Origin of the sequence: Massilia sp. (assembly GCF_031995545.1) — a bacterium.
Classification (GTDB): Bacteria; Pseudomonadota; Gammaproteobacteria; order Burkholderiales; family Burkholderiaceae_D; genus Telluria.
In genome coordinates, this window is the sequence record NZ_DAMAGA010000037.1 from 1 (window position 1) to 52,780 (window position 52,780).

The following is a 52,780-nucleotide window of genomic DNA, read 5'->3' on the forward strand; positions in this document are numbered from 1 at the left end:
GCTAGCTTTACCGTTGAATTCCTGCTTCGTCGAAGCTGGTTTCACCCTGCAATTTTGCCGGGCCAGAGCCGTCTTCTCCACAGGCTGACACGGTGGAACTCACCGCCGTATGATAAGACTACGCAATTTTGAATGAGTTCCAAGCTAACTGCTAAAACCCTAGTAGAGCTGATAGCTACGATGAGTCGCAAATTTGCTTAGCGTATCGCCATTGACGCGCTTTGACCAAACTCAGTACGCGCTTTGATCCCGCACAGTGTTTGTAAGGCTAATGCAAATGACGCCAGACCGCCCTTCCTCGATGTCGACACCAGCCATCCTGCTCACGGGTGCCCTGCTGTCGCTCGCCTTCGGCGCGGCCAGTTATTTCGCCACCTCCGAAGCGATCGAGAGCGATGCCCGCACGCGTTTTCGCGGCATAGCGCGCGCCGCCCAGTACACCATCGACGCCCGCATCAAGAGCTACAGCGACGTGCTGCGCGGCGTGGCCGGGCTGTTCCGCGCCAATCCCGACACCAGCGCCGACCAGTTCCGCCAGTACGTCGCCCAGCTCGACATCACGCGCAATTTCTCCGGCATCGAGGTCATCAACTATGCGCGCGCGGTGCGCGCCGAACACCTGCCGGCGCTCAACGACGAACTGCGCGGCCGCCTGGCGCGCCATGGCGTGCACAACTTCCAGCCGCTGCAGGCCTTGCCCGAGCGCGACACCTATACCGTGCTGGTCTACATCGAGCCGCTGCCGCCGCATGCGCTCGACAAGATCGGCCTCGATCTGGAAGCGCGCGGCGCGGTGCGGCGCGCGCTGGCCACCGCGCGCGACAACGGCACCCTGAGCGCGTCCGGCACCCGCATCGCGCTCGAGGCCGGCCCCAACCAGAGCGGCCTGGCGCTGCGCCTGCCGGTGTACCGCAGCGACCTGCCCACCGCCAGCGTCGAGCAGCGGCGCCTGGCGTATGCCGGTTCGGCCGGCCTCGGCTTCGGCGTCACGCCATTGGTGAGCGGCGTGCTGGACGAATTCCCGGTCAAGGGCGCACGCCTGATCCTGACCGAACTCACCGCCGCCCCGCCCGAGCCGGACGAAGCGCCGCCGCGCGCCACCCTGTACGACAGCTTGGCCACGGTCGAGCGTCCGCTGCCGGCGCTGCCGCCGGACGACGGCAGCATGTTCGCGGCCAGCCTGCCGATCGAGTTCAACCAGCGCCTGTGGCGCGCCGATTTCACCATCCCCAAGTCGGCGCTGTACACGCGCTTCGACGTGTATTACCCGTGGCTGGCGGCGTTCGCGGTGGGCATGAGCACCGCCCTGCTGTACGCGCTGTTCCAGACCCTGGCCTCGTCGCGCCGCAACGCCCTGCGCATGGCCGAAGAAATGACGCGCGAAGTGCGCGCCAGCCAGGCCAAGCTGCAGGCCAGCCACGAGAAGCTGCGCATGCTGGCCGCGCACGCCGAGCAGATCAAGGAAGGCGAGCGCAAGCGCATCGCACGCGAGATCCACGACGACCTGGCGCAGAACCTGCTGGCGCTGAAGATCGAGGCCGAGCTGCTGGCCAGCCGCACCCGCGGCAGCCAGAAACGCCTGCATGCGCGCGCCGAAGCCACCGTGCGCCAGATCGAGGTCACCATCCGCAGCGTGCGCCAGATTATCAACGACCTGCGCCCCAACGTGCTCGACCTGGGCCTGTCCGCAGCGGTCGACTGGCAGGTGGCCGACTTCGCGCGCCGCACCGGGATTGCCTGCGAGCTGGTGGACGATGGCGACGACCACCGCATCGACGACGGTTGCGCCACCGCCTTCTTCCGCATCCTGCAGGAGTCGCTCAACAACGTGGCGCGCCATGCGCGCGCGACCAAGGTGCGCATCGACCTGCACCGCCACGCGGGGATGCTGACCATGACCATCCGCGACAACGGCGTCGGCATGCAGCCGGGCAGCCGCAACCGCCACGGCTCGTTCGGCCTGGTGGGCATCGAAGAGCGCGTCAACATCCTGGGCGGCGCGTTTTCGGTGAGCAGCGGACCAGAATCCGGCACCACCATCGTGGTGACGATACCCGTCGGCGGTGATGCCGACACGGACATGGCGCCCGATAGCGCCGGTGTGCAGGGCCACGACCGTTTTAGTCGGGCCGCTGCCTGAAGCGGGAGGTGTTCGAGGCTGATGTTGCCGAAAGGATTCACCTGTTTCATGCTTGCGCAAGCGCAACAGTTCAAATGACTGCCCGCAGGAAAATGTTTATCACTGTCATCAGTCAAACACCGAACCGATCGCTCACCTTGCAAGCAGGAGGCCGCCACCGACAACACCCGCAGCACCGCCGTACCAAAACCAGGGATAACAATCAGCAGCACCATCACAATTCAAAATGAGGTGAATAAAATGTCGAACAAAAGCGAATTTGCAGCATTCGAGGCGCTCGACCTGGCGCCAATCAAGATGAAACTGATGCACGTGGAATCGGGTGAAGGCTGGTCCGAACGCCGCGCCACTGCTGTCGAGGCCGAGTACCGCCGCTTCCTGTTCCTGACCCACGCGTATCCGCAAGAAATGGTGTCGCCGAGCGTCGACGTCGACGTGTTCTGGCACTACCACATCCTGGACACGATGAAGTACGCCCGCGACTGCCAGGCCCTGTTCGGTGAATTCCTGCACCACTATCCATACGTCGGCATGGGCCAGGGAGCGGATGACGGCGAACGCACGGAGGCCGGCGAGCGCATGCGCGAAATGTACGAAACCCAGTTCGGCGCCGTGGTGCGCGGCGACGCGGCCTGGTGCGGCGCGCCGAGCAAGGAAGCGACCGATGCTGCCTGGTGCGGTTCTCCGGGCAAGGAAGCGACCGATGCTGCGTGGTGCGGCACTCCGGGCAAGAAGGCAACCGACGCTGCGTGGTGCGGCGCTCCGGGCAAGCAGGCAACCGACGCTGCGTGGTGCGGCGCTCCCGGCAAGCAGGCGACCGACGCTGCATGGTGCGGCGCTCCGGGCAAGCAGGCGACCGACGCTGCATGGTGCGGTGCTCCGGGCAAGAAACAGAGCAAGAACCAAAGCAAGGGCAGCGCCACCGCGTGGTGCGGCGCCCCGGGCAAGCAGCTCGCTGCCAGCGTCAAGACCGCATGGTGCGGCGCTCCAGGCAAGGCCCTGAGCGCCGGTAACGATGTCGCCTGGTGCGGCGCTCCTTCCGCGATCGTCGCCAGCAGCGCAGTTGCGTGGTGCGGCGCTCCGGGCAAGTCGCTGCAGGCCGCCTGATCCGTCCTTTCCCCACGCAGCCGGCATGGTGGCATCCGCCACCTGCCGGCTGCGGCGTTTTCAGGCCTCCGCCAGCGCCGCTTCTTCCTTGATCATCAGGGCGCGCAATTCGTTGACGCCCAGGCCGCTCACGTCGTGCATGCGCAGCAGCAGCGTGGCGCCGATCGGCACGCTGCCGTGGCGCAGCTTGCTGATCACCGCCGGCGCCACTTCCAGCGAGCGTGCCAGCGCGGCATCGTTCTTCAGGCGCAGTCGGTGGATGATGGCGTCGAGCACCCGGTTCGGGTCGTACTCGGCGCCGGGAGGAAGGCGGCGGATCGGCATGGGCTGTATGTTTTATTATTTATTTTCTATTTCCCTTGATTCACCGCCAAAAATTAGCAGTTCAAGCAAAACAGGCATGGATTGTATGGCATTTTTTAAAAGCGGCGAAATTATACAGGTGAGAACCCGTGCCGCCCATGTGTAATGGCGCGACGCCGCGCGGCCAGCGGGTCGGCATGACCCGCGCCGGTCGGAAACCTATGCGTGAATGACGTGGTTGGCGTATGCGCTGGGGCACGCCGACAGTAGACGCTTACTTGCGGACCGGGCGCTTGGCGGCAGGTTTGGCACCAGCGCCAGCCGGCGCACTGGCCTTGAACAGCGTGCGTGCATCCTCGTGCGCGCGGTCGAGCGTGCGCATGGCGCGATTGTCGTCGTGGGCGACAAAGTATTCCTTGTCCTGGGCCGCGACCACGATCTTGATCGCCACCGCGTCCGAAACGCCGTATTTCTCGACGATCAGGGTGGTGACTTCGTCCAGGTATTCTTCATAAGTCATGCAATTTCTCCTTCGGGGCGGCGCCCGCTGTTGAGCCGCGCCAGCGTGGCGGCGACGTCGGGATGGCGCAGGCGCACCCGCAATTCTCGTTTCATTCGCGTGTTGTCGAGCCGCCGCGATTCGGACATGAACGACAGCAGCATCGGCGTCACCACCGCCTGCAGTTCGGCGCGCGGCAGGCGCGGCGGACGCGCCAGGCCAACGGCGTCTGCCACGGCGTCGAAATAATCGGCCATCTTCATGCGCGTGTCGTCCACTGCATGCACCACGCGCCCGGACCGGCCGTGCCACAGCGACGCCAGCACGATGCGCGCCAGGTCGTCGGCATGCACGTGGTTGGTGTACACATCGTCTTCAGGTCGCAGGGCCGGCGTGCCCTGCTGCAGACGCTTCAAAGGCAGGCGGTCGTCGGCATAGATGCCCGGCACGCGCAGGATCGACACTCGCGCACCACTCGCCAGGCCCCAGGCACGCAGGATGCGTTCGGCATCGACACGGCGCCGGGCGCGCGCATTGCGCGGCGCCACCGGCCGCGATTCATGGACCAGCACGCCGCCGCAATCGCCGTACACCCCGGTGGTGCTGACATAGACCAGGCGCTTGACCTGGCCCAGCGCCGCTACCAGATGGCGCGTGTGCAGGTCGTGCTCGCCCTCAGCCTGCGGCGGCGCCAGGTGCAGCACCCATGGCGCCAGATTGCGCAGGCGGCCCAGCGTGGCCGGCCGGTCGAGATCGGCCACCAGCGGAATCGCGCCGGCGGCGCGCAGTTCGGCGCGGCGCTCCGGCTGGCTGGTCAGGGCGAATACCTTGAAACGCCCGCGCAGCAGCGGCAGCAGGCGCATGCCGACGTCGCCGCAGCCGACGATCAGCAGGCGCGGCAGGCTGGAGGAAAAGCGCTGGGACATGGTGGTGGTTAGGCGGGCCGTGGAAGTGCGGCACTGTAGCACAGCCGCCCGGGCCAGCGAAGGGCCCGCCCGCGCGCCCGAATCCGGGGGCCAGTGTAGAATAGCGCCCATCCGTAGCATTAAAACAAGTTCAGATCAACCCTCGCGCCCCGGCGCCAATCAGAATTTTCGCATGACCTTCCAGATCACCGTCCAGCCCAGCGGCAACCAGTTCCCCTGCGAGGCCGATGAAACCGTCCTTGCCGCCGCCATCCGCGCCGGCGTCGGCCTGCCCTACGGCTGCAAGAACGGCGCCTGCGGCTCGTGCAAGGGCAAGGTCGTGGAAGGCAGCTTCGAGCACAAGCCGCACCAGCAGCGCGCGCTGTCCGACAGCGAAAAGACCCAGGGCATGTCGCTGTTCTGCTGCGCCGTGCCGAGCGCCGACCTGACCATCGAAGCGCGCGAAGTCGGCGGCAGCTCGGACTACCCGCTGCGCAAGATGCCGACCCGCATCGCCGCGATCGAGAAGGCCGCGCCGGACGTCGCCATCGTCAAGCTGCAGCTGCCGGCCAACGAATTGCTGGCCTACCGCGCCGGCCAGTACATCGAATTCCTGCTCAAGGACGGCAAGCGCCGCGCCTACTCGATCGCCAACGCGCCGTCGTTCGAAGGCCCGCTCGAGCTGCACATCCGCCATCTGCCGGGTGGCCTGTTCACCGACCACGTGTTCGGCGCCATGAAGGAGCGCGACATCCTGCGTTTCGAAGGCCCGCAGGGCAGCTTCTTCCTGCGCGAAGAGTCAAGCAAGCCGATCGTGCTGCTGGCCTCGGGCACCGGTTTCGCGCCGGTGAAAGCGCTGGTCGAGCACCTGATGCACCTGAAGTCGACCCGCCCGGTACGCCTGTACTGGGGCGGCCGCCGTCCGCAAGACCTGTACATGGACGAGCTGTGCCGCGCGTGGGAAACCACCCTGCCCGACTTCGTCTACGTGCCGGTGATTTCGGATGCGTTGCCGGAAGACGGCTGGGCTGGGCGCAGCGGTTACGTGCACGCGGCCGTGATGCAGGACATTCCCGACCTGTCGGGCTACCAGGTGTATGCCTGCGGCGCCCCGGTCATGGTCGACTCGGCGCGTGTCGAATACAGCGCCCAGTGTGGCTTGCCGCCGGACGAATTCTTCGCTGACGCGTTCACCACCGAGGCCGATCTGGCCGCATGATGGTGGCATTGGCGACATTGGCGGCGGCCCACGCGTCGCCGCATCTTCGGGCACAATGGCGGACTCTTCACGTTGACCCGAAAACTTCATGTCCCTGATGTCGCCATCCGGACGGCTGGGCGTCCTGCGCAACCGTAACCTCGCTTTCTACCTCTCCGCCCGCTTCCTCGCCACCCTCGCCGTCCAGATGCAGAGCGTGGCGATCGGCTGGCAGGTCTATCAAATCACCGGCAGCCTGTTCGACCTCGGCCTGATCGGCCTGGCGCAGTTCGCGCCCTTCCTGGTGCTGATCCTGTGGGCCGGCCACGTGGCCGACCGCTACAACCGGCGCATCATCGTCATGCTGTGCATGGCGGTCCAGTTGCTCTGCAGTTCCTTGTTGATCGCATTTACCGCCAGCGGCAGCCAGGTGGTATGGCCGGTGTTCGCCATCCTGGTGGTGTTCGGCAGCGCGCGCGCCTTCATGATGCCGGCCTCGCAGGCGGTGCTCAAGAACCTGGTGCCGGACCGCGAATTCAGCCAGGCGGTGGCGCTCGGCTCCTCGACCATGCACGTGTCCATGATCCTGGGCCCGATCGTGGGCGGCCTGCTGTACGTGTTCGGCGCCCAGACCGTGCACATGATCTCGGCGTCGCTGCTGCTGCTCGCGGTGCTCCTGATGAGCCGCACGCGCAGCATCCAGCAGATCATCAACAAGGCGCCGGTGAGCTGGCACACCCTGCTCGAAGGCCTGCGCTTCGTGCGCTCGCGCCCGATCGTGCTGGGCGCCATCTCGCTCGACCTGTTCGCGGTGCTGTTCGGTGGCGCCACCGCCCTGCTGCCGGCCTATGCGCACGACGTGCTGCAGGCCGGCCCCACCGGCCTGGGTTTCCTGCGCACCGCGCCCGGCGCCGGCGCCGCGCTGTGCTCGATCGCGCTGGCGATGTTCCCGATCACGCGCCGGGTCGGCCTGTGGATGTTCGGCGGCGTGGCGCTGTTCGGTCTGTGCATCCTGGTGCTGGGTTCGACCGACAGCTTCGCCATCGCGCTGGGCGCGCTGTTCCTGTCCGGCGTCGGCGACATGGTCAGCGTCTACATCCGCCACCTGCTGGTGCAGTACGAAACGCCGGACGAGATCCGCGGCCGCGTCAGCGCCGTCAACTCGGTGTTCATCGGCGCTTCCAACGAGCTGGGAGAATTTGAATCCGGCATCACCGCCGGCTGGCTGGGCCTGACGCGCGCGATCCTGCTGGGCGGCGCGGCCACGATCGCGGTCACCGGGATCTGGGCCTGGCTGTTCCCGGTGCTGTCGAAGATGGACCGCTTCCCGCACCACGAGAAAGAAAATGCGCGTGCAGTGAACGTGAAATAGCGTTCAGAAGGCTGCCGCGCCACGCCGGTGCTGCGCCTTCACCTTGCCGGCGATGTTGCGTGCCATCGCGAGTGCCGCGGCGCGCTGTCCCGGCGTCAGCGCGCCACCCATGACGCCGGCCAGTGCGCCGCCGTCGGCATAGGCCTTCGCCGTTGGATCGTTCGGTCCGAAACGGTCGGCGTGAATCAGGCCGTTCGCCAGCAGGTAGCCGTATCCCAGCACCGGCTGCTTGTCGGCCAGGCCGGAACCGTACAGGTTCTGGATCCCCCATACCACCAGCGCGCCAGCCTCGCCCGCTTCGGCCGCCCGGGTCAGCTCGGCGCCGGCAGTCGCCTTCCACTGCCTGACCAGCGGATCGTCGGGCCGCGTCGTCAATGCGCTCGGGTCGCCGAACGGACCTTCCGCGGCATAGGCGATGGCAGCACCCGGCACGCCGGCCTTGATCGCGACGGCCAGATGGTCGAGCCGCGCCAGCCGCTCGCGCTCGGTCATCGCGCCACACATGGTGGCGAGCTGCCTGCGCTCGTCCTCGTTCAGGCTGCGGTTGGTACGCGACCCCTGGTCATGGATGACGAGATCGTGTTTCTTGTTGAAGTGGTCGCAGCCCATTACCAGCAGATAGGCGGTGTAGGCCTGCTGCGGGTCGCCGGATGCCAGCAGCTGTTCGACCTGCACGCCGACCGGCGGCGCATCGGATTCCAGCAGTGATTCCGGCACGATCTGCGCCACTGGCGCCGGCATCACCGCTGTCGGGCGCACCGGCTGCACCGGCGCCGGCACCACCTGCGCAAGAGGCGCGGCCGGCTCGACCGGGCGCAGGATCCAGGCCGAGCCCGCAGCGACGATGCCCACGGCCAGCGTGCCGACCAGCCAGCGTTCCCAACCCTTGTTCATGCCTGCTCCTTCCGGACCGATGAGCGAATCAGTATATCCAGCAAGGCTCCCCGTTTTTCTCACACATTATTGCCGCGCCTTCGTGCGGCAGCGAACGTGGCATCGTTGTGTGCGCGTGTAAGATGAAATCGTAACGACAACAGGAGCCATCCATGCAGATCAATGTGAATACCGATAACACCATCAATAAACATCAAGGCCTGGACGAGCACGTGGAGACCGTCGTGCGTTCCTCGATCGGTCGCTTCAGCGACCAGGTCACCCGCGTTGATGTTCATCTGAGTAACGAGAACAAGGAAAAGAAAGCAGACGGCGGCAATTACTGCATGCTGGAAGCACGCCTGTCGGGCGTGGCGCCGATCGTGGTGCACGATCATGCCAATGACCTGCACCAGGCCATCAATAATGCCGGCGGCAAGCTGGCACGCGCGCTGGACAGCGCCATCGGCCGCCTGCAGGACAAGCACCGTCACGCCGCCACCCCGCTGGCCGACGATGCGACCGCCGACAAGCATCTGACGGATTCGTAATCCTTCGCGGCACGCCTCCCTTGGGGCGTGCCTTTGCTTCAGCTTCCTTCGAGCATCTCCCGCAATTCGCGCAGGTAGCGCACCCCGGCCAGCGCCCGGCTGCCGTACCATGACATCATTTCCCCATCGACCAGCAGCACCGGAATGCCGATCTGTTTCTCAAGCGCATCCGCATGCGCTTCGGTGAAGCGGTAGGGTTCGGTCGAGAGCAGCACCGCATCGAGTCCACTGACCAATTGCTCGGACCACGAGAACACCGGATAGCGCGCTGCATCTGTACCATGAGCAAGCGCCGGCACATGCCAGCCCAGCTCAGCCAGCATGGCGGCGATATAGGTGTCGCTCGAAACGCTCATCCACGGGTCTTGCCAGATGCAGTACAGCACCGTGCGCGGCAGCCCCGGCGGGAGCGAGCGCAGTGCCGCCAGCTCTCGTTTGAACTCTGCGCACCAGCGTTCGGCCGCTGCCTCGACGCCGAAAATGAATCCCATCAAGCGCGTCAGTTCCAGGTTATCGGCCGGTTTGACCGGATGCGTTACCACCACGTGCGGCACGAATTCGGCCAGCAGGTCGGCGGTCGGCTTTTCGTTTTCATCGATGTTGACGATCACGTGGGTCGGCGCCAGGCGCCGGATCTTCTCGAGGTTGACGTCCTTGGTGCCGCCCACTTTCGGGATGTCGGCAACGATGTCGCGCGGATGGATGCAGAAACCGGTGCGCCCGACCAGCTGCGGCGCCAGGCCCAGCGTGCACAGCAGTTCGGTGATCGACGGCACCAGAGAGACGATGCGCGCATCCGGCGCCCGGGGATGCAACTGGCCGAGGGCGTCGCGCAAGGGGGGATTTAAGGAAGTTTGGGGGTCAGTCATGGCAGTATTAGAACATTGTCACTTACAGAACACCGTTGGCGCACCGGCAACCCGGAATACGCTATTATTCCGCAACTATTATCCGGCGTATCAAACCGCCGAACCAGAGGACTCACTTGGAACAGATCGGCACTTTCGGTGCACACCGCACCACCATCGGCGACTTGCAGCTGTTTCGCGATGAAACGGACAGCAGCGTCGCGGACCTGCTGGCCAACTGTGCGGTCGTGCGCATGGCCAAGGGCCGCCGCATCGAGGACGGCAGCCACGCGCGCCTGTACATCGTACTGTCGGGCCAGCTCGAGATCGCACCCGACACCCACGCCGACGACGAGAGCGGCACCAGCTGCATCAATCCCGGCGAAAGCGCGGGCGAGCAGGCGGTGCTGGACGACGCGGCCAACCTGGCGGCGATGACCGCCACCGAAGACACCGAACTGCTGGTGATCGAGCCGGAACTGGTGTGGGAACTGATCGACCGCTCGCACGTGCTGGCGCGCAACCTGCTGCGCCTGATGTCGTTCCGCATCCGCGCCGCCAACGCGCTGCTGCGCCGGCGCCAGAAGCTCGGCGAGTTCTACCGTCAACTCTCGCTCAACGACCCGCTCACCGGCCTGTACAACCGCGCCTGGCTGAACGACATGCTGCCCAAGCTGGTGGCGCGCGCCTCGCAGGACGGCACGCCGCTGTCGCTGATCATGATCGACCTGGACAACTTCAAGAACTTCAACGACAGCCACGGCCATATCGCCGGCGACACCGCGCTCGGCGTCGCGGCGGAACTGATCCGCAACACGCTGCGCCCGTCCGACTACGCGGTGCGCTACGGCGGCGAAGAGATGATGGCGGTGCTGCCGAACACCACGCCGCAGATCGCGGCCATGGTGGCCGAGCGCCTGTGCCTGAAGCTGCGCGCGGCAATCGTGTTCCCCGACATGCGCCTGCCGCTGCCGCACCTGACCGGCTCGTTCGGCGTGGCCACCTTGAGCAAGGGCGACGACGAGCAGGCCCTGATCGCCGCCGCCGACGCCGCGCTGTACCGCGCCAAGGAAGCCGGCCGCAACCAGGTCTGCGACTGATCTGTCCGGGCCGCGCGGCAAGTCCACGGCGCGGCCTGTTCCTCCTCCTTCTCTTCCTTACTGCTGACCGTGACTGAACGGTGGTTGTGTGCCACCATGACGGCCATTGCCATTCTGACGGCAGACAACAAGAACACATGAGCACGCATACCTTCCTCTGGCACGACTATGAAACCTTCGGCGCGGTGCCGCGCCGCGACCGCCCGGCCCAGTTCGCCGCGATCCGTACCGATGCCGACCTCAACGAGATCGGCGAACCGATCATGCTGTACTGCCAGCCGGCCAACGATTTCCTGCCCGACCCGCAATCGTGCCTGATCACCGGCATCACGCCCCAGCACTGCTTTCAGCAAGGTGTGCCGGAACACGAATTCGCACGCCAGATCGAGGCCGCCTTCAGTGAGCCGGGCACGATCGGGGTCGGCTATAACACGATCCGCTTCGACGACGAAGTCACGCGCTTCCTGTTCTGGCGCAACCTGATCGATCCGTACGCGCGCGAATGGCAGAACAACTGCGGCCGCTGGGACCTGCTGGACGTGGTGCGCATGGTGTACGCGCTGCGTCCAGAAGGCATCGAGTGGCCGCAGCGCGAGGACGGCAAGCCGAGCTTCCGCCTGGAGCACCTGACCGCCGCCAACGGCCTGGCGCACGAAGCGGCGCACGATGCGCTGTCCGACGTGCGCGCCACCATCGCCCTGGCGCGCCTGATCCGCGACAAGCAGCCGCGCCTGTTCGATTTCTGCCTGGAACTGCGGCGCAAGGACCGCGTGGCGCAAGAGATCGGCCTGCACCTGGCGCCGTCGGAGCGCCAGCCCTTCCTGCACGTGTCGGGCATGTTCCCGGCCGAGTATGGCTGCCTGGGGCTGGTCTACCCGCTGGCCCAGCATCCGACCAACAAGAACGAGATCCTGGTCTGGGATTGCCGCCACGACCCGTCCGAACTGTTCGGGCTGGACGTCGACACCATCCGCACCCGCATGTTCACGCGCATCGCCGACCTGCCGGAAGGCATGACCCGGCTACCGATCAAGAGCGTGCACCTGAACAAGTCGCCGATGCTGGTCGGGAACCTCAAGACGCTGCGCGCCGACCTGGCCACGCGCTGGGACATCGACCTCGAGCGTGGACGCATGCATGCGGCGCTGGCCGCGGGCGGACCGGACATGAAGGCAGTGTGGGCGCAGGTGCTGAACAAGCCGGGCTCGGGCGAGCCGGTGGATGTCGATGAAGACCTGTACAACGGCTTCGTCAGCCGCGACGACCGGCGCCAGCTGGAATCGGTGCGCATGCAGACGCCGGCGGCGCTGGCGGGCAAGCGCTTCAGTTTCGAGGATGAGCGCCTGAACGAGCTGTTATTCCGTTACCGCGCACGCAATTTCCCGCAGACCTTGAACGAGGAAGAACATGCGCAGTGGGAAGCGCATCGGGCGGCGAAGCTGTTCGACGGCGTTGGTGGTGCGCGTACGGTCGATCAACTGTTTGGGGAGATCGATGCGCTGTCGGAGACGGCGGATGAGCGTGCGGAAGAAATCCTGGGCGCGCTGTATGAATATGTGGAAATGATCGCGCCGGAGAGGTATTGATGTTGCCACGCTCGCAGTTGCGTGCTGCGAGCGTCTTTGCTGTTCTGCGAAATGAGGTTCCCGCCTTCGCGGGAATGACGGTTCTTAGGGTAGCCAAGATTATTGAGCTGCCGACGGTCTGTAAATCGTCGCTCCATCACTTCTGGCCACTAACTCAAGCACGTCATTCCCGCAAAGGCAGGAACCTAAGTTCTCATGCAGTACCAGCGCAGCCATTACGCCCGCCGCGCGGCATTGATCGCGTCACGCGTTTCGCGCGCCACCCGCTTGGCGGCGGCCGCGAAATCTTCGTCGCCTTCCGGCTTCGCATACAGAATCGCGCGCGACGAGTTGATCATCATCCCGGTGCCATTCGCGGTACGGCCCGCCTTGACGGTCGCCTCGATATCGCCACCCTGCGCCCCGATGCCCGGGATCAACAGCGGCATATCGCCCACCAGCGCGCGCACCTGCGCGATCTCTTCCGGGAAGGTCGCCCCTACCACCAGCGCGCACTGGCCATTGCCGTTCCACTTCTGGGCCACCAGCTCCGCCACGTGCTGGTACAGCGGCCGTCCGCCCACGTCCAGGAACTGCAGGTCCGAGCCGCCCGCATTCGAGGTGCGGCACAGCACGATCACGCCGCGCTCCGGCCACGCCATGTAGGGCTCGACCGAATCCGAGCCCATGTACGGGCTCACCGTCACCGCGTCGGCGCCATAGCGGTCGAACGCTTCGCGCGCGTACTGGTGGGCGGTGGCGCCGATGTCGCCGCGCTTGGCGTCCAGGACCAGCGGAATGTGCGGGTAGTTCTCGCGCAGGTAGCGGCAGATCGCTTCCAGCTGGTCTTCGGCGCCCAGGGCGGCGAAATAGGCGATCTGCGGTTTGAAGGCGCAGGCCAGGTCGGCGGTGGCGTCGATGATCGCCTTGCAGAACTGGACAATGCCGTCCGGCTGGCCGCGCAGCTGCGCCGGCAGGCGCTCCAGGTCAGGATCGAGCCCCACGCACAGCAGCGAATCGTTGCGCGCCCATGCGGCGCTGAGTTTGTCGATGAAGTTCACGTCGGGCCCCTTGAAATCTTGAAATTGCAAACCCTCTATTGTACCCGCCGCAGCTGACCGCTGGCACGCGGGCCCTGCCCTTGCGCCAGTTCACGAGCAAATCGGGTATATTTTTAATCATTCAACAACTTGCACGGACAACACCACCATGACCCAATCCTTCTTCTACCGCTGGACCCGTTTGCTGGGCGGCGCCGTCCTGGCCGGCGCGCTGCTGTCGGGCTGCGGCTATAACGACTTCCAGACCAAGGACGAGGCCACCAAGGCGGCATGGGGCGAAGTGGTCAACCAATACCAGCGCCGCGCCGACCTGATCCCGAACCTGGTCAACACCGTCAAGGGCTATGCCTCGCACGAGCGCGAGACGCTGGAAGCGGTGACGCGCGCCCGCTCGCAGGCGACCAGCTTCCAGATCACGCCCGAAGTGCTGAACAACCCGGAAGCGTTCCAGAAGTTCCAGCAGGTGCAGGGCGAACTGTCGGGCGCGCTGTCGCGCCTGATGGCGGTGTCCGAGAAATATCCCGACCTGAAGGCCGACACCAGTTTCCGCGACCTGCAGTCGCAGCTGGAAGGCACCGAGAACCGCATCACCGTGGCGCGCCAGCGCTACATCTCCTCGGTGCAGGACTACAACGTCACCGTGCGCCGCTTCCCGAACAACCTCACCGCGATGGTGTTCGGCTACGAGACCAAGCCGTCGTTCACGGTCGAGAACGAAAAAGCGATCTCGACCGCGCCGAGCGTCGACTTCGGCAAGTAACCGGATCATGAGCGCACCGCTGCGTTTCGTGGCCGGCCTGCTGCTGGCACTGGCATGCGCCCTGTCGGCGCCCGCCTTCGCCCAGCTGAAGGAGGTGCCGACGCTCACCGCGCGCGTCACCGACCAGGCCGGCATGCTGGACGCTTCCCAGCGCCAGCGCCTGGAAGCGGTGCTGGCCGAGTACGAGCAAAAGACCGGCAGCCAGATCGCGGTTCTGCTGGTCAAGTCGACCGAGCCGGAACCGATCGAGCAGTACAGCATCCGCGTCACCGATGCCTGGAAACTGGGCCGCAAGGGCGTCGACGACGGCGTGCTGCTGCTGGTCGCGCGCGACAACCCGAGCTCGCTGCGCCGGCTGCGCATCGAGGCCGGACGCGGCGTGCAGGGCGTGCTGACCGATGCCCAGTCGAAACGCATCCTGCAGGACACGATCGCGCCGCACTTTAGACAGAACCAGTATTACGACGGCCTGGTGGCCGGCGTTGGCGCCATCGCGACCTTGCTCAACAAGGAGTCGTTTCCGGTACCGACCCAGGTACAGCCACAGCAGCAGACATCCACGTTCGACGGCGGCTTCATCCTGTTCATTGGCGCGATGATCTTCATCGGCTTCATCGCACTGGGTGGCGGAGCGGCCGCCATCCTTGCACCGAAACGCAAACGAACCATCCGCAGCCACCGTGGTCATTCGGACTGGGGCAGCGCCGCCACCGGCTTTGTCCTTGGCAGCGTGCTCAATAGCATTGGCCGCAGTGGCGGCGGTGGCGGTGGATTTGGCGGCGGCGGCTTCTCGGGCGGCGGCGGCAGCTTCGACGGCGGCGGCGCCTCGGGAGACTGGTAATGAATGACACCATGCAACAACCCGGCTTCGGGCAACGCCTGCGGCGCGCCTGGCGCCACTTCAACAGCGGCGCGGGAGAAGCGCGGCGCGCCTTTCCCGACGCCACCCTGGACGCCATCGCCGCGGCGATCGATGCCGGCGAACGCACTCACCGTGGCGAAGTGCGCCTGATCGTCGAGAAGGCCCTGCCCTTCGAAGACGCCTGGGACGGTGTCACCAACCGTCAGCGCGCCCTGGCCCTATTCGCGGACCATGGCGTGTGGGACACCGAAGACAATTGCGGCGTGCTGATCTACGTGAACCTGGCCGAGCACAAGGTCGACATCGTGGCCGACCGCGGCATCGACCGCAAGATCGACCGCGCCACCTGGCAGGCGGTGTGCTCGACCATGACCGACGGCTTCCGGCGCGAACGCTTCCACGACGCCACGCTGGCCGCGATCGCCCAGGTCAACGACCTGCTGCGCCAGCACTTCCCGGCGGACGGCGAGCGGCCCAACGAGCTGCCGGACCGTCCCGTCATCCTCTGACGCTGCCGCCAGGGCTGGCGCGCGCCTATGGGTAAAATGGCGGCTTTCCGATTCCTAGAAAGCCTGCCATGAAACTCCAGAACAAGATTGCCATCGTCACCGGCGCCAGCCAGGGCATCGGCCTGGCCTGCGCCGAGCGCCTGGTGCGCGAAGGCGCGCGCGTGATGCTGGTCGACATCCGTCCCGAAGGCGAGCAGGCCGCCGCCGCGCTGGGCGAGGCCGCGCGCTTCTTCCGCGCCGACGTCGGCGTCAAGCAGGAGGTGGACGCGATGGTCCAGGCCACGCTCAACGCGTTCGGCCGCATCGACATCCTGATCAACAACGCCGGCGTCACCCACGCCGCCGACTTCCTCGACCTGACGGAAGATGATTTCGACCGCGTGCTGCGCATCAACCTGAAATCGATGTTCCTGTGCAGCCAGGCGGCGGCGCGCGACATGGTCACGCGCGGCAGCGGCTGCATCATCAATATGTCGAGCGTCAACGCCGAGCTGACCATTCCGAACCAGGTGCCGTATGTGGTGTCGAAAGGCGGCGTCAACCAGCTCACCCGCGTGGCATCGATCGCCCTGGCCCAGCACGGCATCCGCGTCAACGCCATCGGCCCCGGCACCATCCTCACCGAGCTGGCCAAGCAGGCCGTGCTGGGCAGCCCGGAAGCGCGCCACACCATCCTGTCGCGTACCCCGCTCGGCCGCTGCGGCGAGCCGGAAGAAGTCGCCTCGATCGCCGCCTTCCTGGCCAGCGACGACGCCTCCTACATGACCGGCCAGACCCTGTACGCCGACGGCGGCCGCATGGCGCTGAACTACACGGTGCCGGTCAAATCGTGAACTATATGAAAGGTAGCGTATAACATAGCCGGGTAGATATTACGCAAACGCATGTCTGGTATCCGTAAACGCAATTGGACACCCCTGCGCCTGACCCCGATAATTACACCTGTCTCCACTATTCTCCTCCAAGAAAATAGTTTTAAGCCCGCAAACTGAGCGGGCTTTTTTTTTGCCTGTCGAGTCAGCAGCGCCTCACACAGTCCGCGCCACACACACGTTCGCATGCTCCATCATGTTGGGTTGGCGGCTCGCCCGCCGACGCGTCCAACCCTCTCCGCATACATCCTTCCAATGATGCCGCAAGAACCTTGCGCAGCGTCATAGCAGCGTCACATTCCCTGCCTATACTGACCTTACTGCGATACACGTAACCGATATACGTGATGGCAGCAGGTGTGCTGGGCCTGGGGCACGACACACCGACCGATTTCCGCGTCTCTTGGCCCGAACTTGGGTTGTGCCCGCCACTGGCGGGCATTTTTTTATGTGGCAGGCAGCAGTCCCCGCAGGCCATCGGAAGCTGTCGACTAAGTTCCCCAGGAAAGCTGCAGCAAAAAAATAGGCTGCAAGGCTTGAAGCTGCCGCCCGTTTGACTATCATGAAACTCCGCTTCCGGATTCGGTCCTCGACGGAAGCCTCGTACGACGAAACGACAACAGGAGCCTGTCCTATGAGTTTACGTGTACCCGACAACGCTATCTATCCGCCGGAAGCCTGCCGCCGTCACCACGAAGTCGGCGACCTGATCCTCACCGAACTCAATCCGCATGCGGTCGTCGATACGGTCGACGACGACAGTGTGACGCTCAACCTGCTGACCTTCGGCAGCGTGCGCGAAATGTGCCCCAAGTGCCAGCACACGCACCTGAAGCTGGTGCTGCGCCAGGGCAGCGTGCGCATGGCCCACCTGTTCTGCGCCGATTGCGCCAGCTGCTTCGACGCGCGCTACGCCGACGGCGCGCCGGCCCTGACCATCTAGCGCATCCGCGACCACAAGCCGGCCGCGAGCAGGCCCGCAATGACGGCCCCGGCGTGCGCACCGGCGCCGGTGCGACCGTGTGGCTGGCCGGCGGCGCGGCATGGTATCGTTGGCGTTTTTCCGCCGTCGCCTTTCCCATGCCTGCCCTGTCGACCATGTTGCAACCCGAAGCGAAAGTCCGCCGCGCCCTGCACCTTCTTGCGCTGCTGCTGTTCGCGGGCATCGTCGTCGCCGGCTCGGTACCCGGTGCGCGCGCCGAGGTCGGCACGTTCGCCTCGGGCATCGTGCTGCACAGCCTGGCCTATGCCTTCCTGACCGTGCTGTGGTTCCTGGGCGCCACCGGCACGCCGGTGCAGCGCGCGCTGAAAGCAGTGCTCGCGATCGCGCTGATGGGCGCGTTCGACGAACTGGTGCAGAGCTTCCTGCCCTACCGTTCGGGCGACGTGCGCGACTGGCTGATCGACTTCACCGCCGCCATCGTCGCTTCCAGCCTGCTGGCGGTGCTGGCGACGCTGGTGCCGCAAACGGCGGTGCATCCGGCGCGCTCGCGCTGACCATCGCCCGCGCGGCTGGTTCCGCGCAATCTGCTTGTTCTTGATCCAACCCCGACATCAGTCGAGTCAGCTGGAACGCCTGCGCTGTTCGTGCCTCTTATCCACGTGGCACGCTGCATCGTCACATCCCCACTGAACATCCAATAGAGGAGTTGATCATGAAGCAAACACACCAGAGCGTGGCCCTGGCGGGCCTGCTGGCGGTTGCGCTCGCCCTGACCGGGTGCAACGCCATGCGTGGCCACAGTGGATCGTCCGGATCGTCCGGCAGCGGCATGTCCGGCGGATCGAGCGGCACGGGCGGCAGCACCGGCACCGGCGGATCGAGCAGCTACGGGTCCGGCAGCGCCACCGATGCCCAGGGCAATCCGACCGGCAGCAGCGGCAGTTCGGGTACCAGCGGCACCACCGGCACTGAAAGCAGCTCGGGCAGCCTGGGCAATCCGACACTCCAGGACGGCACCTCGGGCAGTTCCGGCACCTCCGGCAGCATGGGGAGTTCGGGCAGCTCCGGCAGCACCGGCAGCATGCAGCAGGACAGCGGCGCCACGGCGGCGGCGGGTAGTGTCGTGCCGAACGGCACCGTGCTGGCGATCGAGGTCATGCCGACGACCGACAGCGCCACCGAGAGCGGCTCGATGGGCGCCAGCGGCGCGGCGGGCGCCACCGGCAGCTCGGGCTCCGGCCAGTCCTACCGCGTGACGGTGCGCAAGGATGACGGCAGCACCGAGGTCGTCACCCACAACAGCACGCCCGATTTCCGCAGCGGCGACCGCATCAATGTGACGAGCGGTGCGATCCAGCGCTAGGGGCGTCGGCTGGCAACTGGGAAGGAAATGGTGTGGACGGCCGCAGCCGTCCACTAGCTGCACTCAGGGCGTACCCGGATCCTTGCCGGCATCAAGAGCCTGTTGCGGATCACGATGCTGCAGCGGGATGTTGCGCGTCGCGGCGCTGATCACCTCGAGCGGCAGCTTCGGCGTGCGGTCGGCGTTGAGCAAACCGTTCGCTTCCTGGAACGTGTCGGTGAACTGCGTGTAGCAGAAACCGCTGAACATGAAGGTCTCGTTCACCACCTGCAGCAGGCGCCGGTACTGCTTCAGATAGCTTTCCGCCGTGTGCGCGCGGCTGTAGCCCCACGTGGTCTCGTCCGGATTCGGGGTCTGCTTCGGATCGTAGGCGATGCCGCCGAACTCGGTCAGCACGATCGGCTGACCGCGGTGCGGGAAACCGTCCAGGGTCAGGATGCGTCCACCCGGACGCCGCTGATCGAACAGCGTGCGCACCGGATCGGTGACCGCGTAGCGCGCCAGCACCTTCTCCGGGTCGCTGTCGTAGTCGTGGATGCCCAGGATGTCGGTGGCCGAGGCTTCCCAGCCGTCGTTGCCGATCACCGGACGGGTCGAGTCGAGCGTGCGTGTCAGGTGGTACAGCGCTTCCACCGCGTTGCGATGCGCCTGCGTCAGCGTCAGGTTCGGCACGCCCCACGATTCGTTGAACGCGACCCACACGATGATGCACGGGTGCGAGTAGTCGCGCTCGATCGCCTCGGTCCACTCCTTGACCATGCGCGTGATTGCGCGCGGGCTGAAGCGGTAGGCCGACGGCATCTCTTCCCACACCAGCAGGCCCAGCTTGTCGGCCCAGTACAGGAAGCGCGGATCCTCGATCTTCTGGTGCTTGCGCACGCCGTTGAAGCCCATCAGCTTGACCAGTTCGACGTCGCGCTTGAGGTGCTGGTCCGACGGCGCGGTCATGAACGATTCCGGCCAGTAGCCCTGGTCCAGCACCAGGCGCAGCTGGTACGGCCTTCCATTGAGCATGAAGCGGTCGCGGTTGATCGACACCGAACGCAGCGCGGTATACGAGCGGATGCGGTCCAGCACCACGTCGCCGCAGCGCAGCGTCACTTCGGCGTCCAGCAGCGTCGGGCGTTCCGGGCTCCACAGGATCTCGTTGCGCGAGTCGTCGATGCCGGGGTCGGACAGCGCGATCTTGCGATTGGCTTCGCCGGCCAGCAGCTTGTAGTAGTCGTCGGCCAGCAGCTGGTCGCCGTGCCAGATCTTGACTTCGACAAACAGGTCTTCCTGGATGTCGCCGGCGGCGAACACTTCGCAGCCGATCTCGTAGGTTTCGAACACCGGGGTCCAGCGCAGCTTCTGGATATAGGTCGGCGACACCTGCTCGACCCACACGGTCTGCCAGATGCCGGTGGTGCGCGGATACCAGATCGAGTGCGCGTCCAGCAGCCAGTCCTGCTTGCCGCGCGGCTTGGCCAGGTCGGCCGGATCGTCTTCGACCCACACCGTCACCAGCTGCTTGCCGTCGGCGTTCAGGGCGCAGGTGATGTCGGCCGAGAACGGCGTATGGCCGCCCTCGTGCTCGGCCACCAGCTGGCCATTCACCCACACCCGGCAGCTGTAGTCGACCGCGCCGAAATGCAGGATGGTGCGCCCGTCGTTGGGCGTCATCTCGAATTCGCGCTGGTACCAGACGAAGCGGTGGAAACCGGTGTCCTGGATGCCGCTCATTTCCGTTTCCGGTGCGAACGGCACGGTGATTTCATGGGTCCATTCGGTGACGTCCGTCGGCTGGGCAAAACGACCTTCGTCGTCGTAGCAGAAACGCCACTTGCCGTTCAGGTTCAGCCACTGGTCGCGCACCAGCTGTGGACGGGGATATTCGAACTGATTCATTGTTATCCTTTCTGTTCAGTTGGAACCGGGACCAGGATGCGTCCCTGTCGTCCATCCGGGTGGTTGTAGGCCGCCAGCGCGGTGGCGGCAGCTTCGTTGCTCTGCCCTTTACGGCACAGGGCCACGCAGGCGCCGCCGAAACCGGCGCCGGTCAGGCGCGCCCCGAGCACGCCTGGCGCGGCGCGCAGCGCGTCGCACAGGGCATCCAGCTCGGGAATCGACACCTCGTAGTCGTCGCGCAGGCTGAAGTGCGACGCATTCATCAGTTCGCCGAAACGCTCGGCGCTCACGCCCTGCGCCGCTTCCTGCACGCGCAGGTTTTCCTGCACCACGTGGCGGGCCCGCTCGCGCAGCGGCGAGGGCAAGGTTTCGACCGAGTCCGGCTCGGTGACGTCGCGCAGCGCACCCACGCCCAGCTTGCGCGAGGCTTCCTCGCACTCGGCGCGCCGTTCGTTGTACTTGCTGGCGGCCAGCGTGCGCGCCACGCCCGAATCGATCACGATCAGCTCGGTGTCCGCCGGCAGCGGCACCAGGTGATGCTCGAGCGTGCGGGCGTCGATGAACAGCATATTGCTTTCATCGGCCAGGCTCGACGCCATCTGGTCCATGATGCCGCAATTGACGTGCGCGTACTCAATCTCGGCGCGCTGCGCGATCTGGGCCAGCTTGACGTCGTCGAGCTCGAAGCCGAGCAGCGCGCGCATGGCGCGCAGCGTGGCGACCTCGAGCGCGGCCGACGACGACAGGCCGGAGCCGACCGGCAGGTTGGTGTCGACATAGATGCGCAGCGGCGGCACCTCGATGCCTTCCGCCTGCACCAGCCGGATGCAGCCTTCGATATAGCTGCCGTAGCCCTGCGGCGCATTGCCGTCGCGCGCGAACGTCACGGTCTGGTCGAGGTTCGGCGAATAGAAATGGAAATGGTCGTCGCCGCTGCGGCTCATCGCCACCAGCGTGCCCTGGGGCGTGGCCACCGGCAGCATGAAGCCGTCGTTGTAGTCGGTGTGTTCGCCCAGCAGGTTGACGCGGCCCGGCGCGCTGGCGTTGACTTCGGGCGCGCCGCCGAAGAAGGTGTCGGGTGTGACCATGTTATTGAATCTCCAGCCAGAGCGGCCGCTTGCGGCCATGTACGTCCAGCGCCGGCCAGCCGGGGTCGAACGTCAGGTTCTCGAGCCCGTTCGGCCCGAGCAGGAAAGTGTCTTCGATCTTCATGCCGCCGAAGCTCGGGTTGAACGCGAACGCCATCCCTTCTTCGAGCAGGGTCGCGGTGCTGTGGGTGGCCACGATCTCGCGCGCCTGGTAGCCGGTGATGCCGCCCTGGTGGTGCTCGCGGATCGCATCCTCGACGTCGGCATGGTGGTAGGCCTGGGCCAGCGCGTGGTACACGGCGGACAGCGAGCCGCCCGCCTTGACCGCTTCCAGCCCGGTGGCCTCCAGGTCGATCAGGGTGCGCTGGTTGTCGGGTGCCGAACCGGCGCCGAAGCTGACGAAGCGCGTCAGGTTCGCATACAGCCCGTGGCGGCGCGCGCAGAACACCAGCATCGCCCGGTTGCCGATCGGCTCGTTGGACGGGGTCGCGTGGCGGTACAGCGGCAGGCGCCGTTCGCCGGCCGCCAGCACCAGCGCCGGATGGATGCCGCGCCGCCACAGCGCCTCGGCGCCGGCGCCGGCCAGCTGCTGCTCGGTCCACTCGGGACGGGCACGGTGCAGCACGTCGGTCATCGCCTCGGCCGCCTCGCGTCCCAGCACGCGGTAGCGCTCCTGCTCGCTTGCGCTCAGCACCAGGCGGCGCTGGCGCAGCGCCGGCGGCAACGGCTGTTCGCCATTCACGGGACGGTCCGACAGCACCGGCAGGCCGACGGCGGCAGTGCTGACGAATCGCTCGCGCAGCTCGGGCTCGGCCCACGGTTCGATGTGGAAGGTAAACCCTTCCGGCACTTCTTCGTTGCGCAGGCGCTCGCCCTCGATCTGGTCGGTCAAGACGCACGCTTCGGTCGGGGTGACCAGGATCTCGGCCACGCCGGTATCGGTCGTGTGCAGCACCGCGTTCGAGCCGCCCGCCGTGACCCAGGCGAACCAGTCGGCGCCGCGCAGGCGCAGCGTGCCCGCGCCTGCCTGCGTCAACGTCTCGCGCAGCAGGGCCAGCTTGTCGGCGACCTCGCGCGCGCGCACGCTCGGGTCGATCATGCCGATTCCTCCAGGTTGACCTCGACCTGCTGCAGCTCATAGGCCGTGGTCTCGGGCAGCACGTCCATCGCGAACATGCCGGCCGCCAGCTCGGTGCCGGCCAGGTATTTCAGGCGGTCCTTGGTGCGGTATGGCGGATAGAACTGGGCGTGCAGCTGCGTTTCCGGGTGCTCGGCGCCGTCGGTCGGCGCCTGGTACCAGGCCATCAGGTAAGGGAACGGACGGTTCCACAGGGTCTCGTACTTGAGCAGCACGGTTTTCAGCGCACGCGCCAGGCTTTCGCGCTGCGGCGGCGTCAGTGCGGCGAAATCCTTGCACGGCGCGGTCGGCATCACCCACACCTCGTACGGGTAGCGGGCGCAGGCCGGCACGAAGGCGATCGCATAATCGTCCTGGTACAAGACGCGCTTGCCGTCGGCCGCTTCGTCGCGCGCCATGTCGCACAGCATGCTCGAGCCGTGCTGCAGGTAGTACTCGCGTTCCTGCGCCAGCATGCGCGCCGGCACCGCCGGCACGAACGGATACGAATAAATCTGGCCGTGCGGATGGTGCAGCGTGACGCCGACTTCGGCGCCGCGGTTCTCGAACGGCAGCACGTAGTGGATATGCGGCTGGCTGCCGATGCGCTGGGTGCGGTCGCCCCATACCTGCAGAAGCAGTTCGATGCGCGACAGCGGCAGGTGCACCAGCGCCGTGTCCGGGTCCTGGGTGAACACCACCACTTCGCAGTGGCCATTGGCCGGCGCGCTCGGCACGGTCAGGGTCGGTGGATCGTGCGACTCCAGCGCCAGCGACGGGAAGCGGTTGTCGAACACGGCGATCTCGTAGTCGCCGGCCGGCATTTCGGTCGGATGCTCGGGGTCGCGCGTCGGCGCCAGCGGGTTGTACTGCGGTGGCGGCTGGTAGGTGCGGTTCTGGCGGAAGCCGGCATAGGTCACCCACTCGCCGCGCAGCGGATGCCAGCGCAGGTGCGGGTTGGCGTTCTGCGGATCCGGGAATGGGCTGGGCGCAACGAGGCCGTCGGGAATCGCCCGGTTGCTGTAGAGAGTAAGGTTGCGTCCGTCCGGCTTCTTGAGGTCTTTACTATGCATGGCAATCAATAGGATATCGGTCACGTCCGGCGCGAACGCGCACGACGGATCGACGCGCTCACGGCTCTAAAAACCGATCCTATCATGCTGTTTTCGCCACATATTTTCGTTAGCGCTGGTTCATTTTCCAGCCGTCAATACCGTACCGTCACAGGCATGGGACGCCCTTCGCGGTAAGTCTTGGATTAGCAAGGGCAAGCCGCTTGGTTACCGCTAACAGAACGTGTCAGTGTAGTTTAATTCCTACGCGAGGATTAGAAGTTTTTACACGATTTGGCGGGAGAAGAACCTACTTTCCCGATGAGCACACTGCTGTGTTCAGGTTAATCGGCAAGGCGAGCTGTGCCGACAAGAAGCGATGGGGACGATGGACGCGGCGGATACGACAGCGGCCGTCAAGGTGGACGGCCGCATGCACGACACAGGCTGAAACGGCCGACTTACTTGGCCAGCTCGACCAGCACCGCCGTGTACATCTGCAAGTTCAGCAGCAATTGCTTGGTGGTGATGAACTCATGCTCCGAGTGGCCGGTGTACTTCTTGCCCGGCATCGCCGGCCCGAAGCTGACCGCGTTCGGGAACAGGCGCGAATTGGTGCCGCCGCCGATCGCGATCGGCTTCGGATCCTTCATGCCGGTGAAGTACGAGAAGGTCGACAGCAGCGTTCCCAGTTGCGGCGGGTTCTGCAGGATCCACGGTTCGCGCACGCCGATCTTGACGTTCGACAGCGGCACCCGGCGCCCCTGCCATTGGGCCAGTGCGGCGTTGATCTCATTGGTCAGTTGCTCGGTGGTCTTGCCTTGCGGGCGGCGCACATTGATCGCTACTTCGATGCCGTCGTCGAGCTGGCGGATCACCGTCGGCACGAAGGTCATGGCGCCCATGAAGCTGTCGCGGTAGGCGATGTTGCCGAACTTCTCGCCGTGGATGCCGGTGCCGACCATGTCGTTCAGGTAGTTGACCACCGCGCCGGCGGTGGTGTTCGGCCATGGCTGCACCGCCAGCGCATCGGCCAGCATGCTGACCGCGTTGATGCCTTCCTGCGGTTTCGACGAGTGCGCCGAGACGCCCTTGGCGGTGACGGTCAGGTTGCTGTCCTGCCAGGCGAAGGAATACGTCATCCCTTCGTGCTTGGCGCCACGGGCCTTGATCAGTTTTTCGATCTCCGGCGTGGCGTTGGCGACCACCGCCTGCGCGTCTTCCGGGATTTGCGTGCCGAAGAAACCACCCTTGAAGCCGGCGATGTGCGGCTGGCCCGCGGCCGGCGTCTCGGCATGCGCATTCTGCATCGTGACGGCGACCGTGCCGCCGCCCTTCTCCGCCGTCACCACCGGGTATTCGGCGTCGAGCGTGATGCTCATCTGCGGCGGCACGTGAGTTTTCAGGAACTCGGTCAGCGGTCCCCAGTCCGATTCTTCGCCCATGTACACGTACAGCTCGATCCGCTTGTTCAGCGGCACCTGGTTGTCGCGGATCGATTTCATCGCATACAGCGCAGTGGCGATCGGGCCCTTGTCGTCCTCGGCGCCGCGCGCGATCAGCTTGCCCGGTTCGCTGGTACGGTCCAGCACGAACGGCGACTTCTTCCACTTGCTGGCGTCGACCGGCTGCACGTCGCCGTGGGTGACGATGCCGACCCGCTCTTCGCCCTGGCCGAGGCCGATGATCACGGTCCAGCCGTGGTCGGCGTAATCCAGGCCCAGGCGCTCGGCTTCCTCCTTCAGCGTTTGCTTGAAAGCGATGTGGACCGGGTTCTGGTCCGACGGCACGGTCTTGTCGGCCACGGTATTGAAGCTGACCAGCTTGGCCAGGGTGTCGACCACATCGTTGCGGTAGGTTTCGACGGCGTATTTGGCGGTCTTGACGGCGACCGGCCCTGGCACGGTGGCCGATGTCGCGGCAGTGGCGAGCGGGGAAATAAATGACGCCATGCAAGAAGCCAGTAAGAGACTGGCGAGCAAGGTTTTCTTGAACGTGCGTTGGTCGAACATCGTGTGCCAGTCTCCAGGTTGCAAAAGCGCAATGAGTCTAGCACAGGCATTTGCGCATTCCGGCGCATTCGGCACGGTCCGACGCAAGCCTGCCGCTTCGGCTATCTTTATGCCTTTGGCACAACAGCAGGAGCACTCCATGAACGACAAGAAGCTTCACCGCGTCCATCCCGCCCTGCGCGACGACATCGGCGACCTGCTCACGCAGCGCCCGGTGCCGGCGCCGCACCTGGACCAGATCGATCCCTTCCTGTTCCTGAACCACCATGGCCCGCAGACCTATCCGCCGAACAACCGCGGCCTGCCCTTCGGCCCGCATCCGCACCGCGGCTTCGAGACCGTTACCTTCATCCTCGACGGCCTGCTGGCGCACCGCGACAGCGCCGGCCACGAAAGCATCATCGGTCCTGGCGGTATCCAGTGGATGACGGCGGGGCGCGGCATCGTGCACGCCGAAGTCTCGCCGCGCGAATTCCTCGAGCACGGCGGCAAGCTCGAGATCCTGCAGTTGTGGGTCAACCTGCCGTCGCGCCTCAAGATGAGCGAGCCGGCTTACGTCGGCCTGCAGCAGGACCAGATTCCCGCGCTGTCGCTAAACGGCGGCAAGGTGACGCTGAACCTGATCTCGGGCGAATGGGAAGGCACGGCCGGGCCGGTGCAGTCGCTTACCGGCGTGTTCATGAGCACGGTCGCGATGCAGGCCGGCGGCGTCCTGCGCCTGACCGGCCTGCACCTGCGCAACGTGCTGCTGTATGTGGTGCGCGGAAGGATCGGCGTGGGTCAGTACGACGATCTCATCAGCGCATACCACCTGGTCGAGCTGAGCGAAGATGGCGAGACGGTCGAGATCCGCGCCGAGGAAGACGCCCTGCTCCTGTTCGGTCACGCCGAGCCGATCCGCGAACCGGTGGTGTCGCACGGCCCCTTCGTGATGACCACGCGCGAGGAAATCGTGCAGGCGGTCACCGACTACCAGGCCGGACGCTTCGGTTCGAGCCTGGGCTGAGCCGGATGCTGTGCTGCGCGCCCAGGGCTGGCGATTGAAGCCAGTCTAGCGCCGCACGCGCATGGCTCAAGCGCCGGCGGCACGAAGCGCGTCCTGGGGCGACGAACTGCCGAAAATGCGGGCTGGATGGTGCAAGGATGAGGCGCGCCAACGGTGCGTCCGTCCCCTGCACGGATGACTTACATTAGGGGACATCGACAATCAACCAACCCCATCCCATGCAAGCGATTCCCCTCGTCGCCACCACGCGCGGCTATCCGGACAGCGGCAATGTCATCGAGAACGTGCACGCCGGCTCGGTCGCGGTGGTCGACACGCAAGGCCGGCTGCTGTGGTCGGCCGGCGACCCGAACTATCCCACCTTCACCCGCTCCGCCCTCAAGCCGTTCCAGGCCCTGCCCTTCATCCTTGCCGACGGTCCGGCCCGCTTTGGCCTGACGCGCGACGAAGTAGCGCTGCTGTGCGCCAGCCACTCGGGCGAAGACATCCACCTGCAAGGCGTGAGCTCGATCCTGAACAAGATCGGCCTCGACCCGGCCCACCTGGAATGCGGCTGCGCGGTGCCGCTGCACTACGAATTCGTCGGCCAGCCGGCGCCGCAGGACCGCGCGTGGACACCGATGCACCACAACTGCTCCGGCAAGCACAGCGGCTTCCTGGCCTGGTGCCGCCTGCACGGCAAGCCGACCGGCGGCTACGTCGAGCGCGGCCACCCGCTGCAGCAGGCGATCCGCGCCACGCTGGCTGACACGGTCGGGCTGCCGGCCGAGAGCATGCCCACCGGCATCGACGGCTGCTCGGCGCCGAATTACGCCATGCCGCTGCAAAAGCTGGCACATCTGTACGCGCGCCTGGCGCAGGGCGCGGCAGACCCGCAACTGGGTGCGGCGATGGGCATTCTGGAAGAGGCGATGACGGCGCGGCCCGACATGGTGTCGGGCGAAAACCGTACCGACCTGCACTGGATGACGGCCGGCGGCGGCGACTGGGTGGCCAAGATCGGCGCCGACGCGGTGCAGGCGATCGGGGTGCGCTCGGCCGGGATCGGCATCGCGATCAAGATCGCAGATGGCAATAGCCGCGCGCTGCATCCTGCCGTCTATGCCGTGCTCGACCAGCTCGGCTTGCTGGACGATGCGCGCCGGGCGCAGCTGGAGCGTTATCGCCAGCCCTCGATCAAGAATGCGCGCGGGACGGTGGCGGGCGATATCCGGACGATGTTCACCCTGAACCGCGCGGCGTAACGGCGCAAGCCGCGGCAACCGCGCTATTCCCGACCTGATCGCGCCTGTTCAAGCACGGTATGGGCGGTAGTGCGGCATCGTGCTTCAACACCGTCTTCCATAATTGCCATACTGCCATCGCAGCGCTACGATGCTGGCGATGACCAGCTATGCCCGCCCCTCCGTGCACGCCTGCCCCGGCTGCGATGCATTTTTCTTGCGTCCGCGTTTACGCAGCGTCAATTACTACGGTGCAGTAGATTGGTCGGATGGAACGCCTACCATGTACTGGCATCGCGAGCCTTTGGCCAGATGCATGGCGTGCGCAGCGCTGTTCTGGCTGGACGAGATCGAAGCTGTCGGTATATTGCCCGAAAAACCCTATCCAATAGGCAGGCTATCGAGAGCCTGGATGCGCTGGCGTGGCGACCCTCAACAGCGCCTATCCGAAGAACAGGAATGGCTGCGCACCCCGGACAGCTGGAAGCGGGCGACCACCATTGGCAGCGTCGGTTTCGACGATGTGGTGCACGTGCTATCGCGTTCCAGACAAGTTAGCCCGGAACAGCTGCTTTGGCTGCGTACACGCGTCTGGTGGGGCCTGAACGACCGCTACCGCACCCGGGCAGATGGTTCTCCCCTACTCGACGTGCCGAGCTGGCCGCGGTCCGTCGAACGCACCAATATGGAAGTCATGCTCGACTTGCTGCAAACGCACGGCATGCAGCCCTGGTCAATGGTCCGGCAAGGCGAATTGCTGCGCCTGCTAGGCCGCTTCGATGAAGCTGTCGCTGTGCTCAGGGCGGTGCCGGCGGACGGCCATAGCGAGATCAGGGCGGCGAAGATCGAGCGGCTGGCGCGCGGCCGCGATGCACAGGTACGGCTGCTGAGCGAACGTACATGGTGAAACGGCGCCGCCGCAAAGACGTCCGGCCGCTGGCCATGGCTTATTCGAAGTCTTCGGCCAGGTTCTTCCAGCCACGGCTCTTGGCGAAGGGCGCGAACTCCTCGGGCGCTTCGAGCACGATCATGCGGCTTTCCTGCAGGCCCGGGTCGCTGTGGCCGAAGTCCGGCCCCTTGTACCCGACCGCGCGCAGGCGCTCGATGATCGAGCGCGTCAGTGCCGTGTCCTTGTAGGCGCCCGGCTCGAGCCGGTCCTTGAAGTCCACGTACACGTCGATGATCCCGTAGCCCTCGTCGAAGATGCGGATTTTCTTCACGTCAAGGGTACGGCCATTGCCGTCCTTGGCCTGGAACGGGCCGGACAGCTCAATATCGGAATCGGTAGTCATGGCGCCAGCATACCATCTGGCGCCAGCCTTGGCCGCACACCGCCTACCCCGGCGTCAGATCCGAAAAGTGGACACGGACTGAACTGTGCAATCGCTCTTGCAGCCACCTGACGGTCCAGTTCGTGTCTACTTTTCGGATCTGACACCGTTATTTCGGGGATCGCTCACTTCGCTTCATCTTCGACCGCATAACGGAACTCGCCGTCCGGCAGCATCAGGCTCGGCGCCGGCCTGCCCGCCTCGACCAGGATCACATCGAGCGGCACCGCATCCGGCACGGCATCGGCGCGAAACGCCTTGACGATGCGGCGTCCCTCCTTCGGCAGCAGTGCGGCAGGAATCGGGCGCGCACTGCGTCCGGCCAGGGTGCGCAGCCATTCGACGCGGCCGTTCTGCATCGCATAGCGCGGATAGATCACCTGCAGGTCGACCCGGCATGCCAGCCCGTTCAGTACCGGCCGGCTGCCATCCGCAGCGCGCAGGATGAACGGCGCACGCTGATGGCGGAACCTGTCGCTAAGCTCGGCATACAGCGGCGCTTCGGCGGCGCGGTCCGGGTGGGCGTAGAACGAAGTCTGGTCAATGCTCAGCAGTTCCAGCTTCGTCGCCCGTTCGAGGTATTCCGCCATCCAGACGATGCCATCGCCCGGCTGCGACTTGTACACGTGGGCGTAGCCGGCGTGGATGAACACCCTGGCCTCCTTGTCCTTGCTAAAGATGCGTTCGACCAGATTGCGCGCCTGGCCCTGCTCGCGCTTGCGCACCTGTTGCAGCGGTTCCGGGTCGGCGATGGCGTCGAAGTCCGGTTCATAAGCAACCAGCTTCCAGCCGTCGGCCAGCGCCGCGTTGACAAAGCCTGCGAATACTGCGTCCTTGGTATAGGTACCGGTGCCGGCGACGGTCTGGCCGTTCGGCATAAGAGGCCGCGCGTCGCCCGGCGCGCCGTCGTTGAAGGTTTCCGCCGCCAGATGGGTGAAGCCGATCTTGCGCAGCTCGGCTGCCAGGCGCTGGGCGAAAGCGCGGTGCATCGGCACGTGATGCGCTTCGTTGAGCAGCACCACGCGCTTGTCGCGCGCCGCCGCGACGATAGCCTGGATCGCATCCTCGGCCTGCGCATCGGCCAGCCGCGCCAACTGCGCCTCGTCCCCGGCGCTGAGCCGGACCGGCGTATCCTGCAGCAGATCGAAAGCGGCGATGGCGCCTTCGGTGTCGCCTGCGAAAGCGCGCTCGGCGCCGAGCTTCTGCAGCCGTCCGCCGGCCTCGTCGATCGCTGCACGCGCCTGCGCCGTGCGCGGCCGGGCGCAAGCCGACACCGGCACCTGCGCAAGGGCGCGCTCGGCGTCCTGCAGCGGGGCCATGTAAGCGCGCATGTCATAAGAAAAGCTCTGGGCCTGCGCCGCGCCCTGCAGGGCGCACAGGGCAACGATCGACAGCGACAGGATGCTGGTGCGGACAGACATGCATGGACTCCGGTTGTTCAGACGTGGCGCCAGCTTAACCCGACCATTCCCGAAAGTATCGAACAATCTATCTTGTCGCTTTGCTCTAGCATTGCTTCAACACGAACTGGAGCTTCAATGGACGCGAACCGCAATTCTTCATGGCGCCTGCTGCCACACCTGCTGTTGCTGTGCACCGCCCTGCTGCTGGGCGGCTGCGCCACCACGCTGTCGACCGACCAGCAAGCGCTGGTGGCCGGCAAGACCTACGTCGTCACCGGCGCTTCCAGCGGCCTGGGACGCGGCGTGGCCGAACGCCTGGGCGGCATGCGCGCCAACGTGGTGCTGGCCGCGCGCCGCGCCGATGCGCTGGAACAGGTGGCCGGCCGCATCACCGCCGCCGGCGGCCAGGCACTGGTCGTGCCGACCGACGTCGCCGATCCGACCCAGGTCCAGCGACTGGCGCAGGCCGCTTTGGCGCGCTTCGGGCGGATCGATGTCTGGATCAACAATGCCGGCGTCGGCGCCATCGGGCGTTTTGAAGACGTGCCGCTGGAAGACCACGCGCGCATCGTCGACGTCAACCTGAAGGGCGTGATCTATGGCAGCCACGTGGCGCTGCGCCAGTTCCGCCAGCAAGGCAGCGGCAACCTGGTCAACCTCGGCTCGGTCGAAAGCGTGATCCCCCTGGCCTACCACGCCTCGTACGCCTCGACCAAGGCGGCGATCCTGGGACTGGGGCGGGCGCTGAACGAAGAACTGCGGCTGGCGAAACTGGACAAGGTACACGTGACCACCATCCTGCCGTGGGCCACCGATACCGAGTTCTTCAACCAGGCCGCCAATTACAGCGGCCACAAGCCGCGCATGCCGATGATGGACGATCCGATGAAGGTGGTCGACATCATCGTGCGCGCCACCGTGTTCCCGCGTGAGGAAGTGCCGACCGGCTGGAAGGCGCGCGGCGCCTACTGGTCGCACCGCATCGCGCCCGACGTGGCCGAGCGCCTGGCGGCCGATATCGCGCACAAGGCGCAGTACGAAAGTTCGCCGCCGGCGCCGGCCACCAGCGGCGCGGTTCACCAGCCGATGCCGGGCACCACCGGCATCGATGGCGGGGTGCGCGAGCGCATGCGCCAGGAGGATGCGGCGCGCGAGGCGGCACCTCAGCGTTAAGCGCTGCTGCTACGACGGCCGGTCGGCGCTGCAGTTATCGTCCGGCACGCGCTCGACCTGTTGTCCAAAGCCGGCCAGCTCATGGAACAGGCCGTCGAGATAAACGGCCAGTTCGTCCGCCGCCAGCTCCGGAGGAACGACCAGCTCCTCCATCCTGACGCGCTTGCCGGCATCAACGCGGTAGACAACCCAGGTACCATCCTCGCGCAGGATGTCGAGCTGGAAGCGCTTGTAGATGTTAAATCTCATCAATGGGTCTGGATGACGGTGGCGGGACTTGAGGACGGATCGATTACCGTGATCCCCCGATGCGCGAAGTCCCGTACGTTCATGGTTACGACCGCTGCGTCGGCCTGCGTCGCCACGATTGAGAGAATGGCCAGATCGTTGGCGTTTTTCGTACCTTGGCTTGCTAGCCGCTGTCCCCACTCGAATGCGGCAGCGGTATCGAGCGGCAGGATACGGTCGCCGTGATCGGACAAATAGGTCCGCAGATTCGATTCCAGCAGCGTGGCGGCTTGGCGGTGTTCGGGGTTCTTCCGTGCCTTGAGTAAAGCGATCCCATAAGCCGACTCCTGTACCGTCATCGCAGTGATATAGAGATCGCTATCATCGACTGTTGCAAGCCATGCTTCGATATTCGGCTTACGAACTCGCCTGCTGCTGACAAACTTGAACACGTTCGAATCGAGGACGTATTTCATTACTCTTCATCCTTTTCTTCTTGCGCCAGCAGTTCATCGATCAACTGCAGGTCCAGCTCCCGGGTGGCGCGCTTGAACGAGGTGGCGACATAGGGGCGGCCTTTCTTGGGCAAGGCCAGCGCGTAGTCGCGCGCAAGTTCGATCTGTTGCGGTGTAAGCGAAGGATAGTCTGCGATCACATCGCCTGCCGTTGCACCGCCGGCAAGCAAGGCCGCGATGCGGTAGACGGCAATGCTGGTGCCCTTGATGAGCGGATCTTCAAGATCGCCTTCGACGGACTCCTTCAGGCGGTCCAGCACGTCGATGCGCTGTCTTACCTTTTCCTCAATAGGCGCGAGAGGCAGCTTCAAGCCCTCGAAGCTGACTTCGCCGTGCGCACCGGGCAGCAGCAATGCTTCATGCAATCGTCGCCTGCCGACCGGCGTCAGCACATCACGCAACTCCCGGGCAGCTTGCATATAGATAAGATCTTTCGTCTTGAGGACCCTGCGTCCACGGCTACTGATGACGACTTTGCTCACCAGATCAGGATGTTCTTCGGCAAGCCGAGTGACCGCCTTGACACTCTCGCCAAGTGCATAAGCAGCCTCGGTGAATGTGAACGCCTGCTGCTCAAAGGTGAAGTCCGTCATAATGCCCCCATAAGTCAACCTGATATTAGGGTCGAATTAGGGCATGGTCAAGTACATCGCTTGTAACAAGGTCAATGCCGGATACGGAACTAGCCGCCAGCCTGCAGAAATCTGTAAAACGCGAGAAAATAGCGAGCTACATTTCTTCCGCTTTATTTCGCAATGTCCAATACAGCAACTCTATCCCAAGCTCCACGCGCCGACATCAATCCCAAGCCGCTGGGTGTGGCGGTGCTGCTCATCGTGCTCGGCGCCCTGTACCTGGCGCAGGCGGTCGGCGCGCGCCAGGCCGCCTTGTTCGTGGTCGGCTCCCTGCTCGGCCTGACCCTGTACCACGCCGCCTTCGGCTTCACCTCGGCCTGGCGCGTGTTCATTGCCGACGGCCGCGGCGCCGGCCTGCGCGCGCAGATGCTGATGCTGGCCGTCGGCGTGGTCCTGTTCTTCCCGGTGCTGGCCTCCGGCACCCTGTTCGGTTCGCCCGTCACCGGGCTGGTGCAGCCGGCCGGCACCTCGGTGATCGTCGGCGCCTTCCTGTTCGGCATCGGCATGCAGCTGGGCGGCGGCTGCGCCTCGGGCACCCTGTACACGGTCGGCGGCGGCAGCACGCGCATGATCGTCACGCTGCTGTTCTTCATCGTCGGCTCGCTGATCGGTACCGCCCACATGCCGTTCTGGACCTCGATGCCGCAGCTCAAACCAATCGCCGCCTATAACGCGCTTGGCCTGGCACCGGCATTGATCCTGAATCTGGCCGTGTTCGCGCTGATCGCCTGGATCACCGTGGTGGTCGAAAAGCGCCGCCACGGCCGCCTGGTCGCGTCGCACACCCAGCCGGCGCACCGCTCGCCGTGGCTGCATGGTCCGTGGCCGCTGCTGGCCGGCGCGCTGGCGCTGGTGGTGCTCAACTTCGCCACGCTGGCGCTGTCCGGCCGTCCGTGGGGCGTGACCTCGGCCTTCGCCCTGTGGGGCGCGAAAGCGGCATCCACCATCGGCATCGACACCGCCAGCTGGGCCTACTGGTCGACCAAGGCCAACGCCGCCGCCCTGGCCGCGCCGGTCTCGCAGGACGTGACCTCGGTAATGGACATCGGCATCGTGCTCGGCGCGATGGCGGCGGCCGCGCTGGCCGGCCGCTACGCCCCGGTGTGGCGCCTGCCGCTGCGCTCGATTGTCGCGGCGGTCGTCGGCGGCCTGCTGCTGGGCTACGGCGCGCGCCTGGCTTACGGCTGCAATATCGGCGCCTACTTCAGCGGCATCCTGTCGGGCAGCCTGCACGGCTGGCTGTGGCTGGCGGTGGCGTTCGTCGGCAACATCGTCGGCACCCGCCTGCGTCCGCTGTTCGGCCTGGAAGTCGAGCGCGTCAAGCCGACCGCCTGCTGATCTTTTACGTCCGGCTGCCGCGCATCCGTATGGCGGCCGGGCGGCTCCTCCCTCAAGCCGCCAGCCGGCGCAGCATGGCCGTCACCGCATCGAGCACGGCGTCGTCATCCCAGTAATTATTGTGCGACAGCGGGTTCCAGCTGCGCAGCAGCAGGTCCGCCGCCCCGCCAGAGGCATTGATCGGGCGGTCCTCCACCAGTTCCCGGTAGCCGCGCGACAGCGGCTGCAGCGGCCAGCCGAGGATGTCGTCCGGGTCGTAGTAATTAATCCATTGGAACAGCGAAGTCGGCGGCGCGATCGGGATAATGTGCATCTCCTTGTGCGCGGCGACGAAGATCGGGATGTTGCAGCCGGTGGTCACCAGCGCGGCGCAGGTGCCGCCGCCGAGGAACACCCGTTCGCTGGCGGTCAGCGCGCGTCCCAATGCGGTCGATGCCCAGGCGTCGATATTGCGCCAGATGCCGGCACTGACCGGCCTGCCGGCGGCTGCCTTCTGGGCATCGTAGATATAGCTCGACAACACCTGGCAGCCCAGCGACTGGGCGATGAACACCACCGGCATCCCGGGCCGCGCCGCATGCGCCGACAGCAGCGTGGTGGCGATCTCTCCTTGTGCCTGTTCGTAGACCGAACCGGGGATTTCCTTGCGGTTTTCCAGCCCGGCGGCGTCGCCCAGGCCGTACAGGACGAACTTGCGCAGCGCCTCGTAGCGCACCTGGCCGCTGGCGGCGGTGCGTTCCCATACCAGGCGCTGGTTGTCGTGCAGGATGCCCTGGTAATACACCGAGCGCATCACGACCTGCGGCGCCAGCGCGCCCAGGCGGGTGCGCAGCCCCGCCATCAGGTCATCCGCGTAGTCGGGCGGCGTTTCTCCCATGCCGTGGACGGCAATCAGTGCGACCTCTGTCATGGCTCCCTCCCCCTGCACCTACCGGCAACGGATGTGGCCGTTGGCGATAGCGTATCAAATTTTACGCGCGTTGACGCGGCGCAAAGACTGGCAGAATGATGGACTTGTCCTCTTGAGCTTCGACACCATGGATGTACTTTTTGAGCGATTCGTACCGGCGATCCGCGCGCTCGATCTCGGGCGCATCGCAACGCCAAACGAGATTCCCGACACCTTCCTGCTGGCACAAGCGGGGCGCTACAGCAGCTATTACCTGCCGTTCGAATCGGTGAACCGGATGGCACGGGTGGTGGTGGTCGGGATCTCGCCCGGCTTCGTGCAGTGGAAGATCGCGATGGCCGAGGCGCAACGGCAGCTGGCGGCGGGTGCGTCAGTCGATGCTACGTTGCGCGCGGCGCGCCAGACCGGTGCCTTCAGCGGCGCGATCCGGCCCAACTTCGTGGCCCTGCTCGATGCGATCAGGGTCCAGCGCTGGCTCGGGATCGCCAGCTGCGCCTCATTGTTCGGGGAGGATGCGGAACTGGTGCATATCGGCGCGATCCTGCGCCATTCGGTGTTTGTGGACGGCAAGAACTACAGCGGGACGCCGGCCATGCCGCGCCAGGCGTTTCTGCGCGAGGAAGTGCTGCGCTATTTTGCGCACGAGGCGGCGGCATTGCCGGATGCGCTCTACATTCCGATGGGGGCCAGCGTCAGCGAAGGGCTGGACTGGCTGGCGGCGCAGGGAGTGATCCGCGCCGACCGGATCCTGCATGGACTGCCGCATCCGTCGGGCGCGAATGCGGAGCGGGTGGCCTACTTTCTGGGGCGCAAGGAGCGCGCGACGCTGTCGGCCAAGACCAACGGCGCGCAGATCGATGCGGCGCGCGCGGCGCTGCTGGAACAGATGGCGGCGCTGATCGCCCGGGACGGCGCGCGCCCGGATTGAAGGCAGGCGTGCCGTCCGCGGATCATCAAGCGATGCTCAGCTCGAATACCTCGACCCCATCCACTCCGCCGCGCACGCGGTCGCCCGGCTTCAATGCCGCCACGCCCGACGGCGTGCCCGAATAGATCAGGTCACCCGGCGCCAGCGTCACCAGCCGCGACAGCGCCGCGATCACGTCCGCCACCGGCCAGATCATCTCGTTCAGGTTGCCTTCTTGCTTGAGCTCGCCATTCACCTCGAGCCAGATGCGCGCGTCGTTCGGGTGCCCGACTGCGCTGACCGGATGCAGCGCGCTGCACGGCGCCGAGGCGTCGAAGCCCTTGGCCATGTCCCACGGCCGGCCGCTGTCCTTGGCCACCGCCTGCAGGTCGCGCCGGGTCAGGTCGATGCCAACGCCGTAGCCCCACACCAGGTCGAGCGCCCGGGCCGGATCGATGTCCGCACCGCCGGCGCCGAGCGCCACCACCAGTTCGATCTCGTGGTGCAAATCCTCCGTCGCAGGCGGATACGGCACCGCGCCGCTGGCGGGCACGACGGCGTCGGCCGGCTTGGTGAAGAAGAACGGCGGCTCGCGGTTGGGGTCGCTTCCCATCTCGCGTGCGTGAGCCGCGTAGTTGCGGCCGACGCAGAACACGCGGCGAACGGGGAAGCGGGCCTCGGACCCGGCCACGGCGACCGAGGGCGCGGCGGGAGCGCTGATGACGTATTCGGACATGCTCATCCTTTCATTGACGCAAAACGCCATCATACTACCGGCGCCGCCGTCGTTGGCGGGAGGTCGGGATGCAACTCAGACCGGCTCGGCCTGGTCCGGCGCAGCGCTCGCTTCGGCCACCACCTGGACCGCCAGCGCGGTCGCTGCCGCCGCTACCGCCACGGTGGCGGCCACCATCGGTACCGGAACCAGCGCGGCATCGGGTGCGGAGGCCTCGTCCCGCAGCGCCGCCGCCGCCGCACTCGACTCCAGGATTTTCACCAGCGCCGTCATGTCGACCGGCTTGACCAGGTGATGCGCGAAGCCCGACTCGATCGCCCGCTCGCGGTCGCGCGCCTGGCCGTAGCCGGTCACTGCCACCAGCGTGGTGTGCGCCGTTTCCGGCCGCACCCGCAGTTCCTGCGCCAGCTGGTAGCCGTCGACGTCGGGCAGGCCGATATCGATCAGCATCACGTCCGGCCGCTCGGCGCGCGCACGGCGCAGCGCCGAGGCGGCGTCGTATTCGACCGCGGTGGCGTTGCCCTGCACCCCCAGCAGCGTCGCCAGGCTGTCGGCGGCGTCGCTGTTGTCGTCCACGATCAGCACGCTCAGCTTGCGCTGCAGGACCGCGCGTTCGGCGTCGATCCCGGCCGGTGGCGCTTCCAGGCCGTCGGTCGAGGCCGCCACACACGGCAGCGTCATGGTGAAGGTGCTGCCGAAGCCGACGCCGTCGCTGTGGGCGCGCACCTCGCCTTCGTGCAGTTCGACCAGGCGCTTGACCAGGGTCAGGCCCAGTCCGAGGCCGCCCTGCGAGCGCGCCAGCGTGCGCGCACCCTGGGTGAACAAGTCGAACACGCTCGGCACCAGTTCCGGCGGCATGCCGGAGCCGTTGTCGCGCACGCTCAGGCTCATGCGGCCGTCGCGCTGCTCGAGGCTCAGGGCCAGCGTACCCGACTTCTGCGTGTACTTGGCGGCATTGTTCAGGATGTTGGCCACGCTCTGCACCAGCCGGGTCTGGTCGCCGCGCACGTACACCGGCGCGTCCGGCAACTGCACCGTCACGTGGTGCGATTTTTCCAGCACCAGCGGCCGGGTCTGGTCGAGCGCGCCGCTCACCACGTCGCGGAAGTCGACCGTGGCCAGCTGCAGCTTGACCAGGCCGCGCGTGACGCGCGAGACATCCAGCAGGTCGTCGATCAGGCGGCTCATGTGCTTGACCTGGCGGCTGATGATGGTGGTGGTCTGGGCGATGCGCGGCTCGCCCGCGAACTGCATGCCGAGCAGGCTGGCCGAGCTGCTGATCGGCGCCAGGGGATTGCGCAGTTCGTGCGCCAGCATGGCCAGGAATTCGTCCTTGGTGTGGCTCAGGCGCTCGGCCTGCACCCGCGCCAGGCGCTCGCTCTGCAGCAGCGCGTCGCGTTCGCGCGCCGAGTTCTGCGCCACTTCGTACAGATGGGCGTTGTCGATCGCCACCGCGGCCTGGGCCGCGATGCCGGACACGATGCGCTCGGCGCGCTCGGTGAACACGCCGGCGTCCGGGTGGCCGAAGAACAGCCCGCCCAGCACCTTGCCGCTGTGCGACACCACCGGCACCGCCAGGAAGCTGCGCAGGTTCAGATGACCAGGCTGCATGCCGTGCGCCACCAGGACGGCGTAGCGCGGATCGACGCGGATGTCGTCGCTTCGTAGTGGCGCTTCGCCGTTCAGCACCGGCCGGAACACGGCGGCGGTCGGCGCCGGGCCGATGCGCTCGAACGCCTCGCGAGAGGCGCCCGACAGCGCGTACAGGCGCATCGGTTCGCCCTCGCCGGCGTTATAGAAGAAGCCGCCGTAGCGCGCGCCGCTCAGCTCGGTGCCGGCATCGGTGATCGCCTGCGACAGCGTGTCCAGGTCGAGCGTCGAGGCCAGCACCTGGCCGGTGCGGTGCACGGCTTCCAGGATGCGGCTCTCGTCGCGCAGGTTTTCTTCGACGCGCGCGCGGCGCACCACTTCGCGCGTGTGGCGCGCCACGTCCTCGGCCATCGCCACTTCCTGATCGGTCCAGTGGCGCGCTACCGGCTCGTGCAGGTAGAACACGGCGTCCAGCCGCCCCTCTTCGATGATCGGCACGATCACCGCCGCGCGCGTGCCGATCGCGGCGTAGCCGGCGGCGAACGGCGCCGAGCGGGCGTCGGCCGTTACGTCGTCCAGGCGCACGCTGCGGCCCTGGCGCATTTTATCGACGATGGCCGGGCCGAAGCTGTCGAGCGGATGGGCCATGCCGGCCAGGCTGGCCATGCTGCCGTCGGTCCAGTCGCGGTCGATGCTGACGGTGCGACCCAGCGCATCGATTTCGCCATAGCCGACGCGGCCGACACCGAGGGTCTGGCCGGTCATGGCGCTGGTGGCCTTCATGATGTGCACCGCATCGTCCAGGCCGTCGAGGGTTTCGCCCAGTTTCTGGTGGAAGGCGTGGCGGTGTTCGGAGAGCACGTCGGACGTGGTTTCGGTCAGCACGCAGTAGACGCCGGCCACCTGCCCCGCGTGGCGCACCGGCGACAGCGAGACGCAAAAATAACGGCGCTCGCGCTTGCCGTTGCGTTCGAATTCCATCAGCGCATGCTGCAGCTGGGTCGCTTCGCCGGCCAGCACGTGTTCGAAATAGGGGCGCATGCGCTCCCACAGCTCGGGACGCACGCTGGCATAGGGCGCACCGCGCGCGGCCGGGTGCTTGTCGCCCAGCAGGTCGGAATAGGCGTCGTTGTAGTGCAGGCGCAGGTCGTGGCCGACCGCCAGGAACATCGGGAAGCGCGAAGCCTGGATCAGGTCGGCGATCGCACGCAGGCCCTCGGGCCAGGTGCCGGGTTCGCCCGGCACGAATATCGGTGTGACTACCGGCGTGGCGACAGCGGCCGCGGCGCAGGCGGTCGATTCGGTTGCAGGATGGAGGGGCGCGGCCAAGGACAGGTCGTCACCGTGCGGGTGGCCCGGCAATGTCGGACCGCCGGCAGCCATCGGCAGGAAGCTGCTCAGGTTGCTCATCAGGAATACCCGGTTTGGTTCTCTCAAGGCTGGCCGGGCTTATTACACTGGAACGTTTCCCCGCGCGTTCGTATTGCACCGCCGCCAACTTTTCTTATTACGGGCGATTATAACCAGCAATCGGATTGCGCCGCGCCCGATACGCTCGAGTCTGCCGCTGGCATGCGAAGTGTTGTTTTGCCGTCATTGTTGCCGCCATGCCGCGCGGATGCGGCTGGCTTCAGGCGTGCAGGAAGCGTGCTTCCGGCAGGCCGCGCACGTCCAGCTTCTGGCGCAGCAGCGCCCCGGACAGTGGCGCGGCGGTGCGCTGCGCTGCATCCAGGCCGGCGTGCGCGCTGGCCACGTACAGCGTCGCCAGGTCCGGGCCGCCGAAAGCCGGGCAAGTCGGCTGCCCGGCATCCAGCGCCAGCGTCTGCAGCAGGCGCCCGTCCGGGGCGAAGCGCGCCACCTGCCCTGCTCCCCAACGCGCCGACCACACACAGCCCTCGGCGTCGACCGTGGCGCCGTCGGGGTCGCCGGGCACGACACCGGCCGCGACCAGCGTATGCACGGCGCCGACCTCGGCGCTGCACGGGTTGTAGTCGCACCAGCGGATCGATCCTTCAGTCGAATCGGCGAAGTACATGCGCCGTCCGTTGGGGCTGAAGCAGATGCTGTTGGCGATGCGCGCCGGCGGCAGCGGCAGGCGTTCCAGCGCCAGGTCCAGGTGCAGGCGGTAGAAGCCACCGGCCGGCGCATCCGGGTCGTCGCCCTCGCTGAGCATGCCGAACACGAAGCGGCCCTGGCGGTCGCAGCGGCCGTCGTTGATGCGCGTCGGCAGGCCCGGCTCGACGTCGCAGATGCGCGTCACCTTGCCGGTCGAGAAGCGGAACAGCGCCAGGCCGGACGCCAGCCCCAGCAGCAGCCGGTCGTCGCTGCCGGTCAGGGCGAACGAGCACAGGCGCTCAGGCATGGCCCAGCTGCGCGTGCGGCCGCTGGCCGGCTCGTACGACCACAAGAGCGCGGCCGAGATGTCGGTCCACAGCAGGCGGCGGCTGCGCTCGCACCACAGCACGCATTCGCCCAGTTCGTAGCGGGTGTCGAGAAAGGCTTGCACACCCTGCTCAGGCCGCGGGCTCGACCGTAAAGCGGAAACGCGACTCGGTGCGGTATTCCTCGCCCGGGCGCAGGATCACGTTCGGGAATTGCGGCCGGTTCGGCGAATCCGGGAAATGCTGCGGCTCCAGGCAGAAGCCGCTGCGGTGGGCGTAGCTGCGGCCCTTGCCCTGCAGCGTGCCATCCAGGAAGTTGCCGCTGTAGAACTGCACGCCCGGTTCCTCGGTCCACAGTTCCAGCACCCGGCCCGATTGCGGCTCGACCACGCGCGCCGCGCGCGTCATGGTTTTGCCGTGCGGTTTGTTAAGCGCGAAGTTGTGGTCGTAGCCGCCGCCGTTGCGCAATTGCTCGTCGTCGTCCCCGATGCGCGCGCCGATTGCACGTGGGGTGCGGAAATCGAAGGCGGTGCCGGCCACTTCCGCCAGCTCGCCGGTCGGGATCGATCCGGCGTCGATGGCGACGAAGGCGTCGGCGTCGATCTGCAGCAGGTGGCCCAGGATGTCGCCGCCGCCGGCCAGGTTGAAATAACTGTGCTGGGTCAGGTTGACCGGGGTGGCGCGGTCGGTCACGGCGTGGAAGCACACCACCAGCTCGTTGTCGTCGTTGAGCGAATACACGACGGTTGCCTGCAGATTGCCCGGATAGCCCATCTCGCCGTCGCGGCTGAGGTAGCGCAGGCGCAGACTGGCGCCCCCGCCTTCCTGCAGCACCTCGGCCTCCCATTTGACGCGGTCGAAGCCGTCCGGTCCGCCGTGCAAGTGGTTGCTGCCATTGTTCACCGGCAGCTGGAACTGTTCGCCGTCGAGCGTGAAGCGGCCCTCGTGGATGCGGTTGCCGTAGCGCCCGATCAGCGCGCCGAAGTACGGGCTGTCGCCGCGGTACGGTGCCAGATCGTCGAAACCGAGCACCACGTCGGCCAGGCGGCCATCGCGGTCCGGCGCGTGCAGTTCGGTGACGATGCCGCCGAAGTCGATGATCTTCGCCACCATGCCGCGCGCATTGGTGAGCGTGAAGCAGGTGATCTGGGTGCCGTCAGGCAGTTGTCCAAAGGGGGCTTGGGTGATTCCGGTTTGCACGTCGTCGTGGTCCTCGATGGGTTGCGGCCCTGTGTCATTCGGCGCATGCAGAACGCGCCAGCGGCCGGGAAGCACGATCCTAGCATGGCCGCGAAAAGCGCCGCGCCGAGCATCGGCCGTCCAGACAACCTTCCTTTATGGACAAATTTTATATTGTCAAGAATTTATCGTTACCTACCGTCTGCACTATTGCGGTGCAAAACCGGAGCTTGGTCGCCGAGCGCTTCAACCCTTACCTGATATTTCCTGACATAAGATATTGCTTTTGTTCATGTTTGAGCTGCCGGGCGAGCATGATCACAGGTGGTTCAGGAATACATACGTGCACCCTTTTTGCGCATCGCAACACATGTCAACACCTAAAATGTGGCATTACCGCAACGGATTGTGTTGATGTACGGCAAAATTTTTCAGAGCCCGAAGATGCCCTGTTTCGCCAGGCAAAAGCGACGTAACTGTCGGTTTTGGTAGGGAAAAAGCGGATTTCATACGGCTTGGAAGCGCCTCGAAACCACCGTTTTACGTGTTGTCCACATGGTTAGCTTCGATGACAAATGTCTCTCTGGCATGTCATCATGAATAGGCACTTTCAACAAATCAATCATTGGAGAGACATCCATGAAACAAAAACTGCTCGCCGTCGCCCTGGTTTCGGCCCTGCCACTGTTCGCTCACGCGCAATCCAGCGTCACCGTCTACGGTACCCTGGATGCCTCGATCGGCGTCGAAAACAACGACGCTCCGGGCACCGAAAGCCGCACCGTCGTCCAGTCGGGCACCCAGTCGGCAAGCCGTATCGGCTTCCGCGGTACCGAAGACCTGGGCAATGGCCTGAAAGCTCTGTTCAACATCGAAGCAGCCATCGCTGCCGACACCGGCGGCACCGACTCGAACCTGTGGCAGCGCCGCGCCGTGGTCGGCCTGCAAGGCGACTTCGGTACCCTGACCGTCGGCCGTGAATACAGCCCGATCGCTGCCGTTGCTGCCGCTTCGGACATCCTGGGCCACGGCTTCTACGGTTCGAGCCTGGTGGTGTTCAACACCCCGACCGGCGCTCAGCCACGCCTGACCCGTCGCCTGTCGAACTCGGTCAACTACAAGAGCAACGCTCTGAACGGCTTCACCGTCGGCGCAGCGTACTCGACCGGCGAAAGCAACATCCAGGACGGCCCAACCGGCGACCTGGCTGGCGTGTCGCTGGAATACGCGAACGCAGGCTTCTACCTGGGTGCTGGTTACCACCAAGTGGAACGCCTGGCATCGGGCGACGACAAGGAATACGGCGTCGGCGCAGGCTACAAGTTCGGCCAGTTCGAAGTCCGTGCCGGCTACCTGGCTGCCAACCCGGAAGGCGGCAACAACAAGTACGAACAAGCCAACGCCGGCGTGTCGTACGAAATGGGCGCCAACAAGTTCTTCCTGAACTACAACCAGCAAGAACTGGAAACCGGCGCCAAAGGCCGCGGCGTGACCGTTGCTTACAGCTACACCCTGTCGAAGCGCACCAACGTGTACGCTTCGTACGCCAAGCTGCGTAATAACGACCTGGGCACCTTCTCGCTGACCTCGCCAGCGAACACCATCGCGCTGCCGGCAACCGCGTTCGGCGCCGATCCGCAGGTGTACAACGTCGGTATCCGTCACTCGTTCTAATCGACGAGGTTCAGGGCACGGGTTTCGATCCGTGCTCGAGGACAAAAAAACGGCAAGCCTCGCGGCTTGCCGTTTTTGTTTGTATCCCGGGTTGTTTGTGTCCCGGGATTTAGGCGCGCCTGCCCTCAAGCGCGCCCTGCCCTGCAGACCGAGCGGTCAGAATTCTTCCCACTCGCCGGCGACCACGGTTTGCTTGCCCTGCACTTCCCTGGCCGGCGCCTTCGCCGGTGCCGGACGGGCGGCCGGCTTGACCGTTGCCAGCGCCTGAGATGCACTCTGCTTCGGCTGCGGATTCTGCTGCACGCGTACCGGCTGCGCCACCTGCTGCGCCGGCGTGGACGCGATACGGAACACCGACACCGCCGTTGCCAGCTTGCCAGCCTGCTCCTGCATCGACGCCGACGCCGCTGCCGCCTGCTCGACCAGCGCCGCGTTCTGCTGCGTGCCTTGGTCCATCTGCGTCACCGCCTGGTTGATCTGCTCGATGCCGGCCGTCTGTTCGCGGCTGGCGGCGCTGATCTCGGCCATGATGTCGGTGACGCGGCGCACGCTGTCGACGATCTCTTCCATCGTGGCACCGGCTTCGGCCACCAGCTTGCTGCCGGCCTCGACCTTGCCGGTCGAATCGCCGATCAGGCCCTTGATCTCTTTCGCCGCCGCGGCCGAGCGCTGCGCCAGGTTGCGCACCTCGCTCGCCACCACCGCGAAACCGCGGCCCTGCTCGCCGGCACGCGCCGCTTCCACCGCCGCGTTCAGTGCCAGGATATTGGTCTGGAACGCGATGCCGTCGATCACGCCGATGATGTCGTTGATGCGCGATGCCGAGGCATCGATCTCGTTCATCGTGCCCACCACCTGCTTGATGACGTCGCCGCCACGCGCGGCCACGGTCGATGCGGTCTCGGCCAGCATATTCGCCTGGCGCGCATTGTCGGCGTTCTGCTTGACGGTCGAAGTCAGCTCTTCCATCGACGACGCGGTCTCTTCCAGCGCGCTGGCCTGCTGCTCGGTACGCGAGGACAGGTCCTGGTTGCCGGACGCCACTTCGGCCGCCGCCACGGCGATGGTGTCGGTGCCGACGCGCACCGTGCCGACCGTCGCCGCCAGGTTGTCGTTCATGCTCTTCAGGGCTTGCAGCAGCTCGCCCAGCTCGTCGCGGCTGGTGACCTCGATGCGGCTGGTCAGGTCGCCGGCGGCGACGGTATTCGCCACTTCCAGGGCGCGCGCCACCGGACGGGTGATCGAACGCGTGATCCACCAGGCGACGGCGCCGGCCAGCAGCAGCGCGGCGGCGCCGATGCCGCACATCAGCCAGACCGCGCTGCGGTAGGTTTCGGTGGCGCCGTCCGAATCGGCATTGCTCAGTTCCTTCTGCAAGGCCGACTGGGCGGCGGTGGCGGCACGCAGGCCGGCCAGACGCGGACGCAGTTCATTGGTCAGGTAGGTGCGCGACTGCTCGGCCTGGCCGGCATTGATCAGCGCCAGCAGTTCGGCGCCGCTGCTCAGGTAGGCGGCGGCGGTGCTGTCCATCGCATCGAGCTTCTCGAGCGACTTCGGGTGGCCGGTCAGGGCCTGGCGCAGCGACTTCAGGTTGTCCGTGATGCCGGCGCGCGCCTTGTCGATCGATTCGACCTGCTTCTGGCGGTCAACGGGGTCTTCGTTGAGCATCATGTTACGCAGCGCGATCGCGATGGTGCTGATGTCGTTGTCGAGATGGGTGGTGATCTCGATGATCGGCATGCGTTCGCTGACGATCTTGTCGCTGCTGTCGTTAACGCGCGACAGCATGCTGTTGGCCAGTGCGATCAGCAGCACGAACATCAGGCCGAGCAGGCCGAAGCCGAGCGCCAGGCGCTTGCCGATTTTCAGGTTTGCGATATTCATTGTGTTTTCTCTCTCTCGTTTGCTTGCTGCGTCAGGCGGCGTGGGGCAGCGCCGCCACCAGGCCCAGTTCGTCGGACTGCATCAGGCGGTCGATGTCGAGCAGGATCAGCATGCGCTCGCCGATCGTGCCCAGGCCGCGCAGGTGCCCGGTGTCGGCCGCCTCGCCCATCGACGGCGCCGGACGGATCTGCTCGGGCGTCAGGGTCACGACGTCGGACACGCTGTCCACTACCATGCCGATCACGTGGTGAGCGATGTTAAGGATGATGACGACGGTGAAGCTGTCGTACTTCGGTTCGGCCAGGCCGAACTTGATGCGCATGTCGACGATCGGCACGATGATGCCGCGCAGGTTGATCACGCCCTTCAGGTGCTCGGGCGCGTTGGCCAGGCGGGTCGGTTGTTCGTAGCCGCGGATTTCCTGCACCTTCAGGATGCTGATGCCGTACTCTTCCTTGCCAAGTTTGAACGACAGCACTTCGCTATCGTCGGTCGTGTTTGCGATTTCCATAATGTTCTCACCCAGGTAGTTAGTGTTCTTGCCTCACGGAAAGAATGATACCGGGGCGGCGATGTATGGACGTTACAATGTGTGCAAATTGAAGCAGCAAAGATCTTTTTCGGTGCAAGATTTGGACGAATTGCACAGTTCTATCGCACAAATGCAGCACCAGGCGTAAAAAACGGCAAGCCGCAGCTTGCCGTTGGGCCGATCCCCGTGCTCCGTCAGAACTCTTCCCACTCCCCTGCATCGACTTGCGCTGCCGCGCGGCCGGCGCCGGCCGTTTTCGATGCCGGTCGCGTCGCCGTGGCAACCGGCGCCGCTGCACGCGGCGCTGCCGGGCGTGGCGCGGCTGCCGGTGCCGGCGCCGCGATGCGCGCCGTCTGCGCCGCCACCGGCTTCACCACCGGTGTCACCGATGCCTTCGATGCCGCCAGCGCTTGCGCGCCATCGATGCGGAACACCGCCACCGCCTGCGCCAGCAGGGTCGACTGCTCGCGCATCGCCGTCGCCGCGGCCGCCGCTTCTTCCACCAGCGCCGCGTTCTGCTGCGTGCCCTGGTCCATCTGGGTTACCGCCTGGTTGATCTGCTCGATGCCGGCGCTCTGCTCCGAACTGGCGGCGCTGATCTCGGCCATGATGTCGGTGACGCGGCGCACGCTGTCCACGATCTCTTCCATCGTCGCGCCCGCTTCGGCCACCAGCTTGCTGCCGGTCTCGACCTTGCCGGTCGAATCGCCGATCAGGGTCTTGATCTCTTTCGCCGCCGCTGCCGAGCGCTGCGCCAGGTTGCGCACTTCGCTCGCCACCACCGCGAAGCCGCGGCCCTGCTCGCCGGCACGGGCCGCCTCCACGGCCGCATTCAACGCCAGGATATTGGTCTGGAAGGCGATACCGTCGATCACGCCGATGATGTCGTTGATGCGGGTGGCCGAGGCATTGATGTCGTTCATCGTGCCCACTACCTGTTTCACGACGTCGCCGCCGCGCGCCGCCACGGTCGACGCCACTTCCGCCAGCACATTCGCCTGGCGTGCGTTATCCGCATTCTGGCGCACGGTCGAGGTCAGTTCTTCCATCGACGACGCCGCTTCTTCCAGTGCGCTGGCCTGCTGCTCGGTGCGCGAGGACAGGTCCTGGGCGCCGACCGCCACCTGCGAGGCCGCCACCGCGATGGTGTCGGTACCGACCCGTACCGTGCCCACGGTGTTGGCCAGGCTGGCGTTCATGGTTTTCAGCGCGGCCAGCAACTGGCCGGTCTCGTCGCGGGTGGTGACCTCGATGCGGCTGGTCAGGTCGCCGGCGGCGACGGTATTGGCCACGTCCAGCGCGCGCTGCAGCGGCCCGGTGATCGAACGCGTGATGCGCCACGCCACCAGGCCCGCCAGCGCCAGCGCCGCGGCGCCCAGGCCCCACATCAGCAGCGCGGTGCTGCGGTAGGTGGCTTCGGCATCGAACGCCGCCTTGGCCGCGAGTTCCTTCTGCAGCGCGGCCTGGGCGCCGGTGGCGGCCTTCAGGCGCAGCAGCAGCGGACGCATCTCGCCGCCCATCAGGGTCTGCGCCTGCTCCAGGTCGCCGCCCTCGACCAGGCGGACGATGTTGTCCTGGCCGGTCTTGTAGGTGGCGGTTTCCTGTTCCATCTGGGTCAGCAAGGCGCGGCCCTTCTCGCTTTGCAGCGTGGCCTTCAGCTCGGCCAGGATGCCATCCATCGCCCGGCGCGAAGCCATGATGGCCTCGACCTGGCTGGCGCGGTCGGCCGCGTCGCGGCTGAGCATTACATTACGCAGGGCGATGGCGATGGCGTTGGTTTCATCCTGGAAGCGCACTGCCATGTCGATGCGCGGCATGCGGGCGTTGACGATCTCGTCGGTGCCGGCGTTGACGCGGCCCAGCATCGCATTGCTCAGGACGATCATCAGCACCAGCATGGCGCAGATCACGCCATAACCGAGCGCCAGGCGCTTGCCGATGTTCAGGTTTGCCAGTTTCATTCGAGTTTCCTTGTGTGGAGTCGTGATCTTGTCGTTCAGGCCGCGCGCGGCAATGCCGTCACCAGCCCCAGTTCGTCGGATTGCATCAGGCGGTCGATGTCGAGCAGGATCAGCATGCGTTCGCCGATCGTGCCCAAGCCGCGCAGGCAATTGCCGTCCAGCGTGGCGGCCATCTCGGGCGCCGGGCGGATCTGGTCTTCGCTCAGGGTCACCACATCGGACACGCTGTCGACCACCATGCCGATCACGTGATTGGCGATGTTCAGGATGATCACCACCGTAAAGGCGTCGTACACCGGCTCGCCCAGGCCGAACTTGATGCGCATGTCGACGATCGGCACGATGTGGCCGCGCAGGTTGATCACGCCCTTCAGATAATCCGGTGCAGTCGCCATGCGGGTCGGCTGTTCGTAGCCGCGGATCTCCTGTACCTTCAGAATGCTGATCGCGTATTCCTCGCGGCCGAGGCGGAAGGACAGCACTTCGCTGTCGCTGGTAGGGTCGAATTCCATATCATGATTCCTAGCGTGGGAACGACATCGTGAACCCGTGACAACACCGGTTCATTTCTGCATGGAAAGCAGAATACGCAAATCCAGTATCACTTGCGATGCCCAGCTGTTAATAATCGCGAAAATTCACCTTTTCAGCGTCAAACTATGGCGGCTAAACAACGGTCAATTGCAACTAAACAAACGGTGTGCTAACGCCAGACGTTTACTGGCACACATCATGCTTGGTACTTGTTAATAAACGCCCTCCGGCTTTATCACTAACTTGATAGGAAAGCGCATGATCATTCGCAGACTCGACGCCCGCGCTATTGCCGAAGTCCGGCCTCAGCTGGGAACGCTGCTGCTGGACGCCGTCGCCGACGGCCATTCGCTCGGATTCGTCAACGGCCTCGACCAGGATCAGCTGGACGCCTACTGGAATTCGGTCGCCCTCGAGGTCGACGCCGGCCGGCGCGTGCTGCTGTCGGCCGAGCGCGACCGTGCCCTGATCGGCTGTGCCCAGCTCGACCTGTGCCAGAAGCCGAACGGCGCCAACCGCGCCGAAGTGCAAAAGCTGCTGGTGCACTGCACCGCGCGCCGCCGCGGGGTGGCCACCGCCCTGATGCAGGCGCTCGAGATCGAGGCGCTGGCACTGCGCCGCGGCCTGCTGTTCCTCGATACCGAGGTCGGCTCGGGCGCGGAACAGTTCTACCGCCACAGCGGCTATACCCGGGCCGGCGAGCTGCCGGAATACGCCTGCGCGCCGAACGGCGTATGGCGCGGCACCGCGATTTATTACAAGACGCTGTTCACGCGCACGCGCACCATCTCGTAACCGCAGCGGCAGCGCTTGCCGTGATTGTGTCGGGCGCGCCACGGCGTCGACGAAGCATGTGTGCGGCTCTGAATGCACGTACAATCTGGAAATTACGAGTTTCTGGATAGCAATGTGAACGGCCCTTCTTCGACCCTGACCCGCAGGCCGCTGCGGACCTATCTGCTCCGGCTGGTCCTGGCGACCCTGCTGCCGGGCATGATCGGCGCGTCGCTGATGCTCGCCTATCAATACCAGAAGAGCCGCGACCAGTATGAGCGCAACACCATGCAGACCGTGCACGCGCTGGTGCAGACGGTGGAAAGCAAGCTGCTGCAGGTGCAGGCCATCGGCCAGACCCTGTCTACCTTCGACGCCCTGGCCAAGGGCGACTTCGCCGCCATGCACCGCCAGGCGCGCGAAGCGCTGGCGCTGGCCGGCGGCGACATGAACGTGGTGGTGCGTGAGCGCAGCGGCCAGCAGCTGCTCAACACTGCGGTGCCGTTCGGCACCCGCCTGCCGGTCGAGCCGTCCGAACAGCTGGACAAGGTATTCGCCAGCGCCACGGCGTCGGTGTCGAACATGTTCGAAAGCGCCGGCCGCCGCCGTCCGACGGTCAGCGTCGACGTTCCGGTGATGGTCAGGGGCCAGGTGGCATATGTGCTCAGCGTCGGCGTGCGGCCCGATTATTTCAGCGACATGATCACCCCGCGCGCGGTGCCGGCCGGGGCGCGTGCCTCGATCTTCGATGGCGCCGGCGTGATCTTCGCACGCAACATCAGTCCCGAACGCTACATCGGGCGCCGCGTCACCGACCCGCTGTACTATGCCACGCTGCGCGCGCCCGAGGGCATCGTCCCATCGGTCAGCCAGGAAGGCATCGAACTGCGTACTTTCTATTCGCGCTCGCGCCTGAGCGGCTGGGGCGTGGCGATCGGGGTGCCGAACGCGATCCGCAACCAGGTGCTGGTCGAGCAGCTGGCGGTGCTGCTGTTCGGCGTCACCCTGCTGTTCGCGGTCGGCCTGTGGCTGGCCTGGCAGATCGGCGGCCGGCTGGCGCGCTCGGTACACGCGCTGATGGCGCCGGCGGTGGCGCTGGGCCGTGGCGAGCCCCCGCGCCCGATCCCGGCGATGCATGTCAAGGAAGTCGACGACGTGGCGGCCGCGATCGGCGCCGCCTCGATGCTGCTGGGCGAACGCGCGCAGGCGCTGGCGACCAAGGAAGCCGAACTGCGCGACGCGCACCGCCTGGCACATTTCGGCACCTGGTACTTGCAGCTGGCGACGGGCGAGATCACCGCCTCGGAATCGGTGCCGCACATCTATGGCCGGGTGCCGCCGCCGTTCGCCGACCAGCGCGGCACGGTGCTGACCGAGGAATCGTGGGAACGCGCCAACCGCCTGATCCGCGAACTGGAACGCAACGGCGGCAGCGGCCGGCTGCAGGTGCAGGTGCTGCGCGCCGACGGCCAGCGCATCTGGATCGACCTGCATTGCGAAGCGGTGCAGGATGCCGATGGCCAGGTGACGGCGCTGCGCGGCACGCTGCAGGACGTGACCGACCGCGTCAACGCCGAGGAAGCGCTGCGCCAGGCCGACCAGCGCAAGAACGAATTCCTGGCCATGCTGGCGCACGAGCTGCGCAACCCGCTGGCACCGATCGCCTCCGGCGCCCAGCTGCTGGGCCAGGACAACCTGGACGGCGCGCGCACGCGCCAGATCAGCGCCATCATCGCGCGCCAGGCGCGTCACATGTCGGGGCTGGTGGATGATTTGCTGGATGTTTCGCGCGTGACGCGCGGCCTGGTGGCGCTGTCCAAGGCGCGCATCGACATCGGCGAAGTGGTGGCCGAAGCGCTGGAGCAGGCGCAGGAACCGGCGCGCCAGAAGCAGCACCGGATCGAGTTCGCGCCGCCGGCCGAAGGACACGTTTTCGTCATGGGCGACCGCAAGCGCCTGGTGCAGGTGGTCGGCAACCTGCTGCACAACGCGGTCAAGTTCACGCCCGCGGGCGGCTGCATCCGCGTGGCGCTGCAGGCCGACGACGGCCTGGTACGCATCGTGGTGGCCGACAACGGCATCGGCATGCTGCCGGACGAACTGGAACGCGCCTTCGACATGTTCGTGCAGGGCGAGCGCACGCCCGACCGCACCCAGGGCGGGCTCGGGATCGGGCTGGCGCTGGTGCGCAGCCTGGTGCAACTGCATGGCGGCAGCGTGGCAGTGAGCAGCGACGGCCCCGGCCTGGGCAGCACCTTCACGGTGACGCTGCCGCGCAGCGCGCGCCGCAACGAAGGCTGGCACGATGGCGCCGAGCACGCGGCACCGGCCGCGGCAACGCCGGCGCATGCGCGCAAGGTGATGGTGGTGGACGACAACGTCGACGCGGCCCAGGTGATGGCGATGTACATCGGCGGCGCCGGCCACGAGGTGGTGGTCGAGCACGACCCGTATGCCGCGCTGGAACGCGCGCCGCGCTTCCTGCCCGACGCCTGCCTGCTCGACATCGGCCTGCCCGGCATGGACGGCCACGAACTGGCGCGCCGCCTGCGCGCGCTACCGGAGACCGCGCAGACGCTGCTGATCGCGGTGACCGGCTACGGCCAGGCGCAAGACCGCGATGCGAGCCAGGAGGCGGGGTTCGATCATCATCTGGTCAAGCCGGTGGATATGGCGGCGCTGGAGCGGATACTGGCTGGTTAAGCACCTGAGTAACTACTAGCTGGTCGTTTGACCCGCTCCCCTAGCTCGTCATTCCCGCGAAGGCGGGAACCCAAGTTCCTGCGCTCAGCCACGAAAGCAAACGCAAGTGGATGAGCCAGCGAACTTAGGTTCCCGCCTTCTGAACTGCCCCCCAAAAGTCGGACATTGTCCACTCT

At 66.0% G+C, this 52,780-nt stretch carries 48 protein-coding genes; 23 read left to right on the forward strand and 25 right to left on the reverse strand.

Annotation, left to right across the window (positions count from 1 at the left end):
* Positions 1–277 precede the first annotated feature (277 nt).
* Together RTQ83_RS19830 and RTQ83_RS19835 are read left to right on the forward strand one after the other, a co-directional pair.
* The gene (locus RTQ83_RS19830; RefSeq protein WP_312518342.1) at positions 278–2,140 is read left to right on the forward strand and encodes a CHASE domain-containing protein; all 1,863 of its coding nucleotides are present in this window, start codon (positions 278–280) and stop codon (positions 2,138–2,140) included.
* Between the two features lie 240 nt (positions 2,141–2,380).
* Positions 2,381–3,247, forward strand: coding sequence for a glycine-rich domain-containing protein (locus RTQ83_RS19835; RefSeq protein WP_312518344.1), 867 nt, complete (start codon positions 2,381–2,383; stop codon positions 3,245–3,247).
* 60 nt (positions 3,248–3,307) lie between these two features.
* Here the strand turns inward: RTQ83_RS19835 and RTQ83_RS19840 are convergent, their stop codons facing one another.
* From RTQ83_RS19840 to RTQ83_RS19850, 3 genes are all read right to left on the reverse strand, one after another.
* Positions 3,308–3,571: a hypothetical protein gene (locus RTQ83_RS19840; protein ID WP_312518346.1), complete on the reverse strand. Its 264-nt coding sequence runs from the start codon at positions 3,569–3,571 to the stop codon at positions 3,308–3,310.
* A gap of 253 nt (positions 3,572–3,824) precedes the next feature.
* Complete coding sequence (locus tag RTQ83_RS19845; protein ID WP_312518349.1) at positions 3,825–4,070, reverse strand: hypothetical protein; 246 nt, start codon at positions 4,068–4,070, stop codon at positions 3,825–3,827.
* A complete protein-coding gene (locus tag RTQ83_RS19850; RefSeq protein ID WP_312518351.1) occupies positions 4,067–4,975 on the reverse strand; it encodes an NAD-dependent epimerase/dehydratase family protein in 909 nt (302 codons plus the stop codon). Before RTQ83_RS19850 ends, RTQ83_RS19845 begins: the two co-directional genes overlap by 4 nt.
* Before the next feature lie 172 nt (positions 4,976–5,147).
* On the opposite strand from RTQ83_RS19850, the gene RTQ83_RS19855 reads away from it, so the two are divergent.
* Together RTQ83_RS19855 and RTQ83_RS19860 are read left to right on the forward strand one after the other, a co-directional pair.
* The gene (locus RTQ83_RS19855) at positions 5,148–6,173 is read left to right on the forward strand and encodes a CDP-6-deoxy-delta-3,4-glucoseen reductase (protein ID WP_312518354.1); all 1,026 of its coding nucleotides are present in this window, start codon (positions 5,148–5,150) and stop codon (positions 6,171–6,173) included.
* Between the two features lie 88 nt (positions 6,174–6,261).
* Positions 6,262–7,524, forward strand: a complete 1,263-nt coding sequence (locus RTQ83_RS19860) for an MFS transporter (RefSeq protein ID WP_312518357.1) — start codon at positions 6,262–6,264, stop codon at positions 7,522–7,524.
* A 3-nt stretch (positions 7,525–7,527) separates the two neighbouring features.
* Here RTQ83_RS19860 and RTQ83_RS19865 read toward each other — a convergent pair whose 3' ends face one another.
* Positions 7,528–8,418 (reverse strand): hypothetical protein, encoded by an 891-nt coding sequence (locus RTQ83_RS19865; RefSeq protein WP_312518359.1) that lies wholly within the window; start codon positions 8,416–8,418, stop codon positions 7,528–7,530.
* A gap of 152 nt (positions 8,419–8,570) precedes the next feature.
* Here RTQ83_RS19865 and RTQ83_RS19870 point away from each other — a divergent pair, with 152 nt between their 5' ends.
* Positions 8,571–8,948: an HPF/RaiA family ribosome-associated protein gene (locus RTQ83_RS19870; protein WP_312518361.1), complete on the forward strand. Its 378-nt coding sequence runs from the start codon at positions 8,571–8,573 to the stop codon at positions 8,946–8,948.
* 38 nt (positions 8,949–8,986) lie between these two features.
* Here RTQ83_RS19870 and RTQ83_RS19875 read toward each other — a convergent pair whose 3' ends face one another.
* The gene (locus RTQ83_RS19875; protein ID WP_312518363.1) at positions 8,987–9,817 is read right to left on the reverse strand and encodes a helical backbone metal receptor; all 831 of its coding nucleotides are present in this window, start codon (positions 9,815–9,817) and stop codon (positions 8,987–8,989) included.
* A 116-nt stretch (positions 9,818–9,933) separates the two neighbouring features.
* Between RTQ83_RS19875 and RTQ83_RS19880 the strand changes: the two genes are divergently transcribed.
* Both RTQ83_RS19880 and sbcB read left to right on the forward strand, forming a co-directional pair.
* Positions 9,934–10,896 (forward strand): GGDEF domain-containing protein, encoded by a 963-nt coding sequence (locus tag RTQ83_RS19880; protein ID WP_312518366.1) that lies wholly within the window; start codon positions 9,934–9,936, stop codon positions 10,894–10,896.
* A 137-nt stretch (positions 10,897–11,033) separates the two neighbouring features.
* A complete protein-coding gene (gene sbcB / locus RTQ83_RS19885; protein ID WP_312518369.1) occupies positions 11,034–12,482 on the forward strand; it encodes an exodeoxyribonuclease I in 1,449 nt (482 codons plus the stop codon).
* Positions 12,483–12,697: 215 nt separating this feature from the next.
* Here sbcB and pyrF read toward each other — a convergent pair whose 3' ends face one another.
* On the reverse strand, positions 12,698–13,522 hold the full coding sequence (gene pyrF / locus RTQ83_RS19890; protein WP_312518372.1) for an orotidine-5'-phosphate decarboxylase: 825 nt from the start codon (positions 13,520–13,522) through the stop codon (positions 12,698–12,700).
* Between the two features lie 148 nt (positions 13,523–13,670).
* Here pyrF and RTQ83_RS19895 point away from each other — a divergent pair, with 148 nt between their 5' ends.
* The 7 genes from RTQ83_RS19895 (at position 13,671) to RTQ83_RS19925 (ending at position 18,831) form a co-directional block, all read left to right on the forward strand.
* Positions 13,671–14,282 carry a LemA family protein gene (locus RTQ83_RS19895; RefSeq protein WP_312518374.1) on the forward strand — a complete coding sequence of 204 codons (612 nt, stop codon included), beginning with the start codon at positions 13,671–13,673 and terminating at the stop codon, positions 14,280–14,282.
* A gap of 7 nt (positions 14,283–14,289) precedes the next feature.
* Positions 14,290–15,123 carry a TPM domain-containing protein gene (locus RTQ83_RS19900; protein WP_312518377.1) on the forward strand — a complete coding sequence of 278 codons (834 nt, stop codon included), beginning with the start codon at positions 14,290–14,292 and terminating at the stop codon, positions 15,121–15,123.
* Entirely contained in the window at positions 15,123–15,653 is a 531-nt protein-coding gene (locus tag RTQ83_RS19905; RefSeq protein ID WP_312518380.1) for a TPM domain-containing protein, read from the forward strand. Before RTQ83_RS19900 ends, RTQ83_RS19905 begins: the two co-directional genes overlap by 1 nt.
* A 68-nt stretch (positions 15,654–15,721) precedes the next feature.
* On the forward strand, positions 15,722–16,486 hold the full coding sequence (locus RTQ83_RS19910) for a 3-oxoacyl-ACP reductase family protein (protein ID WP_312518383.1): 765 nt from the start codon (positions 15,722–15,724) through the stop codon (positions 16,484–16,486).
* A 673-nt stretch (positions 16,487–17,159) separates the two neighbouring features.
* Positions 17,160–17,468, forward strand: coding sequence for a hypothetical protein (locus RTQ83_RS19915; protein WP_312518385.1), 309 nt, complete (start codon positions 17,160–17,162; stop codon positions 17,466–17,468).
* Between the two features lie 137 nt (positions 17,469–17,605).
* Positions 17,606–18,022 (forward strand): VanZ family protein, encoded by a 417-nt coding sequence (locus RTQ83_RS19920; protein WP_312518388.1) that lies wholly within the window; start codon positions 17,606–17,608, stop codon positions 18,020–18,022.
* A gap of 158 nt (positions 18,023–18,180) precedes the next feature.
* Complete coding sequence (locus RTQ83_RS19925; protein ID WP_312518393.1) at positions 18,181–18,831, forward strand: hypothetical protein; 651 nt, start codon at positions 18,181–18,183, stop codon at positions 18,829–18,831.
* A 63-nt stretch (positions 18,832–18,894) separates the two neighbouring features.
* On the opposite strand, the gene RTQ83_RS19930 is transcribed toward RTQ83_RS19925, so the two are convergent.
* The 5 genes from RTQ83_RS19930 to RTQ83_RS19950 all read right to left on the reverse strand — a co-directional run bounded on the left by RTQ83_RS19930 (position 18,895) and on the right by RTQ83_RS19950 (position 25,927).
* A complete protein-coding gene (locus RTQ83_RS19930) occupies positions 18,895–20,718 on the reverse strand; it encodes a glycoside hydrolase family 2 TIM barrel-domain containing protein (protein WP_312518396.1) in 1,824 nt (607 codons plus the stop codon).
* A 2-nt stretch (positions 20,719–20,720) separates the two neighbouring features.
* On the reverse strand, positions 20,721–21,806 hold the full coding sequence (gene galK, locus RTQ83_RS19935) for a galactokinase (protein ID WP_312518399.1): 1,086 nt from the start codon (positions 21,804–21,806) through the stop codon (positions 20,721–20,723).
* Between the two features lies 1 nt (position 21,807).
* Complete coding sequence (locus RTQ83_RS19940; protein WP_312518402.1) at positions 21,808–22,905, reverse strand: M24 family metallopeptidase; 1,098 nt, start codon at positions 22,903–22,905, stop codon at positions 21,808–21,810.
* Positions 22,902–23,996, reverse strand: coding sequence for a galactose-1-phosphate uridylyltransferase (galT, locus tag RTQ83_RS19945; RefSeq protein ID WP_312518404.1), 1,095 nt, complete (start codon positions 23,994–23,996; stop codon positions 22,902–22,904). The genes RTQ83_RS19940 and galT overlap by 4 nt, the downstream gene beginning before the upstream one ends.
* A 440-nt stretch (positions 23,997–24,436) precedes the next feature.
* Positions 24,437–25,927, reverse strand: a complete 1,491-nt coding sequence (locus RTQ83_RS19950) for a dipeptidase (protein WP_312518407.1) — start codon at positions 25,925–25,927, stop codon at positions 24,437–24,439.
* A 199-nt stretch (positions 25,928–26,126) separates the two neighbouring features.
* On the opposite strand from RTQ83_RS19950, the gene RTQ83_RS19955 reads away from it, so the two are divergent.
* The 3 genes from RTQ83_RS19955 (at position 26,127) to RTQ83_RS19965 (ending at position 29,123) form a co-directional block, all read left to right on the forward strand.
* Complete coding sequence (locus tag RTQ83_RS19955; RefSeq protein ID WP_312518410.1) at positions 26,127–26,993, forward strand: pirin family protein; 867 nt, start codon at positions 26,127–26,129, stop codon at positions 26,991–26,993.
* Positions 26,994–27,211: 218 nt separating this feature from the next.
* A complete protein-coding gene (locus tag RTQ83_RS19960; protein WP_312518413.1) occupies positions 27,212–28,237 on the forward strand; it encodes an asparaginase in 1,026 nt (341 codons plus the stop codon).
* Positions 28,238–28,367: 130 nt separating this feature from the next.
* Positions 28,368–29,123, forward strand: a complete 756-nt coding sequence (locus RTQ83_RS19965; RefSeq protein ID WP_312518416.1) for a hypothetical protein — start codon at positions 28,368–28,370, stop codon at positions 29,121–29,123.
* Positions 29,124–29,163: 40 nt separating this feature from the next.
* Here RTQ83_RS19965 and RTQ83_RS19970 read toward each other — a convergent pair whose 3' ends face one another.
* Both RTQ83_RS19970 and RTQ83_RS19975 read right to left on the reverse strand, forming a co-directional pair.
* Positions 29,164–29,508 carry a hypothetical protein gene (locus RTQ83_RS19970; RefSeq protein WP_312518419.1) on the reverse strand — a complete coding sequence of 115 codons (345 nt, stop codon included), beginning with the start codon at positions 29,506–29,508 and terminating at the stop codon, positions 29,164–29,166.
* A 164-nt stretch (positions 29,509–29,672) separates the two neighbouring features.
* The gene (locus tag RTQ83_RS19975; RefSeq protein WP_312518424.1) at positions 29,673–30,968 is read right to left on the reverse strand and encodes a hypothetical protein; all 1,296 of its coding nucleotides are present in this window, start codon (positions 30,966–30,968) and stop codon (positions 29,673–29,675) included.
* Between the two features lie 117 nt (positions 30,969–31,085).
* Between RTQ83_RS19975 and RTQ83_RS19980 the strand changes: the two genes are divergently transcribed.
* Positions 31,086–32,123 carry an SDR family NAD(P)-dependent oxidoreductase gene (locus tag RTQ83_RS19980; RefSeq protein ID WP_312518427.1) on the forward strand — a complete coding sequence of 346 codons (1,038 nt, stop codon included), beginning with the start codon at positions 31,086–31,088 and terminating at the stop codon, positions 32,121–32,123.
* 9 nt (positions 32,124–32,132) lie between these two features.
* On the opposite strand, the gene RTQ83_RS19985 is transcribed toward RTQ83_RS19980, so the two are convergent.
* Genes RTQ83_RS19985 through RTQ83_RS19995 form a run of 3 tightly spaced genes read right to left on the reverse strand, consistent with a single transcriptional unit; the run spans position 32,133 to position 33,459 of the window.
* Positions 32,133–32,372, reverse strand: a complete 240-nt coding sequence (locus RTQ83_RS19985) for a hypothetical protein (protein ID WP_312518430.1) — start codon at positions 32,370–32,372, stop codon at positions 32,133–32,135.
* Positions 32,372–32,827: a PIN domain-containing protein gene (locus RTQ83_RS19990; RefSeq protein WP_312518432.1), complete on the reverse strand. Its 456-nt coding sequence runs from the start codon at positions 32,825–32,827 to the stop codon at positions 32,372–32,374. The genes RTQ83_RS19985 and RTQ83_RS19990 overlap by 1 nt, the downstream gene beginning before the upstream one ends.
* Positions 32,827–33,459 (reverse strand): DUF433 domain-containing protein, encoded by a 633-nt coding sequence (locus tag RTQ83_RS19995; RefSeq protein ID WP_312518435.1) that lies wholly within the window; start codon positions 33,457–33,459, stop codon positions 32,827–32,829. The genes RTQ83_RS19990 and RTQ83_RS19995 overlap by 1 nt, the downstream gene beginning before the upstream one ends.
* A gap of 162 nt (positions 33,460–33,621) precedes the next feature.
* Between RTQ83_RS19995 and RTQ83_RS20000 the strand changes: the two genes are divergently transcribed.
* Positions 33,622–34,839: a YeeE/YedE family protein gene (locus RTQ83_RS20000; protein WP_312518437.1), complete on the forward strand. Its 1,218-nt coding sequence runs from the start codon at positions 33,622–33,624 to the stop codon at positions 34,837–34,839.
* 52 nt (positions 34,840–34,891) lie between these two features.
* Here the strand turns inward: RTQ83_RS20000 and RTQ83_RS20005 are convergent, their stop codons facing one another.
* Complete coding sequence (locus RTQ83_RS20005) at positions 34,892–35,749, reverse strand: hypothetical protein (protein ID WP_312518439.1); 858 nt, start codon at positions 35,747–35,749, stop codon at positions 34,892–34,894.
* A gap of 112 nt (positions 35,750–35,861) precedes the next feature.
* Here RTQ83_RS20005 and RTQ83_RS20010 point away from each other — a divergent pair, with 112 nt between their 5' ends.
* On the forward strand, positions 35,862–36,677 hold the full coding sequence (locus RTQ83_RS20010; protein WP_312518442.1) for a hypothetical protein: 816 nt from the start codon (positions 35,862–35,864) through the stop codon (positions 36,675–36,677).
* 25 nt (positions 36,678–36,702) lie between these two features.
* On the opposite strand, the gene RTQ83_RS20015 is transcribed toward RTQ83_RS20010, so the two are convergent.
* The 4 genes from RTQ83_RS20015 to RTQ83_RS20030 all read right to left on the reverse strand — a co-directional run bounded on the left by RTQ83_RS20015 (position 36,703) and on the right by RTQ83_RS20030 (position 42,563).
* Positions 36,703–37,392, reverse strand: coding sequence for a fumarylacetoacetate hydrolase family protein (locus tag RTQ83_RS20015; RefSeq protein ID WP_312518445.1), 690 nt, complete (start codon positions 37,390–37,392; stop codon positions 36,703–36,705).
* Between the two features lie 75 nt (positions 37,393–37,467).
* Positions 37,468–40,392: an ATP-binding protein gene (locus RTQ83_RS20020; RefSeq protein WP_312518448.1), complete on the reverse strand. Its 2,925-nt coding sequence runs from the start codon at positions 40,390–40,392 to the stop codon at positions 37,468–37,470.
* Between the two features lie 220 nt (positions 40,393–40,612).
* Complete coding sequence (locus RTQ83_RS20025) at positions 40,613–41,488, reverse strand: SMP-30/gluconolactonase/LRE family protein (RefSeq protein ID WP_312518451.1); 876 nt, start codon at positions 41,486–41,488, stop codon at positions 40,613–40,615.
* A 7-nt stretch (positions 41,489–41,495) separates the two neighbouring features.
* A complete protein-coding gene (locus RTQ83_RS20030; RefSeq protein WP_312518453.1) occupies positions 41,496–42,563 on the reverse strand; it encodes an aldose epimerase family protein in 1,068 nt (355 codons plus the stop codon).
* A gap of 618 nt (positions 42,564–43,181) precedes the next feature.
* On the opposite strand from RTQ83_RS20030, the gene RTQ83_RS20035 reads away from it, so the two are divergent.
* Positions 43,182–44,216, forward strand: a complete 1,035-nt coding sequence (locus tag RTQ83_RS20035; protein ID WP_312518456.1) for a porin — start codon at positions 43,182–43,184, stop codon at positions 44,214–44,216.
* 156 nt (positions 44,217–44,372) lie between these two features.
* Here RTQ83_RS20035 and RTQ83_RS20040 read toward each other — a convergent pair whose 3' ends face one another.
* The 4 genes from RTQ83_RS20040 to RTQ83_RS20055 form a co-directional block, all read right to left on the reverse strand.
* Positions 44,373–46,100, reverse strand: coding sequence for a methyl-accepting chemotaxis protein (locus tag RTQ83_RS20040; protein WP_312518459.1), 1,728 nt, complete (start codon positions 46,098–46,100; stop codon positions 44,373–44,375).
* Positions 46,101–46,131: 31 nt separating this feature from the next.
* Positions 46,132–46,611 carry a chemotaxis protein CheW gene (locus tag RTQ83_RS20045; protein WP_312518461.1) on the reverse strand — a complete coding sequence of 160 codons (480 nt, stop codon included), beginning with the start codon at positions 46,609–46,611 and terminating at the stop codon, positions 46,132–46,134.
* A 215-nt stretch (positions 46,612–46,826) separates the two neighbouring features.
* Positions 46,827–48,593, reverse strand: coding sequence for a methyl-accepting chemotaxis protein (locus RTQ83_RS20050; RefSeq protein ID WP_312518464.1), 1,767 nt, complete (start codon positions 48,591–48,593; stop codon positions 46,827–46,829).
* Positions 48,594–48,628: 35 nt separating this feature from the next.
* Complete coding sequence (locus RTQ83_RS20055) at positions 48,629–49,105, reverse strand: chemotaxis protein CheW (RefSeq protein WP_312518466.1); 477 nt, start codon at positions 49,103–49,105, stop codon at positions 48,629–48,631.
* Between the two features lie 280 nt (positions 49,106–49,385).
* Here RTQ83_RS20055 and RTQ83_RS20060 point away from each other — a divergent pair, with 280 nt between their 5' ends.
* Together RTQ83_RS20060 and RTQ83_RS20065 are read left to right on the forward strand one after the other, a co-directional pair.
* Positions 49,386–49,922, forward strand: a complete 537-nt coding sequence (locus RTQ83_RS20060) for a GNAT family N-acetyltransferase (RefSeq protein ID WP_312518469.1) — start codon at positions 49,386–49,388, stop codon at positions 49,920–49,922.
* Between the two features lie 114 nt (positions 49,923–50,036).
* Positions 50,037–52,604 (forward strand): ATP-binding protein, encoded by a 2,568-nt coding sequence (locus RTQ83_RS20065; RefSeq protein WP_312518472.1) that lies wholly within the window; start codon positions 50,037–50,039, stop codon positions 52,602–52,604.
* The last annotated feature ends 176 nt before the right edge of the window (positions 52,605–52,780 follow it).

What these genes read in the sequence shown, in the direction of transcription:
- RTQ83_RS20050 (WP_312518464.1), bottom strand. Translation starts at nt 48,593, where the DNA reads ATGAAACTGGCAAACCTGAACATCGGCAAGCGCCTGGCGCTCGGTTAT.
- RTQ83_RS19905 (WP_312518380.1), top strand. Translation starts at nt 15,123, where the DNA reads ATGAATGACACCATGCAACAACCCGGCTTCGGGCAACGCCTGCGGCGC.
- RTQ83_RS19855 (WP_312518354.1), top strand. Translation starts at nt 5,148, where the DNA reads ATGACCTTCCAGATCACCGTCCAGCCCAGCGGCAACCAGTTCCCCTGC.
- RTQ83_RS19870 (WP_312518361.1), top strand. Translation starts at nt 8,571, where the DNA reads ATGCAGATCAATGTGAATACCGATAACACCATCAATAAACATCAAGGC.
- RTQ83_RS19930 (WP_312518396.1), bottom strand. Translation starts at nt 20,718, where the DNA reads ATGAATCAGTTCGAATATCCCCGTCCACAGCTGGTGCGCGACCAGTGG.
- RTQ83_RS20060 (WP_312518469.1), top strand. Translation starts at nt 49,386, where the DNA reads ATGATCATTCGCAGACTCGACGCCCGCGCTATTGCCGAAGTCCGGCCT.
- RTQ83_RS19865 (WP_312518359.1), bottom strand. Translation starts at nt 8,418, where the DNA reads ATGAACAAGGGTTGGGAACGCTGGCTGGTCGGCACGCTGGCCGTGGGC.
- RTQ83_RS20000 (WP_312518437.1), top strand. Translation starts at nt 33,622, where the DNA reads ATGTCCAATACAGCAACTCTATCCCAAGCTCCACGCGCCGACATCAAT.
- RTQ83_RS19995 (WP_312518435.1), bottom strand. Translation starts at nt 33,459, where the DNA reads ATGACGGACTTCACCTTTGAGCAGCAGGCGTTCACATTCACCGAGGCT.
- RTQ83_RS20005 (WP_312518439.1), bottom strand. Translation starts at nt 35,749, where the DNA reads ATGACAGAGGTCGCACTGATTGCCGTCCACGGCATGGGAGAAACGCCG.
- RTQ83_RS19925 (WP_312518393.1), top strand. Translation starts at nt 18,181, where the DNA reads ATGAAGCAAACACACCAGAGCGTGGCCCTGGCGGGCCTGCTGGCGGTT.
- RTQ83_RS19965 (WP_312518416.1), top strand. Translation starts at nt 28,368, where the DNA reads ATGCTGGCGATGACCAGCTATGCCCGCCCCTCCGTGCACGCCTGCCCC.
- galK (WP_312518399.1), bottom strand. Translation starts at nt 21,806, where the DNA reads ATGGTCACACCCGACACCTTCTTCGGCGGCGCGCCCGAAGTCAACGCC.
- RTQ83_RS20035 (WP_312518456.1), top strand. Translation starts at nt 43,182, where the DNA reads ATGAAACAAAAACTGCTCGCCGTCGCCCTGGTTTCGGCCCTGCCACTG.
- RTQ83_RS19915 (WP_312518385.1), top strand. Translation starts at nt 17,160, where the DNA reads ATGAGTTTACGTGTACCCGACAACGCTATCTATCCGCCGGAAGCCTGC.
- RTQ83_RS19970 (WP_312518419.1), bottom strand. Translation starts at nt 29,508, where the DNA reads ATGACTACCGATTCCGATATTGAGCTGTCCGGCCCGTTCCAGGCCAAG.
- RTQ83_RS20020 (WP_312518448.1), bottom strand. Translation starts at nt 40,392, where the DNA reads ATGAGCAACCTGAGCAGCTTCCTGCCGATGGCTGCCGGCGGTCCGACA.
- sbcB (WP_312518369.1), top strand. Translation starts at nt 11,034, where the DNA reads ATGAGCACGCATACCTTCCTCTGGCACGACTATGAAACCTTCGGCGCG.
- RTQ83_RS19875 (WP_312518363.1), bottom strand. Translation starts at nt 9,817, where the DNA reads ATGACTGACCCCCAAACTTCCTTAAATCCCCCCTTGCGCGACGCCCTC.
- RTQ83_RS19940 (WP_312518402.1), bottom strand. Translation starts at nt 22,905, where the DNA reads ATGATCGACCCGAGCGTGCGCGCGCGCGAGGTCGCCGACAAGCTGGCC.
- RTQ83_RS19910 (WP_312518383.1), top strand. Translation starts at nt 15,722, where the DNA reads ATGAAACTCCAGAACAAGATTGCCATCGTCACCGGCGCCAGCCAGGGC.
- RTQ83_RS19895 (WP_312518374.1), top strand. Translation starts at nt 13,671, where the DNA reads ATGACCCAATCCTTCTTCTACCGCTGGACCCGTTTGCTGGGCGGCGCC.
- RTQ83_RS19840 (WP_312518346.1), bottom strand. Translation starts at nt 3,571, where the DNA reads ATGCCGATCCGCCGCCTTCCTCCCGGCGCCGAGTACGACCCGAACCGG.
- RTQ83_RS19920 (WP_312518388.1), top strand. Translation starts at nt 17,606, where the DNA reads ATGCCTGCCCTGTCGACCATGTTGCAACCCGAAGCGAAAGTCCGCCGC.
- RTQ83_RS20040 (WP_312518459.1), bottom strand. Translation starts at nt 46,100, where the DNA reads ATGAATATCGCAAACCTGAAAATCGGCAAGCGCCTGGCGCTCGGCTTC.
- RTQ83_RS19860 (WP_312518357.1), top strand. Translation starts at nt 6,262, where the DNA reads ATGTCCCTGATGTCGCCATCCGGACGGCTGGGCGTCCTGCGCAACCGT.
- RTQ83_RS20055 (WP_312518466.1), bottom strand. Translation starts at nt 49,105, where the DNA reads ATGGAATTCGACCCTACCAGCGACAGCGAAGTGCTGTCCTTCCGCCTC.
- galT (WP_312518404.1), bottom strand. Translation starts at nt 23,996, where the DNA reads ATGCATAGTAAAGACCTCAAGAAGCCGGACGGACGCAACCTTACTCTC.
- RTQ83_RS19950 (WP_312518407.1), bottom strand. Translation starts at nt 25,927, where the DNA reads ATGGCGTCATTTATTTCCCCGCTCGCCACTGCCGCGACATCGGCCACC.
- RTQ83_RS20015 (WP_312518445.1), bottom strand. Translation starts at nt 37,392, where the DNA reads ATGTCCGAATACGTCATCAGCGCTCCCGCCGCGCCCTCGGTCGCCGTG.
- RTQ83_RS19900 (WP_312518377.1), top strand. Translation starts at nt 14,290, where the DNA reads ATGAGCGCACCGCTGCGTTTCGTGGCCGGCCTGCTGCTGGCACTGGCA.
- RTQ83_RS19960 (WP_312518413.1), top strand. Translation starts at nt 27,212, where the DNA reads ATGCAAGCGATTCCCCTCGTCGCCACCACGCGCGGCTATCCGGACAGC.
- RTQ83_RS19980 (WP_312518427.1), top strand. Translation starts at nt 31,086, where the DNA reads ATGGACGCGAACCGCAATTCTTCATGGCGCCTGCTGCCACACCTGCTG.
- RTQ83_RS19975 (WP_312518424.1), bottom strand. Translation starts at nt 30,968, where the DNA reads ATGTCTGTCCGCACCAGCATCCTGTCGCTGTCGATCGTTGCCCTGTGC.
- RTQ83_RS20045 (WP_312518461.1), bottom strand. Translation starts at nt 46,611, where the DNA reads ATGGAAATCGCAAACACGACCGACGATAGCGAAGTGCTGTCGTTCAAA.
- RTQ83_RS19990 (WP_312518432.1), bottom strand. Translation starts at nt 32,827, where the DNA reads ATGAAATACGTCCTCGATTCGAACGTGTTCAAGTTTGTCAGCAGCAGG.
- RTQ83_RS19850 (WP_312518351.1), bottom strand. Translation starts at nt 4,975, where the DNA reads ATGTCCCAGCGCTTTTCCTCCAGCCTGCCGCGCCTGCTGATCGTCGGC.
- RTQ83_RS19845 (WP_312518349.1), bottom strand. Translation starts at nt 4,070, where the DNA reads ATGACTTATGAAGAATACCTGGACGAAGTCACCACCCTGATCGTCGAG.
- RTQ83_RS19835 (WP_312518344.1), top strand. Translation starts at nt 2,381, where the DNA reads ATGTCGAACAAAAGCGAATTTGCAGCATTCGAGGCGCTCGACCTGGCG.
- RTQ83_RS19985 (WP_312518430.1), bottom strand. Translation starts at nt 32,372, where the DNA reads ATGAGATTTAACATCTACAAGCGCTTCCAGCTCGACATCCTGCGCGAG.
- RTQ83_RS19955 (WP_312518410.1), top strand. Translation starts at nt 26,127, where the DNA reads ATGAACGACAAGAAGCTTCACCGCGTCCATCCCGCCCTGCGCGACGAC.
- RTQ83_RS19830 (WP_312518342.1), top strand. Translation starts at nt 278, where the DNA reads ATGACGCCAGACCGCCCTTCCTCGATGTCGACACCAGCCATCCTGCTC.